The following is a 55848-nucleotide window of genomic DNA, read 5'->3' on the forward strand; positions in this document are numbered from 1 at the left end:
TGGCAAGTGTCACAACCTCGAACTTGTCGCCGCCGAACTCTTCCTGAAGCTCAGCGATCTGGGGCATTTCCTTTCGGCAAGGCGCACACCACGTGGCCCAGAAGTTCACCAGAACATATTTGCCTTTGTAGTCGGCCAGTGTCGCTGTACCGCCGTCATCTTCCAACTGAAACTCAACAGTGGCCTTGGGCTTGGGCTCTTTGTGCAGGATCAGCCGTTTCAACGTGCCTTCGCGCAATGGCTTAAGAGTTTCTATATCTGCGGCCAAAGCCGCATTTGCACCCAGCGCAAGGGCCATATAAAGGGGGATCAGACGAAATAGGCGCATATCAACTCCGGGTTTTCTTACATGACCGATCAATCCTCGAACCAGATGTGGGGCGGCCGCTTTGCCGCCGGTCCAGACGCGATCATGGAGGCAATCAATGCCTCGATCGGGTTCGATCAGCGGATGGCAGCCCAGGACATCGCAGGCTCGCGCGCCCATGCCGCCATGTTAGCGGCCACAGGCGTCATAAGTGATAGTGATGCGCAGGCTATTCGGGAAGGGCTGCTCACAGTCTTGTCAGAAATCCAGTCCGGTTCGTTTCAGTTTTCGACCGCGCTGGAAGATATTCACATGAATGTCGAGGCGCGCCTGAAAGAAGTCATCGGAGAACCTGCGGGGCGTCTGCACACCGGGCGCAGCCGCAACGACCAAGTCGCGACCGATTTCAAACTGTGGGTGCGTGATCAGTTCGATGCTGCGGAAACCGGCCTTCTGGCCCTGATCCGGGCGCTGTTGACACAGGCCGAGGCTGGGGCCGATTGGGTCATGCCCGGTTTCACCCACTTACAAACGGCGCAGCCCGTCACATGGGGTCATCACATGATGGCCTATGTCGAGATGTTTGGCCGCGATCTGTCCCGCGTCCGCGACGCGCGCGCCCGGATGAACGAATCCCCACTGGGTGCGGCGGCGCTGGCAGGCACATCTTTCCCGATCGACCGCCAGATGACGGCTGAGGCATTGGGCTTTGACCGTCCCGCCGCAAACTCGTTGGATGCAGTCAGCGACCGGGATTTTGCGCTGGAATTCCTGTCGACGGCCTCGATCTGCGCGGTCCACTTGTCGCGCTTCGCAGAAGAGCTGGTGATCTGGTCGTCGGCCCAGTTCCGGTTTGTGACGCTGTCGGATCGGTTCTCGACCGGCTCTTCAATTATGCCGCAGAAGAAAAACCCCGACGCTGCCGAACTGATCCGCGCCAAGGTCGGCCGGATCTACGGCGCGAACACCGCGCTGATGATGGTGATGAAGGGCTTGCCGCTGGCCTATTCCAAGGACATGCAGGAAGACAAGGAACAAGTCTTTGACGCCGCCGACAACTGGATGCTGGCGCTGGCCGCGATGGAGGGCATGGTCAAGGACATGACCGCCAACCGCGACAGTTTGGCGGCTGCGGCAGGGTCAGGTTTCTCGACGGCGACCGATCTGGCTGACTGGCTGGTACGGGTGCTGGGCCTGCCGTTCCGCGATGCGCATCACGTCACCGGATCGCTTGTTGCCATGGCCGAAGCCAAGGGCTGCGACCTGCCTGATCTGACCCTTGAGGACATGCAATCGGTTCACGCTGATATCACCGATGATGTCTATTCTGTCCTTACGGTCGAAAATTCGGTAAACTCGCGTCAATCCTTTGGCGGCACGGCACCCGATCAGGTGCGTGCCCAGATCAAGCGGTGGAAGGCGCTGGTGTGATGCGGATTTTACGTGTGGTGCTTTTGGTCTCGGCTGGTGCGGTACTGGCCGGGTGCGGTGCGGACGGCGAGCCGATCCAACCCACCATGAGTGCCAATATCGGCGTCGGCAGCAGCGGCACCTATGGCGGCGTTGGTGTCGGGTTGCGTAAAGGCGGTCTGGGCGTGTTCTTGGGGCTGTAACTGATCGTCAATTCAAATTCTGAACTTTCGAACCTGACCCGATCTGAAGGACCGGATCGAAATACATGAGACAAATATGAAATTCATCGCACTGTTTCTGCCCGTTCTCTTCCTGGCCGCCTGTGATCCGTCCTACACACCGCGCCCCGAGCCTGAAGCGCAAACCAGCGGGTCTGGCATTTCGATTTCAGGCTATGGTCGGGTCGGGGTCGGCGTTCGCAAGTAACGGCCCGCGCCGCCGTGCACGGAATCCATTGATCCGCAGACCTCTTTTGGTCTAAGCGCGCTTGTATGGATCACTTTCTCTACCGCGACGGCGCGCTTTACGCCGAGGATGTCCCAATCTCCGAGATCGCAGCCGCGGTCGGAACCCCGTTCTATGTCTATTCGACGGCGACCTTGCTGCGGCATTTCAAGCTGTTCGATGACGCGCTGGACGGGATGGATCACCTTGTCTGCTACGCGATGAAGGCGGCCAGCAATCAGGCGATTCTGAAGACGTTGGCGCAGGCGGGCGCGGGGATGGACGTGGTTTCGGGCGGGGAATACCTGCGGGCAAAGGCCGCGGGCGTGCCTGGCGAAAAGATCGTATTCTCGGGCGTTGGCAAGACAGCGGATGAAATCCGCACTGCGCTTGCCGGCGGCATCCGCCAGTTCAACGTGGAATCCGAACCTGAGATGGAGGTGATCAACGCGGTTGCACTGGACTTGGGCGTGATTGCGCCGATCACCGTGCGGGTGAACCCGGATGTAGACGCGAAAACCCACGCCAAGATCGCTACCGGCAAGTCGGAAAACAAATTCGGCATCCCAATCGCGCGCGCGTCCGAGGTGTATGCCCATGCCGCCACCCTGCCGGGACTGGATGTGATTGGCATCGACGTTCATATCGGCTCACAACTGACCAATCTTGAGCCGTTCGAGCTGGCCTATACCAAGGTTGCCGAGCTGACCGAGCAGCTTCGCAGCGAAGGCCATAATATCCGCCGCCTTGATCTGGGGGGCGGTCTCGGCATTCCCTATACACGTGCCAATGACGCGCCGCCGCTACCTGTGGAATATGGAGCTTTGATCCAGAAAACGCTGGGCCATCTGGGCTGCGAGATTGAAATCGAACCGGGCCGTCTGATCGCGGGCAATGCGGGTTTGATGGTCAGTAAGGTGATCTATGTGAAATCGGGCGAGGGACGCGATTTCCTGATCCTGGATGGGGCCATGAACGACCTGATCCGCCCTGCGATGTACGAGGCGCATCATGATATCGTCGCCGTGACCGAGCCCGCGCCGGGTGTGGAACAGCAGCCCTATGACATTGTGGGCCCCGTGTGCGAAACCGGCGACACCTTTGCCAAACAGCGCAACATGCCGCCGCTTGCAGCCGGTGATCTGGTCGCTTTCCGCAGCGCCGGGGCCTATGGTGCGGTGATGGCCAGTGAGTACAACACGCGCCCATTGATCCCCGAGGTTCTGGTGCACGAAGATCAATTCGCCGTAATTCGTGAACGCCCGAGCTTTGACGAAATCATAAACCGCGATACCATACCCGAATGGCTCTGACGCGATAGGCGCGCGGGCCTGCTGACGGAGGCCCGCCTTAATGGCTAAACAGACCCTGCCGATCCCTAGACTGTCCCTGTGGCTGACCCACGCAGGGATGTTGGCCGAGCAGGTCTGGCGGGCTTTCTGGCCGTTTTTCTCGATCCTGATGGCGATTCTGGCGGCTTTGATGCTGGGATTGCAGGATTTCGTACGGGTTGAAACCGTCTGGATCGTCGGCGCACTGGCTTTACTGAGTCTGTTGGGCGCGCTGGTCATTGGCGCAAGGCGATTCCATATCCCCAGCCGGGCCGAGGCGCTGATGCGGTTGGATGAGACGCTGCCAGGGCGACCGATTCAGGCTCTGATGGACGATCAGGCCATTGGTGCGATGGATGCAGATTCTGTGGCGTTGTGGCAGGCGCACCAATCTCGCATGGCCGCACGTGCCGCGCAGGCTGAGCCGGTGAAGCCCAACCTGCGGCTTGCGGATCGTGACCCCTATGCCCTGCGCTATTCGGCCCTGTTGGCGCTGGTGATCGCAACGCTCTTCGGGTCGTTTTGGCGTATTGGTACGGTGGCCGAGATGACCCCCGGCGCCGCTGTCGCAGGACAGGGGCCGAGTTGGGAAGGCTGGGTCGAGCCTCCGCGTTATACCGGTCTGCCGACATTGTATCTGGCCGATCAGTCCGACCCGACCTTGTCGATTCCTCAGGGAAGCCGAATTACTTTGCGGTTTTATGGAGAAGTCGGCGCGCATAGCCTGACTGAAACCACCACGCCTCTGGGCACCGAAGGCGCGACCGATCCGGAACAAGAAATCGTTGTCGATAAATCGGGTGTTCTGAAAATCGACGGCCCCTCGGGCCGGGATTGGGCGCTGGATATCATCGCAGACGCACCGCCCCATATCGCGGTGGCAGATATCGCCGAGTCCGAGGCGGGTGGGCGGATGAAGCTGCCTTTCGCAGCGGGGGATGATTATGGGGTCGAATCCGGCTCGGCCCTGATTGAACTTGATCTGGCCTCGGTCGATCGCCGCTATGGCCTGACGCTTGAACCCGAACCGCGCGAGGCGATTGCGGTGGAGCTACCGATGCCGATCACCGGCGACCGGTCTGATTTCATCGAAGACCTGATCGAGGACTTCTCGGAGCACCCTTGGGCGCATCTGCCGGTCAAGATTACCCTGACCGCGCGCGATGCGGCTGATCAGGAAACGCAGTCTGAGCCCTACATGACCGCTTTGCCGGCGCGCAGGTTCTTTGACCCGCTGGCGGCGGCAATCATCGAACAACGTCGCGATCTGCTTTGGACGCGGGACAACGCAACGCGAGTCTCCCAGCTGTTGCGCGCGGTGTCGCACCTTCCTGAAGGCTTCTTCCGCTCGGATACCGCATACTTGCGGCTGCGCGTGACATTGCGGCGGCTTGAGACCTTCAATGAATACGGTCTGAAACCTCAGCAGCAGGCCGAGATTGCGCAGGCCCTTTGGGATCTGGCAGTGCAGATCGAAGATGGAACGCTGGCCGATGCGCTGGAACGGATGCGGCGCGCGCAAGAACGCCTGACCGAAGCGATGCAGAATGGTGCGACAGATGAGGAAATCGCGGAGTTGATGCAAGAGCTGCGCGAGGCCACGGACGAGTACATGCGTCAGCTTCAGCGCCTTGCACAGGAAGGGGACAGCGAAGAGCGTCAGTCCGGCCAGAATGGCGAAAGCATGCAAATGACGCAGGACGACCTGCAACGCATGATGGACCGCATTCAGGAGCTGATGGAACAGGGCCGGATGGCCGAAGCCCAACAGGCGCTGGAGGAATTCCAGCAGATGATGGAGAATATGCGCGTCACCCAGGGACAGGGTCAGGGCCAACAATCCGAAGGCCAACAGGCCATGGAAGGGCTGGCCGAGACGCTGCGCGAACAGCAGGGGCTGAGCGATCAGGCGTTCCGAGACTTGCAGGAACAGTTCAATCCGGGCGCGCAGGCTGGTGAAAACCAAGGCAATGAAGGCCGCAACGGTGGTCAGGGGCGCGGCGAAAGCCATGAAGGACAAGGCGGCCAGGGTCAGGGCTCGGATCAGGCGGGCGAGGGCCAGCAGGGTCAGGGATCGCTGGCGGACCGGCAACAGGCCCTGCGCGATGAATTGGGCCGCCAGCAGCAGAACCTGCCGGGTGGCGGAACGCCCGAAGGGAATGCCGCACGTGACGCATTGGACCGCGCGGGTCGTGCCATGGATGATGCAGAACAGGCCCTGCGCGGCGATGATCTGGCCGAGGCGATTGACCGTCAATCCGAGGCGATGGAGGCGCTGCGCGAAGGGATGCGCTCATTGGGCGAGGCATTGGCGCAAAACCAGCAGAACCAACCGGGTCAAGGCACGCAGGACGGTGATATGCAGGCCAATAACCGCGATCCGCTGGGGCGCAGTCCGGGGTCGTCTGGGTCAATCTCGACCGATGAAGGCATGCTTCAAGGCGAGGACGTCTATCGCCGCGCGCGCGAGCTTCTGGATGAAATCCGCCGCCGGACCGGTGAAACAGACCGGCCGCAGCTTGAGCTTGAATACCTCAAACGTCTGCTCGAACGGTTCTGATTTCTCAAGGTCTGATTTACTGCGCGCCTGAACTGGTCTGCGCTTGTAGCCACAGCCGCGCCTGATCAACTAACGAGACATAGCTGTCCAGCACCGGATCGGCTTGAGGGACAGCTTCGGAAATCTGTTGCGCGTTGCCGTAGATCAGAAACAGGATCACGCCAATGACGACCATCAGCAGGAATCCGCGGCGGAACCCGCCGCTGGGGGCCTTGCGGGGCAATGGCTGAACCTGTTCTTTCTTCTTTTTCTCAACAGGTTCGTCGCTGCGCAGACTCGAATTTATGGCCTCCACGTCCGGCAAATCTTCTTTTTTCGCAGAGTCTTTGGCGGCCTCGGTGGCGGTCAGTTCGCGGATCGCCTGCTCCGGATCGGGTTCAGGTTCAGGCTCCGGCGTAGGTTTGGGTTCTGGCGGGGTCAGGGCCAAATCGGTCTGCGTTTCAAGGCTTTCTGCCTCTTGCGCCCGCAGATCGGCCTCGCGCGCGGCCTCTTCCTTGAGGATGCTGGAGACCGATGGGTCGACATGGCTGCCTGTGGGGGTATCCGCAGGTACGGGCGCCGCCTGAGGTGTGGGTTGGGGTTCCGGTTCCGGCTGAGGCGGCGGCGCGGGCTTTGGTTCTGGCTGTGGTGGCGCTGCCTCGGGCTCCGGCTGCGGCGCAGGTTGTTGTGCAGACTGCGGCTCGGGTTCTGGCTGCGGCGCGGGTCGCGAAGCCGGTTGAGGCTCGGGCGCTTGTTCGCTTGCCTCTACCTCGGGTACAACCGGGTCAGGTTCGGGTACGGTGGTCTTGGCCTGAAACCAGGTCTTTTCGCAGTTCGAACATTGCACATCACGGCCTTCTGCCGGGATCACCTCGTCCGGAACCTCATACTGGGCACTGCAATTCGGACATGTAAGACGCATACTGCCTCCTGGCCACAATATTGGCCCGATAATAGTTTTTTCAGGAATGATATTCCGTTAAGACCTGACCGCAAAGGGTGTTTTCGGTTTCACACGACAAGTGTCGCCAATTCGACCCGGTGCAGAGATTGAAACATAAACCGCGCTCGGGCAAGAAGGGCGGTGAACAACCTGGGGGCCCCTGTGATCGAGCTGGAAAATGTCAGCTATACCTATGGTGGTGACGCATTGCTGAGCGATGTGTCCCTGCATCTGCAACCGGGGTCCTTCCACTTTCTGACCGGCCCGTCTGGCGCGGGCAAAACCACGTTACTGAAGCTCTGCTATGGCGCATTGTTGCCAACTTCGGGACGGTTGACTGCCTGCGATCAGAATGTTGCGGAATTGGATCGGGATCAGATGGCTCTGTTACGGAGGCGGATTGGGGTCGTCCACCAAGATTGCCGGTTTCTGGATCACCTGACATTGGCAGAAAACATTGCTCTGCCACTGATGGTGTCCGGCAAAGGTGAAAACACGCAGAAAGAGGATATGGACGAGTTGCTGAACTGGGTCGGGCTGGGCGCACGGCAGGATGCTTTGCCCCCCGAGCTGTCCGGCGGCGAACGGCAACGCGCCGCCCTGGCACGGGCGGTTATCCTGTCGCCAGATGTGGTTCTGGCCGACGAACCCACCGGAAATGTCGATTGGGACATGTCGCAGCGCCTTTTGCGGCTGCTGGTCGAGTTGAACAAGATGGGCAAAACTGTGTTGATCGCGACCCATGATCTTAGCCTGATCCGGGCGGCCAAAAGCCAGGTGCAGGCACGGGTTCTGCGGATTTCGCAACGTAACGTGCAACTGGCGGGGGCTGATCTGTGACGCAAGACAGTCTTCGCAACATGCTGTTGCCCGATAGCAGGGCCGACCGGGTGGTGCCCCCGACCGGGTATACGGCGCATCTGACCCTGTTCGTGTCCGGCGCGATGGCCTTTCTGGCGGTGTTCGCACTGGCACTGTCGCTTGCCTCTGACCGATTGGCCGAACGATGGGCCACGGAACTGGCTGGTGCGGCCACCCTGCGTATCAATGCCCCGGCTGATCAGATGGCGGCCCAGACTAAGGCCGCGTTGGATGTGTTGTCACAAACACCGGGTGTGGCTTCGGCGCGCGCGTTGACTGCCGAGGAACAGATCGCGTTGTTGTCCCCCTGGTTCGGGTCCGACCTGCCACTGGACACGCTGCCCGTACCGCAATTGATCGAGATTATCGAGGGCGAGCCCGGCATGGATGTGGCCGGTCTGCGCCTGCGTCTGGGGGCCGAGGCACCGGGCGCCGTTCTGGACGACCACACCCGCTGGCGCGCACCGCTGGTCGATGCGGCCATGTCACTGCGGCGTTTGGGTTGGATCTCGATCCTGCTGATCGGAGGGGCAACGGCGGCAATGATTACTCTGGCGGCTAATGCGTCGCTTGCGGCCAATGCCCAGATTATCGAGGTTCTGCGGCTTGTCGGTGCCCGCGACCGGTTCATCGCTCATGCTTTTGTGCGCCGTTTCACCTATCGCGCTTTCTTTGGGGCTGTGGTCGGTGTTCTGTTCGGTATGATCGGGGTGTTGCTATTGCCCGAAGCCTCGGATGAGGGAGGGTTTCTGACCGGTCTGGGATTTCGCGGTTTGGGCTGGTTGTTGCCGGCGCTGATCCCGATCCTCGGTGCAGCCGTGGCTTTTCTGGCGACCTGGACGGCGGCAACGCGCAAATTGAAGGAGCTTTCGTGATGGCGGCAGTTCAATGGGTTCGGTCACTGATCTTCATGATCGTGATCTATGTGTGGATGCTGATTCTTGGGATCGTGTTCGCCCCCTATGCAATCTTTGCCAAACAAGGTGCGCGACGGGCGTGCAAGACCTATGCGCGCAGCACCATGTGGCTGGCTAGCTGGATGGTCGGTATCCGCTGTGAAGTGCGTGGCACGCCACCGGTTGATGAAGTGGTTGTTGGGGCAAAACACCAGTCGTTTCTTGATATTATGATGATCTTCAATGCCATGCCGCAGGCCAAGTTCATCATGAAACGAGAGCTTATGTGGACACCGATCATCGGGATATATGCGCGTCGGCTGGGCTGTATCCCGGTGGATCGTGGCAAGCGTGGCGCGGCGGTGGCCAAGATGGTCAAGGATGTGGCCAAAGAGTTTTCCGAACCCGGCCAGTTGGTGATCTACCCGCAAGGAACGCGCGTCGCGCCCGGCGCGCGCAAACCCTATAAGGTTGGAACCGCCGTGCTGTATGAGGGGCTTAACTTTCCGTGCATTCCTGTGGCGACCAATGCGGGTGTTTTCTGGCCCCGCACGGGCATTATGCGCAAGCCGGGCCTTGCGATCGTCGATTTCCTTGACCAGATCGAGCCCGGCGTTGACCGCGATCCGTTTCTGGCCCGCCTAGAAGAGGTGATCGAAACGCGCTCGAACGCGTTGATGCAGGAAGTGGGGTTTGACCTGGATGCAGTACATTGACGATATCGAAACGCTCGAGGCACTCTATGGCACGCCAGCGGCACCGTCTTTGCGTAAAGTTGCGCCTCGTCTGACTCCGCTTTACCGGCAATGGATCATGGCTTCGCGGCTGTGCACCCTCAGCACGGTTGGGCCGGAAGGTGTGGATGGCAGCCCGCGTGGCGACGATGGTCCGGTGGTTCTGGAGCTGGACGACAGGACACTTGCCCTGCCGGATTGGCGTGGAAACAACCGGTTGGACAGCCTGCGTAATATCGTCCGTGACCCGCGCGTGGCGCTGATGTTCATAGTGCCCGGTTCCAACAACGTGGTGCGCGTGAACGGAACGGCCCGCGTGACTGCGGATCCCTGCTTGACCGCCCGGTTTGACAAAAAGGGCAAGCACCCCGCCACGGTGATCGTTATCGACATCGCTGAGGTCTACACCCAATGCGCCCGTGCGTTGATGCGGGCCCGTACTTGGCGCAGTGGTGACGAAAGCGCCACCCTTCCGACGATGGGAGAGATCCTGGCCGAAGCTTCGAACGGAGACGAAGGCGGCGCGCGCTATGACGCCGAATGGGGCGCGCGCGCCGAGAAAACGATGTGGTGATCAGCCCACAATATTTCACGGTATCGCCACACGGGTGGACAAATACGGACGCAAAAATAGGATGAGCGAAACCGGAGGCTTAGATGCAGCAGTTGCAAACATATTGGCAAGAGTTCCTGATCCACGCAAAAAGCGTGTTGTTGTATCCGCTTAACCCAGATAACCGAGTTTATGTCCTGTATCTGGCAACTTCTTTCCTCATCGCGTTCTGGATCTATGCCCGGAAAAGGCGTGTGTCTTCAGAGGTTGACGGAGAAACGACGTTCTTCGGGTTTCTGTTTCCAAAGAAAGTCTGGCGACATCCGTCAGCGTGGCTGGACGTAAGATATTTCTTCTTCCACATGCTGATTGGGCATTTCCTGTTGCTAGGTCTTCTGGCCGGCTCTGCGGCGGTATCCTATTATTGGGCCAGTGGTGGGTTTGACCCTTCCACCGTTGAGGATGGCAAACACCTCACAGGTTGGGTGGGGGCCACTATCACCATAGTCTATATGTTTGTGCTCTTTCTGGTGTTGGATTTCATTGGCTTTTACTGCCACTACCTACAGCACAAAATTCCACTGTTGTGGCAGTTTCATAAAGTTCATCACAGCGCCGAGGTCATGCATCCAATCTCGAACTTCCGCGAACACCCCATCGACAATCTGTTCTACCTTGTGGCTATTGGTCTGGGGGGTGGCGCCGTAACGGGTTTTACCTTCCGTATATTGGGATATCACCCGAATATCCCAGTTGTTCTTGGGGTGCCGCTTTTGATGTTCCTGTTCAATGCCGTGGGCTACAATCTGCGGCACTCCCATATTTGGCTGCGTTGGCCGGGCGTCTGGTCCAAAGTCTTCCCATCCCCGGCGCATCATCATGTGCATCACAGTTGTCACCCGGATCATCTAGACAAGAACTTTGCCTTCATGTTCCCGGTTTGGGACGTGTTGTTCGGCACATATGTCATGCCGGATGATAATCGTGACGTGAAATTTGGTGTAACCGAGAAAGATAATGGCCAGGAATTAAATACGTGTATGAGACTGTATTTCGTGCCTTTCCGGGATGCATGGAATCTTATTCGACGTAAACAAGACGCCGGGCAGGAAACTCAGCAGCCTCACAATCGCGAGCCTGCTGAATAGGATTTACGCTGAAACGAAACGCGACGCTGTACGAACAAGTCGCGCTTTTGGTTCCTAGCTGTGTATTGGACCGTCGCCACAAGCCAGAGCCGCTTCGCGTACGGCCTCGGAATAGGTTGGGTGCGCGTGGCAGGTCAGGGCCAGATCTTCGGCCGAGGCTCCGAATTCCATTGCAACGCAGACCTCGTGGATCAGGTCGCCCGCTGCGGGGCCGATGATATGGGCACCCAGAATGCGGTCAGTCTCTTTGTCGGCCAGAATTTTCACAAACCCGTCGGCGGCAAAGTTTGCCTTGGCGCGGCCATTGCCCATGAACATAAACTTGCCAACTTTGTAGGCACGCCCTGCTTCCTTCAGCGTGGCTTCGGTTTCGCCCACATTCGCGACTTCGGGCCAAGTATAAATCACGCCCGGAATGACACCATAGTTCACATGGCCGTGCTTGCCTGCGACCTGCTCGGCTGCGGCCATGCCTTCATCCTCGGCCTTATGGGCCAGCATCGGGCCTTCGGTCACGTCACCGATGGCGTAGACGCCAGGCACGTTGGTTTGCCAGTCACTGCCGACCTTGATCTGACCGCGCGGTGTCATCTCAACCCCCAACGCGTCCAGCCCCAGCCCGTCCGAGAAGGGTTTGCGCCCGGTGGCGACCAGCACGGTGTCGGCCTCGATCATATGCTCGCTGTCATCTTTCAACAGCTTATAGGTGACTTTGGCCTTGGTCTTGGTGGCTTCGGTCTTTTGAACCGCAGCCCCCATGACAAAATTCAGGCCCTGTTTCTTGAGGATACGCTGGAAGGTTTTCTGAACCTCGGGGTCCATGCCCGGCGTGATCTCCTTGAGGAATTCGATCACTGTCACCTCGGCCCCTAAACGGCTGTAGACCGAGCCCAGTTCCAGCCCGATCACGCCCGCGCCGATTACAACCATCTTTTTTGGAATCTTGCCCAGCGTCAGCGCGCCGGTCGATGTCACGACGACCTTTTCGTCCACCTCGACACCGGGCAGCGAGGACGGCTCGGACCCTGATGCGATGATGATGTTTTTGGCGGTGTGAACCTCGTCACCCACCTTCACCTGGCCGGCAGCTGGGATCGAGCCCCAGCCTTTCAGCCAGTCGATTTTGTTCTTCTTGAACAGGAACTCGATGCCCTTGGTGTTGCCGTCGATCACCTCGTCCTTGTAGGCCTGCATCTGTTTCCAGTCGACCGAGGGGCTTTTACCCTTGAGGCCCATCTTGGCAAAGTTGTGTTCTGCCTCGTGTAGCTGGTGACTGGCATGCAGCAGCGCCTTGGACGGGATGCAGCCCACATTCAGGCAAGTGCCGCCCAGCGTTTCACGCCCTTCGACAACGGCGGTTTTCAGGCCCAGCTGGGCGCAACGGATGGCGCAGACATAGCCGCCGGGGCCGGCTCCGATTACGATGACGTCATAGTTTGCCATTCAAATGGTCCTTTGTTGTTCTCGGGGGAGGGCATGCGCCCGGGTCCGTAGGCTTCTTATACCAGCGTGAGATGCAAGATTAAAACAGCGCCGCAAGCAGCATTGCGACAGTTGCGAAAAAGCTGACAAGCCAGACGATTGTACGCCATGGTGTCCAACCCAGCGCATAAGCGGGGACATAGATGACGCGTGCAACCAGAAAAATCCAGGCAGCAGCGGCGGTGAATGAGGTCGATTGTCCTGTCACGGTAATCACGAGGGCGGCGATGGCAAACAGGGTCAGCCCTTCGGTCAGGTTGCTGAGCGCACGATGCATCCGCCCCGAGGCTCCGGGCCGGTCAATTTCCGTGTCGCGGGGCCCGATCGCCTTGTTCACATCCATTTTGCCGTGGCTGACGGCCAGATAGGCAATGAACTGAACGGCCCAAAGCAAGGCGGCCAGGGTCAGAACTGTGATTTCGGGGGTCATTTGGTTATCCGATTTTAGCAGGGCCTGAGAGTGGCCGCGTCGCCAAAGCCGCGGCCGAAAACGCCTCAAAGCGCCTGGAGGTATAGATAGGCCGTTGCGAAAAATCCGGCCAGCCAGACGGTTGTGCGCAGGAACGGTACGGGAATGGCAAACGCGTAGATCGGAACAAAAACGATCCGCGCGATCAGGAATATCTGCGCGGCAAACAACGTACCGCCGGTAAAAGCGTCCTTGGCGGACAGGATCAGAATGGCAGGTGCAAACAGTGCCATAGCGACGACTGAATTGGCCAAAGCGCGCTCCACCCGACCTGCGACGCCGGTCAGCGGCGGCATGTCATCGCGTGCGCCGCCCAGCGCCATCAACCCGACCTGAGACATTGCAGTCAGGATATTCAGCAAAACCACAATAATGACCACCAGGCCATAGAGGGCAAGAATCGAAAGCTCGGAAGACATGATAGGTATCCTTTTGTCAATCTCAGTCCGGTCTTGCGACTACCATTCACCGGGCGCGAAGGCAGGCTGGGTTCACGGGTATTTGCGTGCCCGTGTGCGAGTTGACCCCGCACACGGTTTTTTTCAGATCAGACTGGTTTCAGCAGTTTCACTTGAATATGGGCCACGCCGCCGCGTTCGTGGTGCATCGCCAGTTCCTGCGAATCCAGAAAAGCACGGGCCTTGTCCAGATCGCGCACCTCAAACATGGCGATGGCGTGATCGCGCTGATCAGGATCGCGCCAGACGTGCAGGTCATGGATACCTGCCGCCTTGCGCATTGGCTGATCTTCGCGGAACACGGTCAGCCAGGCGTTGAAATCAGCCACATCGGCCTGCCAGAGAACATGGGTTGCCATGATTACAGATCCATCAGCAGGCGGCGCGGATCTTCCAACGCCTCTTTGACGCGAACCAGGAAGGTCACCGCACCTTTGCCGTCAACGATCCGGTGGTCATAGGACAGCGCCAGATACATCATCGGGCGGATCACCACCTGACCATTGATCGCCATCGGGCGGTCCTGAATCTTGTGCATGCCCAGAATACCCGACTGCGGGGGGTTCAGGATCGGCGAGGACATCAGCGAGCCGTAAACACCACCGTTCGAGATGGTAAAGGTGCCGCCCTGCATCTCAGCCATGGACAGCTTGCCGTCACGGGCGCGCTTACCTTTTTCGGCAATGGCTTTCTCGATCGCAGCAAAAGACATGCTGTCAGCATCGCGGATGACCGGAACCACCAGACCGGTCGGCGTGCCGGCGGCCACGCCCATATGAACGAAGTTCTTGTAGACAATGTCGGTGCCGTCGATCTCGGCGTTCACCTCGGGCACTTCTTTCAGCGCGTGGCAGCAGGCCTTGGTGAAGAAGGACATAAAGCCCAGACGCACGCCGTGCTTCTTCTCGAACTGGTCCTTATACTGGCTGCGCAGTGCCATCACTTCAGTCATGTCCACCTCGTTATAGGTGGTCAGCATGGCGGCGGTGTTCTGGCTGTCTTTCAGTCGCTTGGCGATGGTCTGGCGCAGGCGAGTCATCTTGACCCGTTCCTCGCGCGCAGCGTCATCGGCGGCCACAGGCGCGCGCGGCGCAGGGGCAGGTGCCGGAGAGGCAGCAGGCGCGGGTGCGGCAGCCGTTGCCACGGCGCGGGCCACGTCCTCTTTCATGATGCGGCCGTCGCGGCCGGTGCCGGTGACCTGATCAGCCGACAGACCGGCTTGTGCCATCGCTTTCTCAGCCGAAGGTGCGTTGGACACGTCCTTGCCCGTGGCCGCAGCTGCAGGGGCCGCCGCTGCCGGAGCAGCCGCCGGAACCGCAACAGCACCTGCGCCCGAGATCACGGCCAGTTTCGCCGATGCGTCAACGGTCGTGCCCTCCGGCGCGGTGATTTCCGCAAGAACACCTGCGGCGGGGGCTGGAACTTCGACTGAAACCTTGTCGGTTTCCAGCTCACACAGCATTTCATCCTGCGCGACGGCGTCGCCGACCTGTTTGAACCATGTGGACACGGTCGCCTCGGTCACGGATTCACCCAGCGTGGGAACCATTACGTCAACGCTGCCACCCGATGCGGCCGGAGCCTCAGCTGCCGGGGCCGCCGCCGCCGGTGCCGGAGCAGCGGCTGCGCCCTCTCCTGCGGTGATAGTGGCCAACAAGGCATCAACGCCAACGGTTTCACCCTCGGCGGCGACGATCTCGCCCATCACGCCGGCTGCGGGGGCGGGCACTTCGACTGTAACTTTGTCAGTCTCCAACTCGCAAAGCATTTCATCCACGACCACTGCATCACCCGGCTTCTTGAACCAGGTTGCAACTGTGGCCTCGGTGACCGACTCGCCCAGCGTGGGAACACGAACTTCAATGGACATCATTATTTTCCTTCAATGCTCAGCGCTTCGTTAACCAGCGCTTCTTGTTGGGCTTTGTGTTGGCTGGCCAGACCCGTCGCGGGCGAGGCCGAAGTAGCGCGGCCGACATAGCGGGGCCGTGTATGTTTTGCTTTAATCCGGGTCAGAACCCATTCGATGTTGGGTTCGATAAAGGACCAGGCACCCTGGTTCTTGGGCTCTTCCTGACACCAGACGATCTCGGCCCCTTTGAAGCGCTCAAGCTCATTGATCAGCGAATGCGCCGGGAACGGATAATATTGCTCGATCCGCATCAGGTAGACGTCGTCGATCCCGCGTGCGTCGCGTTCTTCGAGCAAGTCATAGTAGACCTTGCCTGAACACAGAACGACCCGCTTGACCTTGTCATCTGCGACCAGCTTGGTGTCCGAGTTGCCATGCTGCGCGTCATCCCACAGCACCCGGTGGAAGCTGGATCCGGTGGTGAATTGATCTGCGGTGCTGACGGCCAATTTGTGACGCAGCAGTGATTTTGGCGTCACCATGATCAGCGGTTTTCGGAAAGTCCTGTGCAGCTGACGGCGCAGGATGTGGAAATAGTTCGCCGGCGTCGTGCAGTTCGCCACGATCCAGTTGTCCTGCCCGCACATTTGCAGGAAGCGTTCCAGACGCGCGGACGAGTGTTCAGGCCCCTGACCTTCAAACCCGTGCGGCAACAGACAGACCAAACCGGACATACGCAGCCATTTGCTTTCACCCGAGCTGATGAACTGGTCAAACATGATCTGCGCGCCGTTGGCAAAGTCGCCGAACTGCGCCTCCCACAAGGTCAGGGCATTGGGTTCGGCCAGCGAATAGCCGTATTCAAAACCCAGCACCGCATATTCCGACAGCATCGAGTCGATCACTTCATAGTGCGACTGTCCGGCCCGGATGTTGTTGAGCGGATAGTATCGTGCCTCGGTCTCCTGATGCACAAAGCCCGAGTGGCGTTGGCTGAATGTCCCTCGCGTTGCATCCTGACCGGACAAGCGGACCGGATAGCCCTCGGTTAGAAGCGAGCCAAACGCCAGCGCTTCGCCGGTTGCCCAGTCGAACCCCTTGCCGCTTTCGAACATCTTTTTCTTGTGGTCCAAAAGTCGGCCGACGGTTTTGTGCAGCGCGATATCTTCGGGCACATGGGTCAGAGCGTTGCCGACCTCGGCCATGGTTTCCGGCGAGATCGCCGTGTCGCCCCGGACATACTCTTCTTTGTTTTTGTCCAGATGTGACCAGCGCCCGTCCAGCCAGTCGGCCTTGTTGGGTTTGTAATCTTTCCCGGCCTCGAACTCGTCATTCAGGTGGGCCTGGAAAGCGGCTTTCATATCCTCGATTTCGCCTTCGGGGATCAGGCCATCCTTGACCAAGCGTTCCGTGTAGAGCGACAGCGTGGTCTTATGCGTCTTGATCTTCTTGTACATGATCGGGTTGGTGAACATGGGCTCATCGCCCTCGTTGTGACCAAACCGGCGATAGCAGAAGATGTCGATAACCACGTCCTTGTGGAACTTCTGGCGGAATTCGGTCGCCACTTTTGCGGCGTGAACCACCGCCTCGGGATCGTCACCGTTCACGTGGAAAATCGGCGCTTCAACCATCAGCGCGATATCGGTGGGATAGGGGCTGGAGCGGCTGAAATGAGGCGCCGTGGTGAAACCGATCTGGTTGTTCACCACGATATGCATGGTGCCACCGGTCTTATGCCCCCGCAGGCCGGACAGACCGAACCCTTCGGCCACAACGCCCTGACCTGCAAAGGCCGCGTCGCCGTGCAGCAGAATGCCCATCACCGCCGTACGCTCGTCATCCTTCAGCTGGTCCTGCTTGGCGCGGACCTTGCCCAGAACTACCGGGTTAACGGCCTCAAGGTGGCTGGGGTTGGCGGTCAGCGACAGGTGGACATTGTTGCCGTCAAATTCCCGGTCGCTGGACGCACCCAGGTGGTATTTCACGTCGCCCGAACCATCCACATCCTCGGGCTTGAAGCTGCCGCCCTGGAACTCGTTGAAGATCGCGCGATAGGGTTTGCGCATCACGTTGGCCAGGATGTTCAGACGGCCCCGGTGCGGCATTCCGATGACGATATCCCGGACACCCAGCGCCCCGCCGCGCTTGATGATCTGTTCCATCGCGGGGATCAGAGCCTCACCGCCGTCCAGACCGAACCGCTTGGTGCCCATGTATTTGACGTGCAGGAATTTCTCGAAACCCTCGGCCTCGACCATCTTGTTCAGGATTGCCTTGCGGCCTTCCTTGGTGAACGCGATTTCCTTGCCGTAGCCTTCGATCCGCTCCTTCAGCCATGCGGCTTGTTCGGGATCGGAAATATGCATGTATTGCAGCGCGAAGGTGCCGCAATAGGTCCGCTTCACGATATCGACGATCTGCCGCATCGAGGCCATCTGCAGGCCCAGCACGTTGTCGATAAAGATCGGCCGGTCCATGTCGGCCTCGGTAAAGCCATAGGTCTTGGGGTCCAATTCGGGGTGGTTGGTCGCAGCACGCATCCCCAACGGGTCCAGATTGGCGGCCAGATGACCCCGGATACGATAGGCCCGGATCAGCATCAGCGCGCGTAGGCTGTCCAGAACCGCGCGCTTGATCTGATCTTCGCTAACCGCAACGCCCTTGTCTGCTGCTTTGTCCTTGATCTTTTTGCCCGCCGCCTTGGCGTCGATCTCGGCCCACTCACCGGTAAGCGCGCCCGTCAGGTCATCCGCAGGCATCGGCGGCCAGTCAGTGCGCGCCCAGGACGGGCCCTCGGCCTCGCGCTGCACATCCGGCGAAGCATCGCCCATGGCGCGAAAGAACTCGACCCAGGCCGCATCTACTGCATTCGGGTCCCGCGTGTATTGAGCGTATAGCTGTTCCAGATATTCGGCATTGTGCCCCTGCATGAAGCTTGAGGCATGAAAGGCGGAGTTGGGCGAGTGCTCGGTCATTGGGTTACCTCATATGGGTTGGGACCGTATTGGTTTGCGCCTGGCTGGCTGGGGCGGGTCAGCCACCACAGCACCAGGAGGGGCGAGATCATCAGGACTAGAAGTGTGGGTACAACAATCAGTAAAGTCGCGCGGGTGAACAGGATATCCAGATTGCCGCCATGCTGGAAGCTGGACGCCATGCCGATACCGAACACCAGCACAGCAACGGCCCCGGCCATCAGGAGCAGCGGAAACAGAGCATAAAGACCGCTGCGTCCGGTATCATGCATTCGCCGCCATGCGACCGCGAGATGCGGGAAGAAGACGATTAGGTTGACAATGCTCTGCACCGGTTGACTCGTTGTGGCAGCGACGGATTTCGTCGTTTCGGTCTCGGTCGTGGCGACTTGCGTGAAAAACTGAAGGTCGATGAAACCTGCGATGAGGCTCCAGATCACGATGAACAGGAAAAAGAACCAATACTCAGACCGCGAGGCACGACCCGAGAAGGTGAAGAATTTGGAGAAGCAGGTGCGGATGGCGTCAGAGAAAGTCATATCTACTGTCCGATATTCTGATGAGCCATTCCCCCGAACTGTCTTCGTTTAAGACGCCCGGCCCTATTTCAAACACCTCGATCCTTGCTGAGGGGAGACTGTGTTTTTTGCCAATTCCGGTCAGCATCCCAACCAGAAAGCAGGGTGCCGGAGCGAACGCGTTTTGTGTTGCAACGTGCCGCGAAATGGGCCCGTAGCTTTCCTGTTCAAAACTCCATTTTGAATTCTCAATAAGATTTCGCCCGGCACTAGATGGTACGCCGTAGATTCGACATTCAGCGCTATTAGGCGAAATACTGGTCCCTGCCCAAACAACAGCAATATCTTGAGAGTACCACCATGCGCTGCCCCCAATGATGCCAAAGTTATTCCACTCACCATCTTCTGGGGCTGGGTTTTTCCACAAGGCGTGAGAGCCAATCTGCTTCAGTACCCTTTCACGGTGATTTCGACGCGCGCGATCAAGTTGCAAGATATTCGGAATCGCACCTAGGGATTCTTGGCGGGAATTTTCTGATGCGTCCGAATCTAATGCCCACGCCACGAAATTTTGGACTATGTGCAGTTTGGTCGCTTCTTCAAACCTATCAGCATCCTCAATTCGAACTTCGGAGAATTGAGGATTACTAGTTCCAACAGGCAGTGCTGATTGGTTCTCAAAATTTAGATCGGTTTGCTGAATACAGGTTTCAACGAGTTTCACAAGGTCTGGAAATGAAAGCTCCTGATCCGCAAATGTCATTGAAGGAATCGCATTGCAAATGCAAAGAAGGGCTAAGAAACAATGCTCACGCAAGCGGTTAAAGGCGGGTAGGAAACCCGCCTTCGCTAAAAAAAATGCTCGCGAATGTGCTTGCATTTGGTGACTACCCAATCGCTTCCAGCACGGCCTCACCAAGCGTCGCGGGGCTTTCTGCCACAACGATACCGGCCGAGCGCATGGCTTCGATCTTGTCCTCGGCACCACCTTTGCCGCCGGCGACAATCGCGCCCGCGTGGCCCATGCGGCGGCCCGGAGGGGCCGTGCGGCCAGCAATGAAGCCAGCAACCGGCTTTTTGCGGCCCTTCTTGGCCTCATCCGCCAGGAACTGTGCGGCTTCTTCCTCGGCCGAGCCACCGATCTCACCGATCATGATGATCGAGTGGGTCTCGTCATCCGCCAGGAACCATTCCAGCACGTCGATATGCTCGGTTCCTTTGATCGGGTCGCCGCCGATGCCGACGCAGGTGGACTGGCCCAGACCCACATCGGTGGTCTGTTTGACGGCCTCATAGGTCAGAGTGCCCGAACGCGACACAACACCGACCGAGCCGCGCTTGTGAATGTGGCCGGGCATGATGCCGATTTTGCAGGCGTCGGGCGTGATGACACCGGGGCAGTTCGGGCCGATCAGGCGCGATTTGGAGCCTTCCAGCGCGCGTTTCACCTTCATCATGTCCAGAACCGGGATGCCTTCGGTGATGCAGACGATCACTTCCATCTCGGCATCAATCGCTTCGAGGATCGAGTCAGCTGCGAAGGGCGGCGGAACATAGATCACCGAGGCGTTCGCCTCGGTCACATGCTTTGCCTCGTGGACCGAGTTGAACACGGGCAGGTCAAGATGGGTCATCCCGCCTTTGCCCGGCGTCACACCGCCGACCATCTTAGTGCCATAAGCGATGGCCTGTTCAGAGTGGAATGTGCCCTGGGAGCCGGTAAAGCCCTGACAGATCACTTTGGTATTTTCGTCGATGAGGACTGCCATTTTAGGAGTCTCCTATTTCAGTTTCTCTGCGGCGACAGAAAAGAAGCCCGTCGCCTTATCGAATTCTTGAACGCGCCAACCATATTCAGCGCGTTGTTTCGGCAGCCAAGGGTCGGCGGCGCCATATCCTTGTCCAGGGGTGCCATTCACGACGACTACGTCGACCCAACCATCAAACTCCGACACAGCTCGCTCCAAGTGGGCGGTGCGTTTTTTGTGACCGGGTAGGAATTCCCAATCGGTCGTGCCAGGTGTTGCCCGTTTCCAAAGATCAAGGCGCGGAGGTACAGGCGTCCATTGAACTTCGGATTTCCAGAGCGTGATGCAAATACCGTCATTTTTCTCGGCACTCCAATCTTGACGAGGATTGGGCACGTCGTAACCGAGGGAATTGAAGGCTTCTACATATTGCATCACATTCTCCGGGGCTCCGCCCGTTCGTGCCTCAAACGCTCCGCCGGAGCGTTTGCCGGAGCAAAGGCCCCGGAGCGGCCCTTACCCCTTAACCGCCTTCACGATCTTCTCGGCCCCGTCTTTCAGGTTGTCTGCCGCGATCACGTCCAAGCCAGAGGTATTGATGATCTCTTTGCCTTTCTCGACATTGGTGCCTTCCAGACGCACGACCAGCGGAACCTGCAGGCCGACCTCTTTCACGGCCGCCACAACGCCCTCGGCGATCACATCACAGCGCATGATGCCGCCGAAGATGTTGACCAGAATGCCTTTGACGTTCGGGTCCGAGGTGATGATCTTGAACGCCTCGGTCACTTTCTCTTTAGTGGCACCGCCACCCACGTCGAGGAAGTTGGCAGGCTCGGCCCCGTACAGTTTGATGATGTCCATCGTGGCCATCGCCAGACCGGCACCGTTCACCATGCACCCGATCTCACCATCCAGCGCGATGTAGTTCAGGTCGTATTTCGAGGCTTCGAGTTCCTTGGGGTCTTCTTCGGTCTCGTCGCGCAGTTCAGCGATATCGGGGTGGCGGTAGACCGCGTTGCCGTCGAAACCAACCTTGGCGTCCAACACTTTCAGATCACCCTTGTCCGAGACGATCAGTGGGTTGATCTCCAGCATCTCCATGTCCTTCTCGACGAAGGCGGTGTAAAGCTGGCTCATCAGTTTGACGCATTGTTTGACCTGTGCGCCTTGCAGACCCAGCGAAAATGCGATGCGGCGGCCGTGATAAGGTTGATAGCCGGTGGCCGGATCAACCGAGAAGGACAGGATTTTCTCGGGCGTGGCTGCAGCCACTTCTTCGATATCCATGCCGCCTTCGGTCGAGCAGACGAAGGAAATACGGCTGGTCTGTCGATCTACTAGCAGGGCAAGATACATCTCAGTCTCGATGCCGGAACCGGCCTCGATATAGATGCGGTTGACCTGTTTGCCTGCAGGGCCGGTCTGATGCGTGACCAGCGTGCGGCCCAACATTTTTTTGGCCTCTTCGGCGGCTTCTTCGACCGATTTGGTCAGACGGACACCGCCCTTTTCACCGGCATCAGCCTCTTTGAAGCTGCCCTTGCCGCGGCCGCCCGCGTGGATTTGTGCCTTTACGACCCAAAGGGGGCCATCCAGTTCACCGGCTGCGGTTTTGGCTTCCTCGGCGCGCAGAACCGCGCGACCGTCGGAGACCGGGGCGCCATAGCTGCGAAGAAGCGCCTTGGCTTGGTATTCGTGAATGTTCATCGAAATTGTCCCGTCTGACTACGATTGACCTTTTATAGGGGTGTGTAGGGGACAAGTTTAAAGGCTTTTTTGATAGCAAAGCGGTATTTCACAAAGATTTTCACTATTTGTGATCACAGTATTTTCAGGTGTGATCACAAAAATAAACTGATGTGGAAAGTGATTCGAGCACGCCATCTTCGCGATAGGTAACGCATTCAGAAACCGGTATTTACTCTGTTTGCGCCAACATGTGCGACCGATATGCGACGACACGCGACCAAAAGAAAACCGGCCCAGAATTGGACCGGTTTCAATTTAGATTGGGTCTGCAGCTTACGCCAGAGAGTTGTCGATGCCCTTACATGCTTCGATCAGGCCTTTCACGGCGTTGACCGAGTTGTCAAAGCCAGCTTGCTCTTCTTCGTTGAGCTTGATGTTGACGATCCGTTCAATGCCGCCGGCACCGATCACGGTGGGAACGCCCACATACATGCCGTTAACACCCAGCTCGCCATTGCAATAGGCGGCGCAAGGCAGAACGCGCTTCTGGTCTTTCAGAAAAGCTTCGGCCATTTCGATAGCCGAGGTGGCCGGAGCGTAGAAGGCCGAACCAGTTTTCAGCAGGCCAACGATTTCGGCGCCGCCGTCACGGGTACGCTGAACGATGGCGTCCAGTTTCTCCTGCGTGGTCCAGCCCATCTCGACCAGATCCGGCAAAGGAATACCGGCGACGGTTGAATAGCGCACCGACGGCACCATCGTGTCGCCGTGGCCGCCCAGCACAAATGCGGTCACATCGCGCATGGAGACGTTGAACTCTTCCGACAGGAAGTGAGCAAAACGGCCCGAGTCCAGAACGCCTGCCATACCGCAGACTTTGTTGTGCGGCAGGCCCGAGAATTCGCGCAGCGCCCAGACCATTGCGTCCAGCGGGTTGGTGATGCAGATGACGAACGCATCGGGCGCGTTGGCGGCGATGCCTTCACCCACGGATTTCATGACCTTCAGGTTGATGCCCAGCAGGTCGTCCCGGCTCATGCCCGGTTTGCGGGGGACACCGGCGGTTACGATGCAAACGTCGGCGCCTGCGATGTCTTCGTAGGACTGGGTGCCCTTCAGCTTGGCGTCGAACCCTTCGGAGGGGCCGGATTCTGCGATGTCCAGCGCCTTGCCTTCGGGGGTGCCTTCGGCGATGTCGAACAGGACAACGTCACCCAGTTCTTTCATTGCAGCGAGGTGGGCGAGCGTGCCGCCGATCTGACCTGCGCCGATCAGCGCGATCTTGGGTCTGGCCATGTGGAATATCTCCGATGGATTTTGAAATCGCGGTTGTGCTAGTCGCTAAAGCGGCAATACGCAAGGGTTTCACGACGCGGCATACAACCGCATACCGTTGCTGGGGCGCTTTGATTGCGCTAAACGGCCTTTGAGATACGCTTTTTCGGAACCGCCGCATGTTTGAGTTGAATTTTGTGTTTTTTGCGGTGGCGATCCCGGCGGTGATCTTTGCAGGCATTTCCAAGGGCGGGTTCGGGTCGGGTGTGGCCTTTGCATCCTCATCGATTCTGGCACTGATCCTGACGCCGGGACAGGCGCTGGCGCTGATGTTGCCCATCCTGATGGTGATCGATGTTGCCACGTTGAAGCCTTATTGGAAGCGCTGGAGCTGGCCGGATTCGCGCCTGTTAATCCTTGGCGCTGTGCCCGGCATCGCGCTGGGCGCGTGGCTGTACCGCGTGACAGATGACGATTTGTTGCGCCTGCTGATCGGAGGGATCTCGGTTGGGTTCGTGATCTGGCATATGGCGCAAAGCAAGGGCTGGATTCGCGGATTTGCCAACCGGTTGCCGCCCTCGGCCGGGCTGTTTGCGGGGCTGGTGGCCGGGTTCACCAGCTTTGTCAGCCATGCTGGCGGCCCACCCGCCGCCGTCTACCTGCTGTCGCAGCGCCTGTCGAAGACCGAGTTTCAGGCCAGCACCGTGCTGGTCTTCTGGGTGATCAACGCGGCGAAATTTGTGCCCTTCGCCTATTTGGGCCTGTTCACCTGGCACACCGCGCTGGCGGATTTACTACTGACCCCTTTCGCCATTCTTGGCGCGTGGTTGGGCGTCCGGGCACATTTCATGATGTCCGAGCGCCTGTTCTTTGGCATCGCTTACGTCCTGCTGACCCTGACAGGCGGCAAACTGATCTGGGACGCGCTTACCTAGATGTTGGGCGGCAGCGCCTCGGCCATATCCTCATAGGACTGACCGGACGCGATCAGGCAGGTTACCCCGTCCGGCAGTGTGACAGTGATCGTCCAACTGCCGCTTGCGGCAGAGGCGTAGACCTCCATCACCGCACCCTGACGCGCGATGCCGATAACCTGCCGGGTCTCGCCATAGGTTTCGGTTAGCCGTTTGACCACGTCTTCGCGCGGGGCGCAGGTTCGAGCCTGTACCTGCTGGGCGGCCAGAACCATGATTCCCAGCCCAATTGTCATCGTGAACAGCGTCTTCTTCATCCTTGTACCCTTTCGATTCCATCTGTCTTAAAGGGTGCGGGCCAGGCACCGAAATCCGGTTAAACCAACGCACGTTGCGTCGCGAATGCTGCGATGCGGCGATTTTGCTCTTGAACTTTCCGAAAAAAAATGCCCCATTCTGCGCAACTTTATTTCTTTTTGGAGAGGCCAATGGACCCCCGTCAGCGCCCCTATCGCTCTGTACTGTATATCCCCGGCTCGCGTGATCGGGCGCTGGACAAGGCACGCACCTTGCCGGTCGACGCGATCATCTTTGATCTGGAGGATGCAGTTGCAGCGGATGAAAAAGAGAACGCGCGTGAAACGCTCAAGGCTGCTCTGGCCGCAGGCGGGTACGGCGCGCGGGTCAAGATCGTGCGCATAAACGGGCTGGACACCGAATGGGGTCGCGCCGATGCCGAGGCCGTGCGGGACATGGATGCCGACGTGGTTTTGCTGCCTAAGGTGAACTCGGCCGCTGATGTAGACGCGCTGGCTGCGATCACCGGCGATATCCCGATCTGGGCGATGATGGAGACCCCGCGTGGGATGCTGAACGCGGCCGATATCGCCGCACATCCGCTGATGGCGGGTTTCGTAATGGGCACCAACGACTTGGCCAAGGAGTTGCAGACCCGGTTCCGCCCCGACCGCTTGCCGCTGATGACCTCGCTGGGCCTGTGCCTGTTGGCCGCCAAGGCCGAGGGGCTGATCATCGTGGATGGTGTCTACAATGCCTTTAAGGATGACGAAGGTCTGGCCGCAGAATGCACGCAAGGCCGCGATATGGGCTTTGACGGCAAGACGCTGATCCACCCCGCTCAGGTCGAGATCACGAACGCCGCCTATGCGCCCTCGGATGCGGAAATCGACTTGGCCCAACGTCAGATCGCTGCTTTTGAAGAGGTCGAGGCGCAAGGGCAAGGCGTTGCTGTCGTGGATGGCAAAATTGTTGAGAACCTGCACGTTGCAACCGCCCGCGAAATTCTGGCAAAAGCAGAGGCGATTTCAGCTTTGCAAGCGGGGTAAGCCAGCATGGGCTTCGTTCTTCTGATCCTTGGTGTGGCGCTTTGGTGGGCCGCACATCTGTTCAAGCGCGTCGCGCCCGCACGGCGGGCGGCCATGGGCGATGGCGGCAAAGGTGCGGTGGCACTGGCGCTGGTGGCGGCGATTTTGCTGATGATCTTCGGCTATCGCATGACCGATTTCATCTATGTCTGGGCGCCGCCCACATTCCTGATCCACGTCAACAACCTGCTGGTGCTGATTGCCATCTTCCTGATGAGCCCCGCACCCAAGAAAGGCCGCCTTCTGAACAAGCTGCGCCATCCGATGCTAGGCGGGTTCAAGCTGTGGGCCTTTGCGCATCTGCTGGTGAATGGCGATCTGGCCTCGATCATCCTGTTCGGCGGATTGCTGGCCTGGGCCGTGGTCGAAGTGATCGTGATCAACAAGTCCGAACTTGACTGGACCCCCGGCGATCCCGGGAATTACGGCAAAGACGCGATGTTCTTTGTGGCCTCGATCGTTCTGCTGGGTTTCATCGGCTATATCCATGGGCTGGTCGGCCCATCGCCGTTCGGATCGTGAGGGGAACAAGATGGCAAAACTCTATCGTCTGCTGACCGAAGAGGACACCTCGGCCTTTTGCCACAAAGTGTCCGACGCGCTGGCCAAAGGGTGGGAGCTGTATGGCGACCCGTCATATGCCTTTGACGCCGCCAATAACGTGATGCGCTGTGCGCAGGCTGTAACCAAAGAGGTCGCGGCCGACTATTCACCCGATATGAAACTGGGACAACAATAATGGCAAAAACCAACTCAGGCCGCTTTTTCGAGGACTATTCCGTCGGGCAGGTGCTGCAGCATGCGGTGCCGCGCACCGTAACCGATGGTGAGCGCGCGATGTATCACGCGCTCTATCCAGCGCGTCATGCGCTGTATTCTTCGGATGAGTTTGCCCGAGCCTCTGGCCTGCCGCAAAGCCCGCTGGATGATCTGGCGGCCTTCCACGTGGTGTTCGGCAAGACAGTGCCGGATGTATCGCTGAATGCGGTGGCCAATCTGGGCTATGCCGAGGGGCGCTGGCTGAAGCCGGTCTATGCCGGTGACACGTTGCGGTCGGAATCCGAAGTGATTGGGATCAAGCAGAATTCGAACGGGAAGACCGGGGTGGTTTACGTACGCACCCGTGGCCTGAACCAGCGCGACGAGGCAGTCATGGAGTATGTCCGCTGGGTGATGGTGCGCAAATCAGGCCTGTCCGCCCCCGCGCCCGAAGCGGTTGTGCCGCAGTTGAAAAAGGCGTTGGAGCCAAGTGATCTGGTCATTCCGCAGGGTTTGAATTTCTCGAACTACGATTTTGCCCAAGCCGGTGAGGCGCATCGCTGGGGCGATTATGAGATCGGCGAAAAGATCGACCACGTGGACGGTGTCACCATAGAAGAGGCCGAGCATATGCTGGCCACCCGCCTTTGGCAGAACACCGCCAAAGTGCATTTCGACCTGACCTTCCGCCCCGAGGGGCGACTGATCTATGGCGGGCACGTGATCTCGATGGCTCGGGCGTTGTCGTTCAATGGCCTGGCCAACGCGCAGATGATCGTGGGTCTGAACGGCGGTGCGCACGCCAACCCGTGTTTCGCGGGTGACACGATCAAGGCCTGGTCCGAGGTTCTGGACAAGGCCGAAACCGGTGTGCCGGGTGTAGGTGCCATCCGCCTGCGTTTGGTTGCTACGAAAGGCGGCGAACCATTTGAATTGAAAAATGAGGACGGCCGATACATGCCGGGCGTGCTTTTAGACCTCGATTATTGGGCGCTGATGCCAATCTGATCCGTGCGCACATTCATGTGATCGCAGCTCGGCACAATCGTGCTAGGCTGCGCGCATGTTGCTTCGATCCTTAGCTGCCTGCATTCTGCTTTCGCCGCCCGCCTGGGCGTGTGATTTGGCATTGGCGCTTGCGGTGGATGTCTCGGGTTCGGTCGATTCGTCGGAATACCGTATCCAGATGGACGGGCTGGCGGAAGGATTGCGGGATCCCATCGTCTCAGAAGCTTTGGTGCGCGGAAACGCGCGCCTGATGCTGGTTCAGTGGACCGGCGCGTCGCGGCAAAGAATAACCATCCCCTGGACCAAAATCGACAGCTTCGAAACCCTCGACCGGTTTGCTGATCAGGTGGGTGCTGATCCTCGGGTCTGGCGCAACTTCTCGACAGCTATCGGAGAAGCACTTGAGATGACTCTGGTGAATTTTGACGAGGTTGCCACCTGCAAGCGGCATTTGATCGACATCTCGGGTGATGGAATTTCCAATGAAGGGGTTGAGCCGACCGAAATTCACGAGACCCTGCGCCGCCGCGGCGTCACTGTGAATGCCATTGCCATCGAAGAAAGCGAACCCGACCTTACGGCATATTTCTTCGAAAACGTAATCGTGGGTGAAGGTGCCTTTGTGGTGTCGGCCGCCGGGTTCGAAGATTACCCCGAGCGCATCCGCAAAAAACTGCTGCGCGAGGTGACGCAGCAAACCGCTGGATTGGAATAGATTCGAGGCTCGGGCGCTAACATTCCGAGCGCGTGATTAATTTTGTGATCACGTCATTATTTTGCGTGATCACAACTTGCCGATATCTGCCATATTGCGTCAATTTGCGGCTTTTTTGCATGTGCAGCACGTGACAGTGTCGCAAAAACCAGTAAAACGTTCGGTAGCCAACCGAAAAGGAGCCGCCATGGCCGATGTTAATCGGGGCAATCGCCCGCTTTCTCCGCATCTGTCGATCTATCGTCCGCAATTGACCTCGGTCACATCCATCCTGACACGCATCACCGGGAACGCCATGATCGTGGCTGCTTTGCTGATCGTCTGGTGGTTTCTGGCCGCTGCGACCTCGCCCGAGGCATTCGAGCGCGCGAACTGGTGGCTGACGTCGGTTTTGGGCGATCTGGTCATGGCGCTGTCTTTGTGGGGGCTGTGGTATCACACGCTGGCCGGTATTCGGCATCTGATTTGGGACAACGCGATGGGCCTGGATATTCCCACTGCTACTAAATTGGGTTGGGCTGTAGTTGGCGGATCGGTTGTCCTGACCCTTCTGACCCTGATTATCGTTGCTTAAAGGAGGCCAACCATGCGTTATTTGACAGACCGCAAACGCGCAACTGGCCTGGGATCGGCCAAAGCGGGCACAGCCCATTTCTGGCGGATGAAGGTCAGCTCGGTGGCTTTGCTGATCCTTGTTCCGCTGTTCATCTTCACCTTTGGTCCCGTGTTGGGGCAGCCCTACGATGTGGTCCTGGACTATTATTCGCGCCCGTTCCCGGCGATTGTTGCGGCGCTGACATTGGTGATCGGTATGAAACACTTCGCCGAAGGCGCACAGGTGATGCTTGAGGATTATGCCCACGGCACGACCGAGAAGGTCCTGATCATCCTGACAACCTGCCTGTCCTATGGCGCGGCTGCGGCGGGCCTGTTCGCCATCGCCCGCATTGCCCTCTAATTCCCGGAGCTGAAAGAAATGGCTGCATACGAATACGAAACGCATGAATATGACGTGGTCGTTGTCGGCGCCGGTGGGGCGGGTCTGCGGGCCACCTTGGGCATGGCCGAACAAGGGCTGCGCACCGCCTGCGTGACCAAGGTTTTCCCGACCCGCTCGCACACGGTTGCGGCGCAGGGTGGCATCGCAGCATCACTGTCGAACATGGGGCCGGACCATTGGCAGTGGCACATGTATGACACCGTCAAAGGCTCTGACTGGTTGGGCGATACCGACGCGATGGAATACTTGGCGCGTGAGGCCCCCAAGGCAGTATACGAGCTGGAACATTATGGTGTGCCGTTCAGTCGGACCGAAGAAGGCAAGATCTATCAGCGTCCCTTCGGCGGCCACACCACTGAATTCGGCGAAGGACCCGCAGTACAGCGTACCTGTGCGGCTGCTGACCGGACCGGCCACGCGATCCTGCATACACTGTACGGGCAATCGCTGAAGAACAACGCCGAGTTCTACATCGAATATTTCGCCATCGACTTGATCATGTCCGAGGACGGGCAGTGTCAGGGCGTCGTCTGCTGGAAGCTGGACGACGGTACGATGCATGTCTTCAACGCCAAGATGGTTGTACTGGCGACCGGCGGCTATGGGCGCGCCTATTTCAGCGCCACATCAGCCCATACCTGCACCGGTGACGGCGGTGGCATGGTCGCCCGCGCGGGCCTGGCCCTGCAGGATATGGAATTCGTGCAGTTCCACCCGACCGGTATCTACGGCTCGGGCTGCCTGATCACCGAAGGTGCTCGGGGCGAGGGCGGATACCTGACCAACTCGGAAGGTGAGCGGTTCATGGAGCGCTACGCGCCCCAGTACAAAGACCTTGCGCCCCGTGACTATGTCAGCCGGTCGATGACCATGGAAATCCGCGAAGGGCGCGGAGTGGGTGGAGAAGGGGATCACATCCACCTGAACCTGTCGCACCTGCCTGCCGAGGCACTGGCAGAACGCCTGCCGGGCATCTCAGAGTCGGCCAAGATTTTCGCCGGTGTCGACGTGACCAAGGAACCGATTCCGGTTCTGCCAACGGTTCACTACAACATGGGTGGCATTCCAACGAACTACTGGGGTGAGGTTCTGAACCCCACTGCCGATAACCCAACCGCCGTGGTTCCCGGTCTGATGGCTGTCGGTGAGGCCGGATGTGCCTCGGTTCATGGGGCAAACCGCTTGGGCTCGAACTCTTTGATCGACCTTGTGGTCTTTGGCCGCGCGGCCGCGATCCGGGCCGGTAAGGTTGTAGATGCCGAGGCTGCGAATCCGGTACTGAATCAGGCGTCGGTCGATAAGGCGTTTGACCGGTTCGATGCGGCACGCAACGCCAATGGTTCGATCCCGACCGCCGACCTGCGACTTGAGATGCAGAAAACCATGCAGGCTGACGCGGCAGTATTCCGTACCGCCAAGACCATGGCTGAAGGCGTCGAAAAGATGACGGCCATTGCAGCCAAGATGGACGATCTGAAAGTCACCGACCGCTCGCTGGTCTGGAACAGCGACCTGATGGAGACGCTGGAACTGGGCAACCTGATGCCGAGCGCATTGGCGACGATCGTCGGAGCCGAAGCGCGTAAGGAATCTCGTGGTGCCCACGCCCATGAGGACTTTGCCGAGCGCGATGATGAGAACTGGCGCGTTCACACCGTTAGCCGGGTCGAGGGCAACAAGGTCGAGCTCAGCTATCGCCCTGTGATTGCGGACCCGCTGACGACCGAAGCCGAAGGCGGCATCAGCCTTAAGAAAATCGCTCCGAAGGCGCGGACCTTCTGATCGGTTGATCTGTCAAAGCCATCCCGGATTGGGGTGGCTTTTTTATTTGGCGCGTGTGCGGATCAAACAAGTTCTGACAACGCATTCTTTAACAATCCCGAGACACGCATCGGATCGCGTTGGACGGCGAATTCGAAACAGGCAAGCCGTTTCTCATTCAGTTCCGCGTCAGACATCTCCATCATACGCATCATCATACGGATCAACCCGCGGGGGTTTTGCGCAGGGTAAAGCAGATCGTGGCAGGTCTCGGGTGTGGTTTGTTTATGCGCCTCGATGTCGGGTCCGACTATTGGCAAGCCGAAGGTTTGCGCCAACATCGCCGTGCCCGAGGTGAAGGTGGTTGTCGATGGTAGCACATAGACATGGGCCTGCGAAAATAGCTGAGGTATTTCGCTGTCGGGTATGCGATCGGCAATGACCGAAACATTGGCGATGCCATCCAGTCGACGCGCCAATCGGCGGCCCTTTCGAAATACACGCCCGGCGATCGAGACGTGAAACGCGTGCCCTCGATTGGTGAGTTTACGGGCCGCGAGGTGAAGCCGTTCCAACTCACGATTGCCGCGCATGGCGCCGAAGGTCAGAAAACGCGTGATCTGGCGGGGTGCGAGGGGACGGGCCATTGAGACTTCGGCATGTTCATAAACTCCCAGATAGCTGGGATGCGGGATCAGGCGCAGTTTTTCAGACTCGGCCCCGTATTCGGATATCATATAGGCCCATGCATGAGGCGTGTGAACGTGGATCAAATCCGCCATTTTCGTCAGGGCACGGCGGTTTTCGGAAAATAGGTCGTTGGCGTCACCATGGCTGTGGGCCTGTTGGTTGTGGATGGTCCAGATCAAGCGGCCACCGTTTTGCTTGAACCGGTCCAAGTGCGCGCGCGCCTGCTGGAATTTTAGCGCATCATCCTCGCCTGATTCTCGAAACAGCCTATCATCCCAATGTAGGTGGAGAATCCTGTTTTCTTCCTGAAAATCAGGGTGTGCAAATTCTGAAAACTCCACGTTCTTAGATGTGGTCAGATTGAATTCCGGCCCGCAGGCGGAATACATCATTTTCTGATACGGGTTCTTTGTCCCGAAAGGAATATTTGCGACGTTTGTCGGCATTTTTCGGGTTTGCACCTGCTGGAATTCCAAGCCATTTCACTTCTTGCACGTTTCCCGCGCAAAATCAGTTTGTAAAGGCGAAAATGCCTAATTTTATTGACTGTTTTCAAGGCGAAAAGGTTGGCTTTCCGCCTCTCAAAGTGTATCAACAGGCAGGAATTTAGCGAGGTCGGAAATGGTACAACTCACCCTGCCAAAGAATTCCCGGATCACCACCGGTAAAACCTGGCCCAAGCCGGATGGCGCGACCAATGTGCGCAAGTTTCAGATCTATCGCTGGAACCCGGATGATGGTCAGAACCCTCGGGTGGATACCTATTTCGTCGATATGGACAGCTGCGGCCCGATGGTTTTGGACGCGCTGATCAAGATCAAGAATGAGATTGATCCGACGCTGACCTTCCGCCGGTCCTGCCGCGAAGGTATTTGCGGATCCTGCGCGATGAATATCGACGGGATCAACACACTGGCCTGTATCTATGGCATGGATGAGATCAAGGGCGACGTGAAGATTTACCCGCTGCCCCATATGCCCGTGGTCAAGGACCTGATCCCTGATCTGACGCATTTCTATGCTCAGCATGCCAGCATTATGCCGTGGCTGGAAACCAAGACCAACCGCCCGGCGAAGGAATGGAAGCAGTCCATCGAAGATCGCAAAAAACTGGATGGCCTGTATGAATGCGTGATGTGCGCAAGCTGCTCGACCTCGTGCCCCAGCTACTGGTGGAATGGTGACCGTTATCTTGGACCCGCCGCGTTGCTGCACGCATATCGCTGGATCATCGACAGCCGCGATGAGGCAACGGGTGAGCGCTTGGATGAGTTGGAAGATCCGTTCAAGCTGTATCGTTGCCACACGATCATGAACTGTGCCAAGACCTGCCCCAAGGGTCTGAACCCGGCCAAAGCGATTGCCGAAATCAAAAAGATGATGGTCGAACGCGCGGTTTGACCCGCGCTGCCATGCTTTGCCGCCTTGCGGTAAGCGCATGGCAAGATTGCAAAATCATGCACTGCGAAGGGTGCTGATCGGGCTTATAGTCTGGTCAGGGAGGAGTGATTGAACCAATTAGGGATCGCTCCGATGGAAAAAAAACCCCCAGAAAAACAAGCCGCTGCGGCAAAAGCACTGGAGTTGCTGGATCAGGCGTGGGCCTACTACATGCCCGAGCCGAACTCGACCCAAGAGCAGCATGAACCAGAGTTATTTGAATACGCAAACGCGGCTTGATCCGCCGATCGGAATGGGCGATGGAAGGCCATGCCCATTCTGTTGCTTTTGCTTGCTGCCGGAGTCTTCGCCTATCTGTTCTGGCGATCCCGCACAACGACTCTGACGCGTGATTGCCGTTGGCGTCAGCACCGCAAAGAAGGGATTTGGACTTGCGCTTTTTGCGGCGCGCGGCAGGAGGGCGAGACCTCTCCTACCGCATGCTTCAAGGGACGAGAGTGACGGTAGATCCGTCTGGATTCAGGTCTCATGAAACGCGGCCTGCAAGGCAATTTCGACCATGTCGCCAAAGCTGCTTTCCCGCTCGGACGAGGGGAGCGCCTCACCGGTCAACAAGTGATCAGAAACTGTCAGCACCGCCAGCGCGCGGCATTTATGGCGCGCGGCCAGAATATAAAGCTCGGCGGCTTCCATCTCGACGCCCAGAATGCCGTGGCGCACCATCTGTTCGTTCAGATCGGGCCGTTCGTCATAGAACACGTCCGACGAATAGATGCCGCCCACATGGGTCGGCGTGCCTTTGGCAGCCGCAGCCTGCGCCGCTGCTTGCAACAGGCCCCAATCGGCACAGGGGGCAAAATTCAGCTCTTTCATGATGCCCCGCGAAGGCGTGCTGAGTGTGGTCGACGTCATCGCCAAAATCACGTCGCGGATATTGACGCTGTCCTGCATTCCGCCGCACGAACCGATGCGGATCAGAGTTTTTGCGTCGTAGTCACGGATCAATTCGTTCACGTAGATCGACAGTGAGGGCATGCCCATGCCGCTGCCCTGAATCGTAACCGGGTTACCTTTCCACGTGCCGGTGAAACCCAACATGCCGCGCACATTGTTGACCTGTTTTGCGTTGTCTAAAAAGGTCTCGGCGGCCCATTTTGCCCGATAGGGATCGCCGGGCAACAATACCGTTTCTGCGATTTCGCCTTTTTCAGCGCCAATATGAATTGTCATGTCAGGTCAATTCCAATCAGATTTCCAAATCAGCCATATTGGCGCCGGAATTCAGCGCATCATGCACCCATTGCGGTTTTCGGCCGCGCCCGGACCAGGTTTGATCGGGCGAAGAAGGATTGCGATATTTCGCTTTGGATTTGGCTTGTTTTCCAGTCACAGAACCGCCATCTGACAATTCAGCCAGCGAAAACCCGTATTCCGCCGCTGCTTTTTCAGCAGCTTTCAGAGCTTCTTGCCGCTCTCTTTTCTCTGCTTTTTTCAACGCCTTATCAACATTTTCGCGCAGGGCGATCAGCTCTTTGCGCGACATGTTTTCCAGATTGGTTCCCATCTGATTTCCCTTGTATTCGAATCGAATTCCGGATGGTGTCAAAGCCAAACCGGAATTCCAATGACAGGCATTATCTATCCCTTTTCTCAAGGAATAGAAATTGAGAATCCAGAAAGAAACAGAACTGTTATTGCGCCGCCAGATTTTGCGGATCGACCAGAGTCACGATGTCACCCATAATCGCATTCAGTTCGAAATTTTTGGGTGTGTAGATTTCGGAAACACCCATCGCTTTCAATTTCTCGGCGTCGTCATCCGGGATGATGCCGCCTACGATCACAGGCACGTCCAATCCGGCCGCGTTCAGGCGCGTCATGACGTCCTCGACCAGCGGAATATGGCTGCCCGACAGGATTGATAGACCGATCACATGTGCCTTGTCTTCGATAGCGGCGTTGACGATTTCCTCGGGCGTCAGGCGGATGCCTTCATAGCTGATGTCCATGCCGCAATCGCGCGCGCGGAAGGCGATCTGTTCTGCGCCGTTGGAATGGCCGTCCAGCCCCGGCTTGCCGACCAGGAATTTCAGACGACGCCCCAGCTTGTCGCTGACCGCATCCACAGCGGCGCGCAATTCGTCCAGCCCTTCGGTTTTGTTCGAGACCGACCCTGACACACCAGTGGGTCCGCGGTAGGTGCCGTAGACCTTGCGCATCTCTTCGGCCCATTCACCAGTGGTGACGCCCGCCTTGGCGGCTGCGATCGAAGGCTCCATGACATTGGCACCGGTCTGCGCCGCTTCGCGCAAAGCCGCGAGCGCTGCGGAGACTGCGACGTCGTCACGCTCGGACCGCCACTCGTTCAGGCGGTTGATCTGTTCCTGCTCGACAGCCGGATCAACTACCATGATGCCGCCATCTTCGGTTTGCAGCGGCGAGGGCTCGCCCTCGGTCCATTTGTTCACGCCGACCACGACGGTCTCATTTCGTTCGATCCGGTTCAAGCGTTCGGCATTTGAATCCACCAAGCGGGATTTCATGTATTCGATCGAGGCGACCGCACCGCCCATCGAATCCAGGTTGGCCAGTTCTGCGCGTGCACCTTCCTTTAGGTCTTCAACCTTGGCATCGACAGCAGGGTTGCCGTCGAACAAGTCGCCATATTCCAGCAGGTCGGTCTCATAGGCCAGAATCTGTTGCATCCGCATGGACCATTGCTGATCCCAGGGGCGCGGCAGGCCCAACGCCTCGTTCCACGCAGGCAGCTGAACTGCGCGTGCGCGGGCTTTCTTCGACAGGGTCACGGCCAGCATCTCGATCAGGATGCGATAGACGTTGTTTTCCGGTTGTTGCTCGGTCAGGCCAAGCGAGTTCACCTGCACGCCATAGCGGAAGCGGCGGAATTTGGGGTCTTCTACACCGTAACGGTCTTTCAGAATCTCATCCCAAAGATCCACAAAGGCCCGCATCTTGCACATCTCGGTCACGAAACGGATGCCCGCGTTCACAAAGAACGATATCCGACCACAGAGCGCGGGGAAATCTTCGGCCGGTACGCGCGGGCGCAGCTCGTCCAACACGGCGATGGCGGTGGCCAGCGCATAAGCCAGTTCCTGTTCGGGTGTCGCGCCAGCCTCTTGCAGGTGGTAGGAACACACGTTCATGGGGTTCCATTTCGGTACGTTGGTATAGCAGTACTCGGCCACATCCGCGATCATCTTCAGCGACGGTTTCGGCGGGCACACATAGGTGCCGCGGCTCAGGTATTCCTTGATCAGATCGTTCTGAACCGTGCCCTGCAACTTGGACACATCCGCGCCTTGTTCTTCGGCCACGGCGATATACAGCGCCAGCAACCATGGTGCGGTCGCGTTGATGGTCATCGAGGTATTCATCTGTTCCAACGGAATCTGGTCGAACAGAACCCGCATGTCGCCCAAGTGACTGATCGGCACGCCGACCTTGCCGACTTCGCCGCGCGCCAAAGTGTGGTCGCTGTCATACCCCGTCTGAGTCGGCAGATCGAAAGCGACCGAAAGGCCGGTCTGACCTTTGGCCAGATTGCCGCGATACAGCGCGTTTGACGCCTGTGCCGTGGAATGACCGGCATAGGTTCGGATGAGCCAGGGGCGATCTTTCTGCATCTGCGTCATAGCTGGGCCTCGTGTCTTTCCTGGGCAATAAAATTACTCACGAAGCCTCTAAATCGCAATTTTTGGGATATGTCAATTCGCTGCGTTGCGGCATATGTGGTTCTTGTGATTGTAGGACGCAACGTTTGCTGTCAGGGTGCGCGCATGACTGAGACCGTGGAGCTTCCGCTTTGGCTGTTTTTGCTGATCCTGGTATTTGCCGCGGTCACATTTGCTTCGCATTTCCTGTTCCCTTCGGTGCGGTGGTTCTTTCGCCGTCGTCTTGAACGCGCAGTCAAACGCCTGAACACCCGCCTGCAACGCCCGATCCAACCGTTCAAGCTGGCCGAGCGGCACGACATGATCCAACGTCTGATCTACGACCCGCAGGTGGGGCAGGCTGTGCAAGACCATGCCCGCGAAACCGGGGTGCCCGAGGCGGTGGCCTTCGAAATGGCCCGCCGCTATGCGCGTGAAATCGTGCCCTCCTTTTCAGCCGTAGCCTATTTCAGCATCGCCATAAGGTTGGCGCGGATGCTGAGCAATGCGTTCTATGACGTGCGGCTCAGCTATCAGGATGAAGAGGCAATCAAGACTATCGACCCGGATGCGACCGTTGTGTTCGTGATGAACCACCGCAGCAACATGGATTACGTGCTGGTCACATATCTGGCCGCGCAACATTCAGCGCTGTCTTACGCGGTGGGGGAATGGGCACGAGTTTGGCCACTCAGCCGCTTGATCCGGGCCATGGGGGCCTACTTTATCCGGCGAAGATCGGGCAGTGAGCTGTACCGGCAGGTACTGGCTTGTTACGTGCGACACGCGACCGAAGCGGGGGTGACGCAGGCCATGTTCCCTGAAGGGGGGCTTAGTCTGACCGGTGCCTTAGGGCGCCCCAAGCTTGGTCTGTTGAAATACATACTGGACGGAACCAAGCCGGTCGGCAAGGACGTGGTGTTTGTTCCTGTTGCGCTGAATTATGACCGGGTGCTTGAGGACACAATCTTGACCAAGGCTGCACTTGGGAGTGAGAGGCGGTTTCGGGCTCGGATCGGAGTGATCACCGGGTGGATTCTGAAGCAGATCGGCCGCCGACTGATCGGGCGCTATACGCGCTTTGGTCTGGCGTCGGTGCGCTATGGCCGGCCCATTTCGTTGAAGGATTTCCGGGCCGAACATGAACAAGACGTCATGACTGACCTCGCTCGTGCTTTGATGGGACGTATCAAGGATGCAATCCCGTTGGTGCCGCTGCCTGCGATCTGCAAGCTGATCCAAGACCGAACTGAGTTGCTGGAGGATGATGTGCGCAGCCTTGTCGCGCAGGCCATGCGACGTGACGGAACTTTGACCGACCCGAGTGAGGCTGCAATCACCCAAGCTTTGGATCAACTTGTCCAAAGGCGGATTCTGAAACAAGTGGACGGGAAAATATCCCAATCTGGTCAAAGGGTTGACCTGCTGGAGTATTATGCGGCCTCGGTTCCGGGTGATGTGGAGTTCGGAGATGCTGCGCTCGCAAAGAGAATTTCTGCATCCGCTGGGTCATAAAATTACAAAATAGATACAAAATTGGTTGCAATATTTCTCAGGGCCCAATATTTCATCTGGTAAGGCCTGCGATTCTGCATCGCGGCAAACATTGAGATGGAAGGAGGCCAACATGGCTTTGGACACCGAAAGCGGTATCGCGACCTACGACGCGCCGGAAAAAGACCTCTATGAAATGGGTGAGATCCCTCCGATGGGGTTTGTACCCAAGAAGATGTACGCGTGGGCAATCCGCAAGGAGCGCCATGGCGAGCCGGACACGGCCATGCAGCTGGAAGTGGTCGATGTGCCCAAGCTGGACAGCCACGAGGTGCTGGTTCTGGTGATGGCGGCAGGTGTGAATTATAACGGCGTTTGGGCGTCGTTGGGCAAACCGATCAGCCCGTTTGACGGTCACGGTCAACCGTTCCATATCGCGGGTTCGGATGCTTCGGGCATCGTCTGGGCCGTGGGCGACAAAGTACGCCGCTGGAAAGTGGGTGATGAGGTCGTGATCCATTGCAATCAGGACGACGGCGACGACGAAGCCTGCAATGGCGGCGATCCGATGTACTCCGACAGCCAGCGTATCTGGGGCTATGAGACACCGGACGGGTCTTTTGCCCAGTTCACCAATGTCCAAGCGCAGCAGTTGATGCCGCGCCCCAAGCACCTGACCTGGGAAGAAAGCGCCTGCTATACGCTGACACTGGCCACCGCATACCGGATGCTTTTCGGTCACGAGCCGCATGACCTGAAACCCGGTCAGAACGTTTTGGTTTGGGGCGCTTCGGGTGGTCTGGGGTCTTATGCGATCCAGCTGATCAATACGGCGGGCGCAAATGCGATCGGTGTGATCTCGGATGAAAGCAAGCGTGATTTCGTGATGGGTCTGGGCGCAAAGGGCGTTCTGAATCGCAAAGATTTCAACTGCTGGGGTCAGTTGCCTACCGTCAACACCCCGGAATATGCCGAGTGGTTCAAAGAGGCCCGTAAATTCGGCAAGGCCATCTGGGACATCACCGGTAAGGGTGTGAATGTCGACATGGTGTTCGAACACCCCGGCGAAAGCACCTTCCCTGTCTCGACCTTCGTTGTAAAAAAGGGCGGTATGGTCGTGATCTGCGCCGGAACAACCGGCTATAACCTGACCTTCGACGTGCGTTACATGTGGATGCACCAGAAGCGCCTGCAAGGTTCGCACTTCGCGCACCTGAAACAGGCGTCCGCTGCGAACCAACTGATGGTCGAACGTCGTCTGGACCCTTGCATGTCTGAAGTCTTTGCGTGGAACGAGCTGCCCGAAGCCCACATGAAAATGATGCGCAACGAACATAAACCGGGTAACATGTCGGTTCTGGTTCAGGCACCGCGCACTGGCATGCGGACTCTGGAAGAGGTTCTGGACGCACGCGGATAACCGACCTGCTCTATCAGAAATCGCGCCCGCGAATCGTTGATCCGGTTCGCGGGCGCACTGCGTTTTAGGCGCGGGTGATCCTTTTCAACGACTTGCAGAACCCGGCCCCGCTATTTTTGGGGAGTAGAAACCAGTGAATAGCCTAAAAAACACTGCACATGTTATGGTTGTGTTAACCCTTCGTTAACCGTTTCGGAGCGACTTTAGATGGCGAAAAATGAGTGGATACTGGACGTTTTGTCGGATCTCAACGCCTTTGCGGTTGAGAACGGTTTGACCGCGCTTGCTGAGCAGTTGGATGACACCAAGCTGATCGCAGCGGCCGAGATTGCGTCCTTGAAGGATGAGGCTCGGACGCCCGCGAATGGGAACAGATCTGGATATGGCTCAGGTCCTGGAGGACTTGGAAAACACCAGCACGCTTGATGAATTGGGTGCGGTCGCCCTTGGATTACGCGACCGATTGCACATCGAGCATCTGATCTATCATTGGGTCGACGGGGCCGGGGACCAGTACGGGTATACGACCTATCCCGATGCCTGGGCCGAAAGATATCTCGAGCGGAATTACCACCGTATCGACCCCGTCATCCTGGGATGCTTTCAGCGCTTTCATCCTGTGGATTGGAAATCTCTGGACTGGTCCGGCAAGGTGGCGAAGAATTTCCTGCAGGACGCGTTGGAGCACGGGGTAGGCAACCAGGGCTATTCGATCCCGATCCGGGGCCCGAACGGCCAGTTTGCGCTGTTCACCGTAAACCACACCTGCGACGACGCCAGTTGGAAAGCTTTCATCGATACCCATGGGCGTGAGCTGATCCTGATTGCGCATTATTTCAACCGAAAAGCGCTGGAGTTTGAAAGCGACCGCCAGCCCGATGCGCCGCGTAGCCTGTCCCCGCGCGAGGTGGATGCGATGACCCTTCTGGCGCTGGGCTATAGTCGCGCGCAGGTCGCGCATTCCTTATCGATCTCGGAACACACGCTGCGAGTCTATATCGAAAGCGCCCGCGCCAAGCTTGGGGCGCAGAATACCACCCACGCGATCGCGACAGCGCTCAGCCGGGGATTAATCGTCGTTTAACGGCCGCACGCACCTCGAACCGTAATTTAACCATGGCTCTGTACCCCTTTCGTTCTTGCACAGGACGACAAGGGGAAAAGTCATGTTGCGCTATTTGTTTGCGGACGAACTACATATGTTTCCAGCCCTCGCTTACGGGATGTTCCGTGACCGGGCGGACCAGTTCAAAACCCGGCTGGGCTGGGATGTGAAGGTCGATGAAAATGGATATGAGCGGGATCAATATGACGATCTGAACCCGCTTTACGTCATCTGGGAAGAGGAAGACGGCAGCCATGGGGGCTCGATGCGGGTGCTTCCGACCACCGGGCGGGTCATGGTGAACGAGGTGTTCGGCCACCTGACCGGGGGCGAGCCGATCAACAGCCCTCTGATCTGGGAGGTGACGCGGTTTTGCCTGTCGCGCGCCGCCAGCCCGCATACCGCCGGTGCCATCATGCTGAGCGGGGGCGAGATCATGGAAGGTTTCGGTCTGACACATATCGCAGGCGTGTTTGATGCGCGCATGATTCGGATTTACCGGATGATCGGTTCGTCTCCGGTCGTGCTGGGCTCGGAAGGGAAAGGGCGGGATCAGATCTCGGTCGGGCTGTGGCCTTATTCGCCACAGGATTGTTCCCGCGTGGCCGAGCGCGCCGGTATCCCGCGTGAGCTGTCGCGCCTTTGGTTCAAGACCGCATTTGGCACCGGTCGGCAGCATCGGTTTGCTCTGTCGGCATAAGCTGTTGAAAACCGGAAACCGCATCTGGTGATGGCGGGCGCGGCCTTGTAGGGTCGCGCCATGTCTACGCCCTTAGTGACCTTCTCGGACGACCAAGCCGCTGCTTATGACAACATCGCCGAGATGTTGAGGTCGGCAGGCGTTGATCTGGATGACGATGCCCTTCTGAAACTGCCGGGCAATGGCAAATCCGGTGTGATGGCGGTGATCGGAAAGGCTGGGTCGGGCAAGACGCTGCTGTTGGCCGAGCTTTACAAGGCGCTGGCTGAAACTGGCGTTCAGATCGTCTCGGGCGATTTTGAAAGCCGCAAGGCGCGGGACAAACGCAGCCTTGCTATTCTAGCGCCCACCAACAAGGCGGCCAGTGTGTTGCGGTTGCGCGGCGTTCCTGCGACCACGATCCACCGTATTCTCTACACGCCGGTCTATGACCCCGAATATGAGCGGATTGCCGAGTGGCTGGCCGGAAACGACGAACGCCCCGAAATCGAAGGGTTGACGGACGAGGCATTGGACCGTGCCGCCGCGTTTTATGAAAACAACAAATCCATTCCGGGTGCTTTGGCGGCGGCGGGGCTACGTGGGTCGGACTTCATCACAGGTTGGAAGCGACGGGAAGAGCCCTTGGATATCGGGTTCGTGGACGAAGCCTCGATGTTGGACGACCGACAGTTCGAGGACCTGCAGGAGATTTTTCCAACGTTGTTGCTGTTTGGCGATCCGGCGCAGCTCGCTCCGGTCAATCAATCGGGCAGCATGGTGTTTGACGGTCTGCCCGAGCCGCGAAAACAAATCCTGCACCGGGTGCATCGCCAGACGGCAGACAATCCCATTTTGGATCTGGCCCATGCGCTGGCCGATCCAGCAATGGGATTTGAAGATTTCGAACGTCTGGTCGAACACACGGCCCGGCGGGATGACCGCGTCGTGTGGGGGCAGCGGGTCGAGGTTGATCTGATGGCCCGTAGCCCGGTTTTGGTCTGGCGCAATGCGACCCGCATTCGTTTGATTCAGGCATTTCGACATGTGCATGGCGCACCGGACACTGAATTGCTGGAAGGTGAGCCATTGATCTGCGACGGGATCGAACTGCCCTTGAAGCATCGAAAGAAGCGCCTGGACCTTGAGGCGCGCGGGCTGATCAAAGGGGCGCAGGTTGTTTATCTGGGGCCGGGTCGCAAGCCGGGTTTTTCGCGCCTGCATGTCATGGGGGCCGAAGACCCGCAGGTCAGCGCGGCCTCGATCGTTAAAATCGAAATGCCGGATGAGGAAGAGCCGTTCATCCCCTATGCCGCCCGCATGGGCGCGACCTTTCTGCATGGGGCGGCCGTGACTATCCACAAGGCGCAGGGGTCGCAATGGGACACAGTGCAGGTCTTTGCACCGGATATCTATGCCGCCGCTCGGATGGGCCGGACTGAGGCCGGGCAGCCTTTGTGGAAACGTCTGGCTTATGTGGCGATCACGCGCGCGCAAGAGCGGTTGATCTGGGTCGTGCGCAATCGTCTGGCAAAGCCGACCTATCCGTTACGCATTGATGACTTGCGGGCGGTTCCGGCGGCCTCGCTGACATTGGAGGCGGAAGAGACATGAAGACGATCATCGTAACCGGCGCAAGCTCGGGCATAGGGCGCGCCACAGCCGAGCTGTTTCTGAACAACGGCTGGACAGTCGGCCTGTTGGCCCGTAGCGCCGAAAAGCTGAGTGAAATAGCGCAACAACATTCCAAGGCGATCGCGCTGGCGGCAGATGTGACGGATCCGGTCGCGGTCGCGCGGGCTTTTCGGACGTTTTCGAACCGGGCAGACAGGCTGGATGTCTTGTTCAACAACGCGGGCATCTTTGCCCCCGGTGGTACAATTGATGAGATCGCGTTGGACGACTGGTACCAAAGCGTCAACGTGAACTTGAACGGCATGTTCCTGTGCGCTCGCGAAGCCTTTCGGATCATGCGACACCAGTCGCCGCAAGGCGGCCGGATCATCAACAACGGGTCGATTGCCGCTTATGTCCCCAGGGCGAATTCGGTGCATTATTCGGCGACCAAACACGCGATCACGGGGCTGACACGCAGCCTGTCGCTGGATGGGCGCGACTTTGGCATTGCCTGCGGTCAAATCGACATCGGCAACGCGCGAACGCAGATGGTGCAGGGACTGGTCGACAGCGCCGTTGCTGCGGGGCAGCAGCCGGATTCCACGATGGATGTTGAGGATGCAGCCCGGTCCGTGCTGCACATGGCGTCTTTGCCGCCCGAAGCGAATGTGCAGTTCATGACGGTAATGGCCACGACGATGCCCTATATCGGGCGCGGCTAGATCAGTTTTCGCGCAGCAGGCGGAAGGCCGTGGAGGCGCCCCAACCAGCGGCAATAGCGATGACCAGCGACATAAGCCCGTACCACACCGGTTGTTGGCGGGACATGTTGTAGAGGAACCGCTCTAACCCAACCTTGCGCACGTCAATCGTTGTTTCGAACTCAGAGATCACTTCGCGACCTCGGGTCAGGAAGATTCGCGCGGCATAGTCGCCCTCAGTCAGGTCAGCGGGCATGGCGATCGAGGTTCTGAACAAGGTTTGCTCATCCACCGCCACGGTGTTTTCGCGGATCGAATAGAGGCCTTCATCCTCGCGAATACGCACTACGGCATCCGCAAAATCCTGCGCGCCCTTGATGTGCATAGCGGCTCCGACCGAGCGGATGGCTCGTTCGATCGAGACGCGGTATCTCAGATCCTCGGTATCCGATAGGATTTCCTTCAGTGGCCCGCTTGTGGCCACGGCGTAAAAGCTGGGGGCGAGGTCGACCAGAACGCTGTCGGTGTTGACCCAGATGCCCAGCTTACGCTCTTTCCGCCGGACAGTTACGGGGCTGGACGGCCCGGCCACGGCGACGATCACCTCAAGCGGAGGGCCGTCCGGGATCGGTGTTTCGCGTTTGACGGCACCAAAAATCAGTATCTCGGACCCGTCGAAGGTTGCAGTGATTGCAACGCGGTCCTGGCTGAGGCCAAGCACTACGGATTCTTCTTCGGCCAAAGCCGGAGTGGTGCAGAGGGCAAGTAACAGGATCAGCCGTTTCAGCATGATCAATGCCCCCCTTCCGCGCCAAGCGAATACAGCTCGGACGGTTCCAGTAGCAGGTCCAGCGCCAGTTTACCGCACACCACCAAAACCAGCGCGGCCAGCAGAACCCGAAGCTGCTCAGCCGGCATACGCGCGCCAATCACGGTCCCGATCTGCGCCCCGACAACACCGCCCACTAGCAGTAGGACAGCCAGCACGATATCGACCGTGTAGTTCGTGGTTGCGTGCAACATCGTGGTGAAGGCCGTGACGAAGATGATTTGGAACAGCGAGGTGCCAACAACCACCTTTGTCGGCATTCCCAGCAGATAGATCATCGCGGGCACCATGATGAACCCGCCGCCCACGCCCATGATGGCGGACAAAACGCCCACGCACAGGCCGACCAGAACCGGCGGAATAACCGAGATATAAAGGCCGGACGTGCGAAAGCGCATCTTGAACGGCATCGCGTGGACCCAGCCGCGCTGACGGCGCGCTGCGGGCGCGGCCCCGCCTTTTTTAGACTTGCGCAGCGCATTCAGGCTTTCGATAAACATCAGGCTGCCGACTACGCCCAGAAATACGACGTAGCACAGTGTGACCAGCAGATCGACCTGACCGAGGCTTTTGAGGTAGTTGAATACCACCACCCCAAGGGCCGCGCCCATTAAGCCCCCCGTCAGCAAAACAGTCCCCATTTTGAGGTCGACGGTCTTTCGCCTGAAATGAGCCAACACCCCGGAAAAGGACGAGGCGACGATCTGGTTTGCTTCGGTCGCCACTGCGACAGCTGGGGGGATGCCTATGAAGAACAGCAGCGGCGTCATCAGAAACCCGCCACCGACACCGAACATGCCGGATAGAATCCCGACCATGCCCCCGAGTCCCAGCAGCAGAAAGGCGTTGACGGAAACTTCGGCAATGGGAAGGTAAATCTGCATGATAAACTAGTACTTGAGGCCAGATGCGCCGTTCAACGCCGCAAAGCTCGTTTCAACAGAAAATGACGGAAGCCGGTTGTGACCCGCTAAGGCAATCCGCAGAAACCCGGCCACAGTGGGCTTTTTTCCAAGGACAGCTATCACAGGAAACACTCGCATACCTCTTTAGAGCGGGTGCGGCATGTAAAATCAACTCTACATGCCGCTCTGCAGCAAAAAGGACTGAAAGGAATCCTGAAACTGGACCTATCAGCGCTCTTTCACGTAGGGTTCGCCACCCGCGCGGGGCGGTACAGCCTTGCCGACGAACCCGGCCAGAATGACCACGGTCAGGATATAAGGCAGCGCGTCCATGACCTGTACAGGGATGATGACACCGCCAAGGTCGATATTCTGGAACCGCAGCGCAATTGCCTGAAGCAGGCCGAATAGCAGACAGGCACCCATCGCGTGCCAGGGCCGCCACTTGGCAAAGATCAGCGCGGCTAGTGCGATGAACCCGCGACCGGCGGTCATTTCTTTGACGAAGCCGGCTTGCAGGGCGGTCGCCAGATAGGCGCCCGCGATCCCGCACAGAACACCGCAAATGGCCACGGCAGCAAAGCGCAGTCCCACGACCGAGACCCCGGCCGTATCAACGGCGGCCGGGTTTTCGCCCACGGCCCGCAAACGCAGGCCAAAACGGGTGCGGTACAGAATCCACCACGTCAGCGGCACCATCAGGAAAGCGACGTAGACGAGGATCGAGTGCCCTGAAAGTAACTCGGAATATATTGGCCCAATGATAGGCACACTGCTCAACGCGTCGGCAAAGGGGAAGTTGATCGGCTCGAACCGGCCCCCGCCGAAAAGGGACGGGGTTCGCCCGCCCTGCTGGAACCAACTTTGTGCGACCAGAACTGTCATCCCCGAGGCTAGGAAGTTGATCGCCACGCCCGAGATCAGCTGATTGCCCCGGAACGTGATCGAAGCAACGCCATGCAGGGCCGACAGGATCAGTGAAGCCCCGATCCCAGCCAGAAGGCCCAGCCAGACCGAGCCGGTCACAGCGGCCACGGCGGCCGAGAAGAAGGCGGACATGAGCATCTTGCCCTCAAGCCCGATGTCAAAGATGCCCGCGCGTTCCGAATAGAGCCCCGCCAGACAGGCCAGCAGCAGCGGCGTTGCCAGTCGAATTGTCGAATCGAGGACTTGGATAAGAGTTACGAAGGCCTCCATCACTGCGCTCCTTTCCGCAGGCTCAGGAACAGCTTTTCAAGCGGCATCCGTACCATGTTGTCCAACGCTCCGGTGAACAGGATCACAAGCGCCTGAATCACCACGATCAGCTCACGCGGGATCGAGGTCCACAGCGCAAGTTCTGCACCGCCCTGATAGAGAAACCCGAACAGGATCGCGGCAAGGAACACCCCGAACGGGTGCGACCGCCCCATCAGCGCCACGGCGATGCCGATGAAACCTGCGCCCTCGGTCGAGTTCAGGACCAGACGCTCTGCCTCGCCCATGACGTTGTTGATGGCCATCATTCCGGCCAATCCGCCCGAGACCAGCATGGCGATGATGGTAATGCGCACCGGGGAAATCCCGGCATAGACGGCCCCGGTTTCCGAATGGCCATAGGCGCGGATTTCATAACCTAGCCGCGTGCGCCAGATCAGCGCCCAGACCGCGACACAGGCCAGCAAGGCCACGAAGAACGAGATATTCGCGGGCGCGCCCCGGAACAGAGCATTCTCGGCGGTTGAGAACATGGACTGGAATGTTGGCAGATGCACCGCTTCGGGGAAACGCGCGGTTGCCGGGTCTTGCGAGCCCTGCGGGCGCATCACGTTGACCAGCATATAGTTCAGGAAAGCTGCCGCGATGAAGTTGAACATGATCGTGGTGATTACGATGTGGCTGCCGCGCTTGGCTTGCAGGTAGGCGGGGATTGCCGCCCACATGGCACCGAACAGGGCGGATCCGACACAGGCGGCCAGCAGGGCAATACTCCAGTGTGGCCAGTCAATGTAGAGGCACACCATGGCGACGCCCAAACCGCCCAGCATGGCCTGACCTTCACCGCCGATGTTGAACAGACGCGCGTGAAATGCCACGGCTACGGCCAGACCAGTGAACATGAAATTGGTCGCGTAATATAGCGTATAGCCCCAGCCATAGGTCGACCCCAGCGCGCCGGTGACCATCAGGTTCACGGCCTCGATAGGGTTTTCACCTATGGCGAGGATCACCAGCGCCGAGAGGATTGCGGCCAGTACCAGACTGATCAGCGGGATCAGAACGACATCGGCCCATTTGGGCATTTTATCCATGCTTCACGCGGCCTTTCCCGCAACACCGGCCATCAGCAGGCCCAGCTCTTTTTCATCCGTCTCATGGGGCAGGCGTTCGCCCATGATATGTCCGTCAAACATCACCGCAATCCGGTCGGACAGCGAGAAGATCTCTTCCAGCTCGACCGAGACCAGCAAGATCGCCTTGCCCTGATCGCGCAGAGCGACGATCTGTTTGTGAATGAACTCGATCGCGCCAATATCCACGCCGCGGGTGGGTTGACCGACGAGCAACAGATCGGGGTTCCGCTCGATCTCGCGCGCGACGACGATCTTTTGCTGGTTCCCGCCCGAGAAGTTCTTGGCCGCAAGCCAGCCATCGGGCGGGCGGACGTCGAACTTTTCCATCTTGGCCTCTGTATCAGCGCGCAGGGCGGAGTTGTCCATGAACAGCCCCCGCTTGTAGGCCGGGTCGCGGTGATAGCCGAAGGCCACGTTCTCCCACGCGTGAAAGTCCATGATCAGACCTTCGCGCTGGCGGTCCTCGGGTACATGCGCAATGCCTTGCGCACGGCGGGTTTGACCATCCGAGCCCGCCCCGCTTAGCACCAAGGGCGCGCCGTTCAGGCGGATCGTGCCCTGACCCGGACGCATCCCGCCTAGAACCTCAAGCAGTTCAGACTGACCATTTCCGGCAACCCCAGCTATCCCCACGATTTCACCCGCGCGGACGGTCAGGTCGATGCCTTTGACCCGCTCGACACCCGCACCATCGGTGACACTCAGATTTTCAATCTCAAGCACGGGCTGGCCGGGTTTTGCGGGCAGTTTATCAACCTGCAACAGCACTTTGCGCCCAACCATAAGCTCGGCCAGTTCCTGCGGGTTGGTATCGGCGGTTTTGACTGTGGCCGTCATCTCACCACGCCGCATGACCGAGACGGTGTCGGTGTTTTCCATGATCTCGCGCAGCTTGTGGGTGATCACGATGATCGTCTTGCCCTCGGACCGCAGCCGGTCGAGGATGCGGAACAGCTGATCGGCCTCGGCCGGGGTCAGAACCCCGGTGGGTTCGTCCAGAATCAGAATTTCGGCCTTGCGATACAGTGCTTTGAGAATTTCGACACGCTGCTGCATGCCCACGCCGATCTCGTCGATACGCTTGTCGGGGTCGACGAACAGCTCGTATTCTTCTTCCAGCGCTTTCAGTTCTTTACGCGCTTTGGACAGCGAGGGGGCCAGCAGCCCTCCGTCCTCGGCGCCCAGAACGATGTTTTCCAGAACGGTGAAGTTTTCCACTAGCTTGAAATGCTGGAACACCATCCCGATGCCCGCTGCAATCGCGGCTTGGCTGTCCGGGATGTCGGTCTTGGTACCGTTGATCCAGATCTCGCCCTTATCGGCCTTGTAAAAGCCGTAGAGGATGCTCATCAGCGTGGATTTGCCCGCGCCGTTTTCGCCGATGATCCCATGGATCGTACCGGGAGTGACGCTGATCGAGATATCTTTGTTGGCCTGAACCGGCCCAAAGGCTTTGGAAATGCCCTTAAGCTCAATGGCGGGGACGCTCATGTCTTGTCCTCAGATTGCCGAAAAGGCCGCATGGCGCGCGGCAGGGTAGGAGGCCGGGCGGAGGCTAAACCCCCGCCCGCGCGATATCAGAACTGCAGTGCGGGGCAGCTGTCGTTCTCGTAATAGCTGGTCACCGTGACATTGCCGTCAATGATGTCCTGACGCGCCTTGTCGACCGCGCCTTTCATCTCGTCCGAGACCAGCGACGCGTTGTTGTCGTCCATGGCAACGCCTACGCCTTCTTCGGCCAGACCCATGGCGAAGACGCCGGTTTCAAGGTTCTCACCCGCTTTCATCGCGTCATAAACGGCGACGTCCACGCGTTTCAGCATCGAAGTCAGTACCTTACCCGGATGCAGGTGGTTCTGGTTGCTGTCCACGCCGATCGACAGAATGCCTTCGTCGGCAGCGGTTTGCAGAACACCCACGCCGGTGCCGCCTGCGGCTGCGTAGATCACGTCAGCACCCTGGCTGATCTGCGCCTTGGTCAGTTCCGAGCCCTTCACCGGGTCGTTCCAGGCTGCAGGGGTGGTGCCGGTCATGTTGGCAACAACTTCAATGTCAGGGTTCACAGCTTTGGCACCTTGGGCATAGCCGCAGCCAAAGTGACGGATCAGCGGGATGTCCATGCCGCCAATGAAACCAACGGTGCCAGATTCAGACGCCATCGCTGCCATCATGCCAACCAAATACGAGCCCTCATGCTCGGCAAAGCCGATCTGACGCACGTTGGGCGCGTCCAGCCAGTTCACGTCAACTGCGACGAATTTGGTGTCGGGATAGTCGCCCGCAACAGCCGACAGCGGATCGGCCATGGCAAAGCCCATGGTGATGATCGGGTTCAGACCGGCCTCGGCAAAGCGGCGCAGAGCTTGTTCGCGCTGGGCTTCGGATTGCAGTTCGATCTCGCGATAGCTGCCACCGGTTTCATCGGCCCAACGCTGCGCGCCATTATGGGCGGCCTCGTTGAACGATTTGTCAAACTTACCACCCAGGTCGAAGATCAGGGCCGGTTCAGCGAGGGCCGCACCTGCGGTCAGTGCGACGGCCGCGGCGGCGCCCATCAAGGATTTCATCAGGGTCATTTGTTACTCCCGTTGTTATTGTCGGTCGGGGCCAAGATAGCCCCGTTCACCCACTAAGAGCGAGCATATCTGTTGTGATGGCGGGAATTAAGGCCGTTTGCAACAGCCGGGGTCAACTGATTTTTGACCAACTGGTCGAAAAAAATTTGATACGTCGTTCAGGTCAAGTCACATTCCATCACAACGGCGTCAATTTTCTGATTGTTTTCGCGCACATAGTAGCCCCGTCGCAATCCGCAGGGGCGATAGCCGCAGGTTTCATACAGGGAAATTGCCGCAGCATTGTCTTGCGCCACTTCCAGAAAAGCTCGCCTCGCGCCCAAAGTTTTTGCCAAAGCGTGCCATTCTTCCATCCGCGCCCGCGCCAACCCCTGACGCTGCATCTGGGGGCAGGTCGCTATTGTCAGCAGTTCGGCCTCGTCTGCGATGACCTGAATCAGTGCGAAAGAGTGTTCGTTTCCAACCACATGGGTAAAGTGATTCTGTAGAAGGTCGTTGAATTCGGCCTCGGTCCACGGTCGCGACTGCGTGAAGGCCGCCGCGTGGGTGCCGGCCAACGCGCGGGGGGTCATTCGTCCAGCAGGACCGGAGGCAGGTCCTTGGACGGAGCGGCGTCTGCAGCCCGCGCATAAAGCGGGGCCGGAGGGCCGTCATTGCTCTGCCATCTCTGTCGGGTCACATGCGCGATGCCGCGGACCTGCAATTCAGCGTTGTCATTGAAATTCAACGGGCCGAGTGATTCTGCCTGATCAAGCGGGATCAGAGCGGGCGAGTGACCAGCAGGCGCAACATAGACTTGATCGCGGGGCGCGCGAATGGCGGGAACCGCGTCTTCTGCGCCATCGGCAAGCGCATCGAACCCCGAGACTCCGACCGCAGGGATGCCCAAACCCAATACAAGGCCACGTGCAGCGGATACCGATATGCGGATGCCAGTGAAATTGCCCGGTCCGATGCCGACGCCGATGGCCGACAGATCCTGCCATGTGCAGTCTGCCTCAGCTAGCAATTCCTCAAGCAGGGGCATCAGACGTTCGGCCTGGCCACGTGTCATCTGTTCAACGCGGGTTGCGACGATCTGGTCCCCGTCTAACAAAGCGGCCGCGCAATGCGCGGCCGATGTGTCAAACGCCAGAATGATCGGATCAGACGGCAACAGGGCGTACCTCGGTCACTTCGGGGATGTAGTGACGCAGCAGGTTCTCGATCCCCATTTTCAGTGTCAGGGTCGAGGACGGGCAGTTCGCGCAAGCCCCCTGCATGTGCAGATAGACAACGCCGCGGTCAAATCCGTGGAAGGTGATGTCACCACCATCCTGAGCGACCGCAGGGCGCACACGACTGTCCAGCAGGTCCTTGATCTGGTTGACCACCTCGGCGTCTTCGCCGGTATGTTCTGCGTGGCCCGACTCTGTCGTGGCATCTGCCGCCATGACCGGCTGGCCGGATTGGTAGTGCTCCATCACCGCGCCAAGGATAGCGGGTTTGATATGGTCCCACTGCACGTCTTCCGATTTGGTGACGGTTACGAAATCATTGCCAAAGAACACGCCAGTTACACCGCTGACGGTGAAAATCCGGTTGGCCAGAGGTGATTTCTCTGCCGCGTCTGCCGATGGAAAGTCTGCAGTTCCTGCCTCCAGCACGGTCTGGCCGGGCAGGAATTTCAGGGTGGCGGGGTTCGGCGTGGATTCGGTCTGGATGAACATGGCGCGGCTCCGTTTCAGTTGTTCCTGATATGCGGGTCCATGCGCGGGAAGTCAAGATTTGGAACGGTTCTAAATTTCAGCCGCCAACTTTATCGCATCGTCCAGACGGTCATCGCCCCAGAACAACTCATCCCCAACCAGAAAACTGGGCGCACCGAATAGCCCCTTGGCCTGCGCGTTTTTGGACTGTTCGATCAGGGCCGCCTTGATCGCCGGGTCCTGTGCTTGGTCTATGAAACCCGCAGACAACCCAACCGCGCTCAAGCAACCGGCAAGTACGTCATCGTCGGCGATATTCTGACCGTCCGCAAACTCTGCGGAATAGACCGCCCGCACAAACTTGGCCTTTGGGGCCGCATCCTTAATCGCCAGTGTCAACCGCGCTGCTTTCAAACCGTTCTGAGGAAACATGCCGGGACGCTGGAACGGCAGCCCGCGTTGCGTTGTCAGCCGTTCCATATCCCGCCACATGTAGTCACCTTTGGCGGGATAGAGGTTGAAAGGCGAGTCGTTCCAACCTTGCGCAGCAAATATCGGCCCCAGCAGAAAGGGTTGCCAATCGACCTTAACGCCATGGCGACCTGCGGCGTCTTCGATCCGCATCGCGCTGAGGTAGGAATAGGTTGAGGCGAACTCGAACCAGAACTGAATGCTGAGCGTCATGGTTGACCCTTAGGTAATCGCTTCCAGCTTTTCCTTGCTCAGGTCACCCGGAACGATAGTGATCGGAATTGGCAGGCTGCCCGAGTTCTTGGTCAGTTGCGTGACCAGCGGGCCGGGCCCTTTCTTTTCGACACCTGCACCCAGAACGAGTACGCCAATCTCGGGGTCGGATTGCACGTGTTCGATGATCTGCGGCACGGGGTCGCCTTCGCGAATGGCCAATTCGGGGTCGACGCCCTGCTTGTCACGCATCCACTTTGCGAAAACCTCATAATGGGCGTGGATACGTTCACGGGCTTCTTCGCGCATCACTTCTGCCACGCCGATCCAGTGGTTGAACTCATCGGGGGGAATGACCGACAGGATCGTCACGCCACCGCCGGTATGCGCCGCGCGCATAGCTGCAAAACGCATTGCGTTCAGACATTCGCGGCTGTCATCCAATACCACCAGGAACTTACGCATGGGTGTCCTCATTCATTTCGGGCGATCATGCCCGACCTGATGCGCGCTGGCAACCGAAGCCTATCGCGAGCTGGCAGCCCAATCCCAATACAACTCGCGCGCACGACGGGCGATAGGCCCGACCTGATATTGCGTATCCTGCAGCGCCGTGACCGGGGTGATTTTGCTCATGTTGCCGGTCATGAAGACCTCATCAGCTTTGTGGAAATCCTCGAAACTCAGGATCGCTTCGTGCACGGTCACACCGTCTGCACGCAGGTTTTCGATATGGCGCGCGCGGGTGATTCCGGCCAGAAAGGTGCCGTTCGGGGTGGGGGTAAGCACCTCGCCATCCCGGACCATAAAGATGTTGGCGGTCGCGGTTTCAGCCACATGTCCCAACGCATCCGCGACCAGCGCGTTTGAGAAACCGTTGGACCGAACCTCTTGCAACATTCGCGCGTTGTTGGGGTAGAGACAGCCTGCCTTGGCGTTCACAACCGCCGACTCCAGAACCGGGCGACGGAAGCGCGTATAGCCCAGTGTCACCGACGCAGATTCGGGCGCCATTGGAATCTCTTCCAGGCAAATCGCGAAGCCCGTACTGTTCTCCAGTGGCACGATCGCCGTGCGGTCGCCGTCGATGCCCCAATACATCGGACGGATATAAACCGCTGCGTCCGGCGCATAACTTTCCAGCCCTTCGCGGATGATCTCGACCATCTGCTCGGTGGTCACAAACGGCGTCAGCATCAAAGCCTCGGCTGAGCGGTTCACGCGGGCACAGTGCGCCTCAAGATCTGGGACCAGACCGTCGAAATAGCGGGCTCCATCGAAGACGGACGACCCCAGCCAAGCGCCGTGATCGGCTGCCCGCATGATGGGCGCATCCCCGTCATGCCACTGACCTTCGAAATACGTGCGAATATTCTTGCCGACTGCCATTACGCCCTCCCAAGCTTTGCGGCAAACCTAGGAAGACGCCGCGGTAACGTCCAGAGCAATCAGCCCTGTTTTGCGCCAACCATGCCCACGATTTCGTAAGTTTGTTGCAGGATCGGGGCGGCAACAGCGCGCGCCTTTTCTGCCCCATTGGCCAGAATCCGGTCAATCTCGTCCTCTTCGCCCATCAGGCGGGCCATCTCGCCCGAAATCGGAGCCAGTTTCGACACGGCCAGTTCGGCCAGCATCGGTTTGAACTCGCCAAACTGCTTGCCGCCAACCTCGGCCAGAACCTGCTCGGCGGTCTGATCGCTGAGCGCCGCGTAGATATTGACCAGATTGCGCGCCTCAGGGCGTTCGGACAGGCCATCCACATCCGAAGGCAGAGCATCGGGGTCGGTCTTGGCCTTGCGGATTTTCTTGGCAATCGTGTCGGCGTCATCGCTCATGTTGATCCGCGTCATATCCGACGGGTCCGAGGACGACATCTTGCGCGACCCGTCCCGCAGGTTCATCACGCGCGGGGCGGGGCCGCCGATGACGGGTTCGGTCACCGGGAAGAACTCGACGCCATAGTCATGGTTGAACTTGATGGCGATGTCGCGGGTCAGTTCCAGATGCTGTTTCTGATCCTCACCCACCGGCACATGCGTCGCGTGATAGGTCAGAATATCCGCCGCCATCAGCGCCGGATAGGCAAACAGACCCAGTGAGGCATTCTGAGCATTCTTGCCGGCCTTATCCTTGAACTGCGTCATCCGCTGCATCCAACCCATCCGGGCGATACAGTTGAAAATCCAGGCCAGTTGCGTGTGCTCGGGCACTTGGCTTTGATTGAACAGGATGGATTTTTCCGGGTCCAGGCCAGCAGCGATAAAGCCTGCGCAAACCTCGCGGGTCTTTTCGCGCAGGCGGGTGGGGTCCTGCCAGACGGTGATCGCGTGCAGATCGACCATGCAATAGATGGTCTCAAAATCGTCGCCCTGCATATCCACGAACCGCTTGAGCGCACCCAGGTAGTTGCCAAGGTGCAGGTTCCCCGACGGCTGGATGCCGGAAAACACGCGCGGTGTGAACTGGGTGTCGGTCATCGAAGGGAACTCCCGTCTGGAAAAATCAGCCCCCGTCGCTTACCCATGAGGCAAAGGGACGTCAACAGCCGCGAAAGGCCAGCCCAATGAGCAGTGAGCATTATACACCCGCCGTGAACCCTTTGCCGCCCGTGGTGGTGGCGCTGGTCTTGTTCATTTTCGGGATCGAGGTGATCTTCATGCTGGGCGCGCGTGGTCTGGTCGGCGGACCAGGAGCGATTGGTTGGCGGCTGGATGCCTTGCAGCACTACGCGTTTTCGCCGGACATTTTCGATTGGATGATGAAAAACGGGCGCTGGCCGTTTGAACACCTGATCCGCTTTGTGACTTACCCGTTTGTCTCGGCCAATTTCACGCAGGCGGTCTTTGTCTGTGTTTTTGTTCTGGCCATG

60 protein-coding genes and 1 pseudogene (2 of these 61 only partly in view) are annotated in these 55848 nt (G+C 58.6%); 29 read left to right on the forward strand and 32 right to left on the reverse strand.

Translation table 11 applies throughout. The annotated features are described in order from the left end of the window. Positions 1-328: the 5' portion of a TlpA disulfide reductase family protein gene (locus ACR0CA_RS15620; RefSeq protein WP_170789713.1), read on the reverse strand. Its footprint begins 239 nt before the window's first position; 328 of the gene's 567 nt are visible here — the first part of the coding sequence; it begins with the start codon at positions 326-328; the stop codon falls past the left edge of the window. 21 nt (positions 329-349) lie between these two features. Between ACR0CA_RS15620 and argH the strand changes: the two genes are divergently transcribed. From argH to ACR0CA_RS15645, 5 genes are all read left to right on the forward strand, one after another. After that, on the forward strand, positions 350-1738 hold the full coding sequence (argH, locus tag ACR0CA_RS15625; protein ID WP_480900111.1) for an argininosuccinate lyase: 1389 nt from the start codon (positions 350-352) through the stop codon (positions 1736-1738). Then, the gene (locus ACR0CA_RS15630) at positions 1738-1920 is read left to right on the forward strand and encodes an argininosuccinate lyase (protein ID WP_170772579.1); all 183 of its coding nucleotides are present in this window, start codon (positions 1738-1740) and stop codon (positions 1918-1920) included. The genes argH and ACR0CA_RS15630 overlap by 1 nt, the downstream gene beginning before the upstream one ends. A 76-nt stretch (positions 1921-1996) precedes the next feature. After that, a complete protein-coding gene (locus ACR0CA_RS15635; RefSeq protein WP_170772577.1) occupies positions 1997-2146 on the forward strand; it encodes a hypothetical protein in 150 nt (49 codons plus the stop codon). Between the two features lie 65 nt (positions 2147-2211). Further along, on the forward strand, positions 2212-3477 hold the full coding sequence (gene lysA, locus ACR0CA_RS15640; protein WP_480900113.1) for a diaminopimelate decarboxylase: 1266 nt from the start codon (positions 2212-2214) through the stop codon (positions 3475-3477). A 40-nt stretch (positions 3478-3517) separates the two neighbouring features. Continuing rightward, on the forward strand, positions 3518-6055 hold the full coding sequence (locus ACR0CA_RS15645) for a TIGR02302 family protein (protein WP_480900115.1): 2538 nt from the start codon (positions 3518-3520) through the stop codon (positions 6053-6055). A 16-nt stretch (positions 6056-6071) separates the two neighbouring features. Here the strand turns inward: ACR0CA_RS15645 and ACR0CA_RS15650 are convergent, their stop codons facing one another. Then, positions 6072-6956 (reverse strand): zinc-ribbon domain-containing protein, encoded by an 885-nt coding sequence (locus ACR0CA_RS15650; RefSeq protein ID WP_480900117.1) that lies wholly within the window; start codon positions 6954-6956, stop codon positions 6072-6074. Positions 6957-7139: 183 nt separating this feature from the next. On the opposite strand from ACR0CA_RS15650, the gene ACR0CA_RS15655 reads away from it, so the two are divergent. The 5 genes from ACR0CA_RS15655 (at position 7140) to ACR0CA_RS15675 (ending at position 11169) form a co-directional block, all read left to right on the forward strand. Beyond that, positions 7140-7817, forward strand: coding sequence for a cell division ATP-binding protein FtsE (locus tag ACR0CA_RS15655; RefSeq protein ID WP_480900119.1), 678 nt, complete (start codon positions 7140-7142; stop codon positions 7815-7817). 20 nt (positions 7818-7837) lie between these two features. Continuing rightward, the gene (locus tag ACR0CA_RS15660) at positions 7838-8713 is read left to right on the forward strand and encodes a cell division protein FtsX (protein ID WP_174819436.1); all 876 of its coding nucleotides are present in this window, start codon (positions 7838-7840) and stop codon (positions 8711-8713) included. Beyond that, complete coding sequence (locus ACR0CA_RS15665; protein ID WP_170772567.1) at positions 8710-9450, forward strand: lysophospholipid acyltransferase family protein; 741 nt, start codon at positions 8710-8712, stop codon at positions 9448-9450. The genes ACR0CA_RS15660 and ACR0CA_RS15665 overlap by 4 nt, the downstream gene beginning before the upstream one ends. Continuing rightward, positions 9437-10042: a pyridoxamine 5'-phosphate oxidase family protein gene (locus tag ACR0CA_RS15670; RefSeq protein ID WP_480900196.1), complete on the forward strand. Its 606-nt coding sequence runs from the start codon at positions 9437-9439 to the stop codon at positions 10040-10042. The genes ACR0CA_RS15665 and ACR0CA_RS15670 overlap by 14 nt, the downstream gene beginning before the upstream one ends. Positions 10043-10125: 83 nt before the next feature. Then, positions 10126-11169, forward strand: a complete 1044-nt coding sequence (locus ACR0CA_RS15675; protein WP_170784924.1) for a sterol desaturase family protein — start codon at positions 10126-10128, stop codon at positions 11167-11169. A 54-nt stretch (positions 11170-11223) separates the two neighbouring features. Here ACR0CA_RS15675 and lpdA read toward each other — a convergent pair whose 3' ends face one another. The 12 genes from lpdA to mdh all read right to left on the reverse strand — a co-directional run bounded on the left by lpdA (position 11224) and on the right by mdh (position 23662). Beyond that, positions 11224-12612 (reverse strand): dihydrolipoyl dehydrogenase, encoded by a 1389-nt coding sequence (gene lpdA, locus ACR0CA_RS15680; protein WP_480900121.1) that lies wholly within the window; start codon positions 12610-12612, stop codon positions 11224-11226. 79 nt (positions 12613-12691) lie between these two features. After that, a complete protein-coding gene (locus tag ACR0CA_RS15685; RefSeq protein ID WP_170789720.1) occupies positions 12692-13081 on the reverse strand; it encodes an MAPEG family protein in 390 nt (129 codons plus the stop codon). A 65-nt stretch (positions 13082-13146) separates the two neighbouring features. After that, positions 13147-13539, reverse strand: coding sequence for an MAPEG family protein (locus tag ACR0CA_RS15690; protein WP_480900124.1), 393 nt, complete (start codon positions 13537-13539; stop codon positions 13147-13149). Between the two features lie 128 nt (positions 13540-13667). Continuing rightward, a complete protein-coding gene (locus ACR0CA_RS15695) occupies positions 13668-13937 on the reverse strand; it encodes a hypothetical protein (RefSeq protein WP_170784916.1) in 270 nt (89 codons plus the stop codon). 2 nt (positions 13938-13939) lie between these two features. Beyond that, entirely contained in the window at positions 13940-15448 is a 1509-nt protein-coding gene (gene odhB, locus ACR0CA_RS15700) for a 2-oxoglutarate dehydrogenase complex dihydrolipoyllysine-residue succinyltransferase (protein ID WP_480900126.1), read from the reverse strand. A gap of 2 nt (positions 15449-15450) precedes the next feature. Further along, entirely contained in the window at positions 15451-18408 is a 2958-nt protein-coding gene (locus ACR0CA_RS15705; RefSeq protein WP_480504488.1) for a 2-oxoglutarate dehydrogenase E1 component, read from the reverse strand. Continuing rightward, positions 18405-18947 (reverse strand): DUF805 domain-containing protein, encoded by a 543-nt coding sequence (locus tag ACR0CA_RS15710; protein WP_480900128.1) that lies wholly within the window; start codon positions 18945-18947, stop codon positions 18405-18407. Before ACR0CA_RS15710 ends, ACR0CA_RS15705 begins: the two co-directional genes overlap by 4 nt. Continuing rightward, positions 18934-19689 carry a hypothetical protein gene (locus ACR0CA_RS15715; RefSeq protein WP_480900130.1) on the reverse strand — a complete coding sequence of 252 codons (756 nt, stop codon included), beginning with the start codon at positions 19687-19689 and terminating at the stop codon, positions 18934-18936. Before ACR0CA_RS15715 ends, ACR0CA_RS15710 begins: the two co-directional genes overlap by 14 nt. A gap of 124 nt (positions 19690-19813) precedes the next feature. Beyond that, a complete protein-coding gene (gene sucD / locus ACR0CA_RS15720; protein ID WP_170353524.1) occupies positions 19814-20695 on the reverse strand; it encodes a succinate--CoA ligase subunit alpha in 882 nt (293 codons plus the stop codon). Between the two features lie 12 nt (positions 20696-20707). After that, a complete protein-coding gene (locus ACR0CA_RS15725; RefSeq protein ID WP_170784906.1) occupies positions 20708-21109 on the reverse strand; it encodes a hypothetical protein in 402 nt (133 codons plus the stop codon). An 81-nt stretch (positions 21110-21190) separates the two neighbouring features. Continuing rightward, on the reverse strand, positions 21191-22384 hold the full coding sequence (sucC, locus tag ACR0CA_RS15730) for an ADP-forming succinate--CoA ligase subunit beta (protein ID WP_170784904.1): 1194 nt from the start codon (positions 22382-22384) through the stop codon (positions 21191-21193). Between the two features lie 315 nt (positions 22385-22699). Beyond that, a complete protein-coding gene (gene mdh, locus ACR0CA_RS15735) occupies positions 22700-23662 on the reverse strand; it encodes a malate dehydrogenase (RefSeq protein WP_480900133.1) in 963 nt (320 codons plus the stop codon). Between the two features lie 158 nt (positions 23663-23820). Between mdh and ACR0CA_RS15740 the strand changes: the two genes are divergently transcribed. After that, complete coding sequence (locus ACR0CA_RS15740; RefSeq protein ID WP_480900135.1) at positions 23821-24576, forward strand: sulfite exporter TauE/SafE family protein; 756 nt, start codon at positions 23821-23823, stop codon at positions 24574-24576. On the opposite strand, the gene ACR0CA_RS15745 is transcribed toward ACR0CA_RS15740, so the two are convergent. Beyond that, on the reverse strand, positions 24573-24872 hold the full coding sequence (locus tag ACR0CA_RS15745) for a hypothetical protein (RefSeq protein ID WP_480504493.1): 300 nt from the start codon (positions 24870-24872) through the stop codon (positions 24573-24575). The genes ACR0CA_RS15740 and ACR0CA_RS15745 overlap by 4 nt on opposite strands. Before the next feature lie 171 nt (positions 24873-25043). On the opposite strand from ACR0CA_RS15745, the gene ACR0CA_RS15750 reads away from it, so the two are divergent. From ACR0CA_RS15750 to sdhA, 8 genes are all read left to right on the forward strand, one after another. Next, positions 25044-25901 (forward strand): HpcH/HpaI aldolase/citrate lyase family protein, encoded by an 858-nt coding sequence (locus ACR0CA_RS15750; protein ID WP_480900137.1) that lies wholly within the window; start codon positions 25044-25046, stop codon positions 25899-25901. Between the two features lie 6 nt (positions 25902-25907). Next, positions 25908-26462, forward strand: coding sequence for an NnrU family protein (locus tag ACR0CA_RS15755; protein ID WP_480900139.1), 555 nt, complete (start codon positions 25908-25910; stop codon positions 26460-26462). Between the two features lie 10 nt (positions 26463-26472). Further along, positions 26473-26679, forward strand: a complete 207-nt coding sequence (locus ACR0CA_RS15760; protein ID WP_170751789.1) for a DUF1737 domain-containing protein — start codon at positions 26473-26475, stop codon at positions 26677-26679. Beyond that, a complete protein-coding gene (locus ACR0CA_RS15765) occupies positions 26679-27707 on the forward strand; it encodes a MaoC family dehydratase (protein ID WP_480900142.1) in 1029 nt (342 codons plus the stop codon). The genes ACR0CA_RS15760 and ACR0CA_RS15765 overlap by 1 nt, the downstream gene beginning before the upstream one ends. A 55-nt stretch (positions 27708-27762) precedes the next feature. Further along, on the forward strand, positions 27763-28422 hold the full coding sequence (locus tag ACR0CA_RS15770; protein ID WP_170789731.1) for a DUF1194 domain-containing protein: 660 nt from the start codon (positions 27763-27765) through the stop codon (positions 28420-28422). A 187-nt stretch (positions 28423-28609) separates the two neighbouring features. Further along, the gene (gene sdhC, locus ACR0CA_RS15775; protein WP_170772535.1) at positions 28610-28996 is read left to right on the forward strand and encodes a succinate dehydrogenase, cytochrome b556 subunit; all 387 of its coding nucleotides are present in this window, start codon (positions 28610-28612) and stop codon (positions 28994-28996) included. Between the two features lie 12 nt (positions 28997-29008). Continuing rightward, positions 29009-29380, forward strand: coding sequence for a succinate dehydrogenase, hydrophobic membrane anchor protein (gene sdhD / locus ACR0CA_RS15780; RefSeq protein WP_170772533.1), 372 nt, complete (start codon positions 29009-29011; stop codon positions 29378-29380). 18 nt (positions 29381-29398) lie between these two features. After that, positions 29399-31204 (forward strand): succinate dehydrogenase flavoprotein subunit, encoded by a 1806-nt coding sequence (gene sdhA / locus ACR0CA_RS15785; protein ID WP_170772531.1) that lies wholly within the window; start codon positions 29399-29401, stop codon positions 31202-31204. A 62-nt stretch (positions 31205-31266) separates the two neighbouring features. Here the strand turns inward: sdhA and ACR0CA_RS15790 are convergent, their stop codons facing one another. Beyond that, positions 31267-32082: a glycosyltransferase gene (locus ACR0CA_RS15790; RefSeq protein ID WP_480900145.1), complete on the reverse strand. Its 816-nt coding sequence runs from the start codon at positions 32080-32082 to the stop codon at positions 31267-31269. A gap of 412 nt (positions 32083-32494) precedes the next feature. On the opposite strand from ACR0CA_RS15790, the gene ACR0CA_RS15795 reads away from it, so the two are divergent. Beyond that, positions 32495-33274, forward strand: coding sequence for a succinate dehydrogenase iron-sulfur subunit (locus ACR0CA_RS15795; RefSeq protein ID WP_170772528.1), 780 nt, complete (start codon positions 32495-32497; stop codon positions 33272-33274). Between the two features lie 132 nt (positions 33275-33406). Continuing rightward, a complete protein-coding gene (locus ACR0CA_RS15800) occupies positions 33407-33553 on the forward strand; it encodes a hypothetical protein (RefSeq protein WP_480900147.1) in 147 nt (48 codons plus the stop codon). A 240-nt stretch (positions 33554-33793) separates the two neighbouring features. On the opposite strand, the gene deoD is transcribed toward ACR0CA_RS15800, so the two are convergent. The 3 genes and pseudogenes from deoD to ACR0CA_RS15815 form a co-directional block, all read right to left on the reverse strand. Then, a complete protein-coding gene (gene deoD / locus ACR0CA_RS15805; RefSeq protein WP_480900149.1) occupies positions 33794-34504 on the reverse strand; it encodes a purine-nucleoside phosphorylase in 711 nt (236 codons plus the stop codon). Positions 34505-34520: 16 nt separating this feature from the next. Then, positions 34521-34838, reverse strand: coding sequence for an H-NS histone family protein (locus ACR0CA_RS15810; protein WP_170784883.1), 318 nt, complete (start codon positions 34836-34838; stop codon positions 34521-34523). A gap of 127 nt (positions 34839-34965) precedes the next feature. Further along, a pseudogene (locus ACR0CA_RS15815) lies at positions 34966-36933 on the reverse strand (methylmalonyl-CoA mutase family protein); the annotation flags it as partial. A gap of 141 nt (positions 36934-37074) precedes the next feature. Between ACR0CA_RS15815 and ACR0CA_RS15820 the strand changes: the two are divergent. The 7 genes from ACR0CA_RS15820 (at position 37075) to ACR0CA_RS15850 (ending at position 43985) form a co-directional block, all read left to right on the forward strand. Continuing rightward, on the forward strand, positions 37075-38463 hold the full coding sequence (locus ACR0CA_RS15820; RefSeq protein ID WP_480900151.1) for a 1-acyl-sn-glycerol-3-phosphate acyltransferase: 1389 nt from the start codon (positions 37075-37077) through the stop codon (positions 38461-38463). Between the two features lie 112 nt (positions 38464-38575). Continuing rightward, the gene (gene ccrA, locus ACR0CA_RS15825) at positions 38576-39862 is read left to right on the forward strand and encodes a crotonyl-CoA carboxylase/reductase (RefSeq protein ID WP_170772516.1); all 1287 of its coding nucleotides are present in this window, start codon (positions 38576-38578) and stop codon (positions 39860-39862) included. A gap of 207 nt (positions 39863-40069) precedes the next feature. Further along, positions 40070-40288: a hypothetical protein gene (locus ACR0CA_RS15830; RefSeq protein WP_170784701.1), complete on the forward strand. Its 219-nt coding sequence runs from the start codon at positions 40070-40072 to the stop codon at positions 40286-40288. Then, positions 40227-40946 (forward strand): helix-turn-helix transcriptional regulator, encoded by a 720-nt coding sequence (locus tag ACR0CA_RS15835; protein WP_480900153.1) that lies wholly within the window; start codon positions 40227-40229, stop codon positions 40944-40946. The genes ACR0CA_RS15830 and ACR0CA_RS15835 overlap by 62 nt, the downstream gene beginning before the upstream one ends. A gap of 82 nt (positions 40947-41028) precedes the next feature. Continuing rightward, positions 41029-41667 (forward strand): acyl-homoserine-lactone synthase, encoded by a 639-nt coding sequence (locus ACR0CA_RS15840; protein WP_480900155.1) that lies wholly within the window; start codon positions 41029-41031, stop codon positions 41665-41667. 60 nt (positions 41668-41727) lie between these two features. Continuing rightward, positions 41728-43260, forward strand: coding sequence for an ATP-dependent DNA helicase (locus ACR0CA_RS15845; RefSeq protein WP_480900157.1), 1533 nt, complete (start codon positions 41728-41730; stop codon positions 43258-43260). After that, positions 43257-43985, forward strand: a complete 729-nt coding sequence (locus tag ACR0CA_RS15850; protein ID WP_480900159.1) for an SDR family oxidoreductase — start codon at positions 43257-43259, stop codon at positions 43983-43985. Before ACR0CA_RS15845 ends, ACR0CA_RS15850 begins: the two co-directional genes overlap by 4 nt. A 1-nt stretch (position 43986) precedes the next feature. On the opposite strand, the gene ACR0CA_RS15855 is transcribed toward ACR0CA_RS15850, so the two are convergent. The 13 genes from ACR0CA_RS15855 to trpS all read right to left on the reverse strand — a co-directional run bounded on the left by ACR0CA_RS15855 (position 43987) and on the right by trpS (position 55456). Then, positions 43987-44754, reverse strand: a complete 768-nt coding sequence (locus tag ACR0CA_RS15855) for a TIGR02186 family protein (RefSeq protein WP_170772508.1) — start codon at positions 44752-44754, stop codon at positions 43987-43989. A 2-nt stretch (positions 44755-44756) separates the two neighbouring features. Beyond that, a complete protein-coding gene (locus ACR0CA_RS15860) occupies positions 44757-45677 on the reverse strand; it encodes a sulfite exporter TauE/SafE family protein (RefSeq protein ID WP_170772506.1) in 921 nt (306 codons plus the stop codon). A gap of 249 nt (positions 45678-45926) precedes the next feature. After that, positions 45927-46895 carry an ABC transporter permease gene (locus tag ACR0CA_RS15865; RefSeq protein ID WP_170789742.1) on the reverse strand — a complete coding sequence of 323 codons (969 nt, stop codon included), beginning with the start codon at positions 46893-46895 and terminating at the stop codon, positions 45927-45929. Next, a complete protein-coding gene (locus ACR0CA_RS15870; protein WP_480900162.1) occupies positions 46895-47989 on the reverse strand; it encodes an ABC transporter permease in 1095 nt (364 codons plus the stop codon). The genes ACR0CA_RS15865 and ACR0CA_RS15870 overlap by 1 nt, the downstream gene beginning before the upstream one ends. 3 nt (positions 47990-47992) lie before the next feature. After that, complete coding sequence (locus ACR0CA_RS15875) at positions 47993-49522, reverse strand: ABC transporter ATP-binding protein (protein WP_170784865.1); 1530 nt, start codon at positions 49520-49522, stop codon at positions 47993-47995. Positions 49523-49608: 86 nt separating this feature from the next. Beyond that, positions 49609-50607 carry a BMP family lipoprotein gene (locus ACR0CA_RS15880; RefSeq protein WP_170772498.1) on the reverse strand — a complete coding sequence of 333 codons (999 nt, stop codon included), beginning with the start codon at positions 50605-50607 and terminating at the stop codon, positions 49609-49611. Positions 50608-50765: 158 nt separating this feature from the next. After that, positions 50766-51179, reverse strand: a complete 414-nt coding sequence (locus tag ACR0CA_RS15885; protein WP_170789745.1) for a GNAT family N-acetyltransferase — start codon at positions 51177-51179, stop codon at positions 50766-50768. Further along, positions 51176-51763, reverse strand: coding sequence for a tRNA (adenosine(37)-N6)-threonylcarbamoyltransferase complex dimerization subunit type 1 TsaB (gene tsaB / locus ACR0CA_RS15890; RefSeq protein ID WP_480900164.1), 588 nt, complete (start codon positions 51761-51763; stop codon positions 51176-51178). The genes ACR0CA_RS15885 and tsaB overlap by 4 nt, the downstream gene beginning before the upstream one ends. Beyond that, positions 51753-52316 (reverse strand): NifU family protein, encoded by a 564-nt coding sequence (locus tag ACR0CA_RS15895; RefSeq protein WP_170772492.1) that lies wholly within the window; start codon positions 52314-52316, stop codon positions 51753-51755. The genes tsaB and ACR0CA_RS15895 overlap by 11 nt, the downstream gene beginning before the upstream one ends. Positions 52317-52385: 69 nt before the next feature. After that, on the reverse strand, positions 52386-52979 hold the full coding sequence (locus ACR0CA_RS15900) for a DsbA family protein (RefSeq protein WP_480900166.1): 594 nt from the start codon (positions 52977-52979) through the stop codon (positions 52386-52388). Positions 52980-52988: 9 nt separating this feature from the next. Further along, positions 52989-53444: a universal stress protein gene (locus ACR0CA_RS15905; protein WP_170772489.1), complete on the reverse strand. Its 456-nt coding sequence runs from the start codon at positions 53442-53444 to the stop codon at positions 52989-52991. A gap of 60 nt (positions 53445-53504) precedes the next feature. Beyond that, positions 53505-54368 (reverse strand): branched-chain amino acid aminotransferase, encoded by an 864-nt coding sequence (locus ACR0CA_RS15910; protein ID WP_170789748.1) that lies wholly within the window; start codon positions 54366-54368, stop codon positions 53505-53507. A 59-nt stretch (positions 54369-54427) separates the two neighbouring features. Next, positions 54428-55456, reverse strand: coding sequence for a tryptophan--tRNA ligase (gene trpS, locus ACR0CA_RS15915; RefSeq protein ID WP_480900169.1), 1029 nt, complete (start codon positions 55454-55456; stop codon positions 54428-54430). 86 nt (positions 55457-55542) lie between these two features. On the opposite strand from trpS, the gene ACR0CA_RS15920 reads away from it, so the two are divergent. Next, positions 55543-55848 carry the start of a rhomboid family intramembrane serine protease gene (locus ACR0CA_RS15920; protein WP_170772483.1) on the forward strand. 381 nt of this gene lie beyond the right edge of the window, so 306 of the gene's 687 nt are visible here — the first part of the coding sequence; the start codon lies at positions 55543-55545; its stop codon lies beyond the right edge, outside the window.

The organism is Ruegeria sp. F12 (assembly GCF_056533885.1).

Bases quoted from the DNA above. Each gene is read 5' to 3' on its own strand.
- ACR0CA_RS15905 (WP_170772489.1), bottom strand. From the start codon at position 53,444: ATGCGTAAGTTCCTGGTGGTATTGGATGACAGCCGCGAATGTCTGAAC.
- ACR0CA_RS15740 (WP_480900135.1), top strand. From the start codon at position 23,821: ATGTTTGAGTTGAATTTTGTGTTTTTTGCGGTGGCGATCCCGGCGGTG.
- ACR0CA_RS15755 (WP_480900139.1), top strand. From the start codon at position 25,908: ATGGGCTTCGTTCTTCTGATCCTTGGTGTGGCGCTTTGGTGGGCCGCA.
- ACR0CA_RS15865 (WP_170789742.1), bottom strand. From the start codon at position 46,895: ATGGAGGCCTTCGTAACTCTTATCCAAGTCCTCGATTCGACAATTCGA.
- trpS (WP_480900169.1), bottom strand. From the start codon at position 55,456: ATGACCGACACCCAGTTCACACCGCGCGTGTTTTCCGGCATCCAGCCG.
- ACR0CA_RS15860 (WP_170772506.1), bottom strand. From the start codon at position 45,677: ATGCAGATTTACCTTCCCATTGCCGAAGTTTCCGTCAACGCCTTTCTG.
- ACR0CA_RS15840 (WP_480900155.1), top strand. From the start codon at position 41,029: ATGTTGCGCTATTTGTTTGCGGACGAACTACATATGTTTCCAGCCCTC.
- sdhC (WP_170772535.1), top strand. From the start codon at position 28,610: ATGGCCGATGTTAATCGGGGCAATCGCCCGCTTTCTCCGCATCTGTCG.
- ACR0CA_RS15880 (WP_170772498.1), bottom strand. From the start codon at position 50,607: ATGACCCTGATGAAATCCTTGATGGGCGCCGCCGCGGCCGTCGCACTG.
- ACR0CA_RS15690 (WP_480900124.1), bottom strand. From the start codon at position 13,539: ATGTCTTCCGAGCTTTCGATTCTTGCCCTCTATGGCCTGGTGGTCATT.
- sdhD (WP_170772533.1), top strand. From the start codon at position 29,009: ATGCGTTATTTGACAGACCGCAAACGCGCAACTGGCCTGGGATCGGCC.
- ACR0CA_RS15850 (WP_480900159.1), top strand. From the start codon at position 43,257: ATGAAGACGATCATCGTAACCGGCGCAAGCTCGGGCATAGGGCGCGCC.
- ACR0CA_RS15745 (WP_480504493.1), bottom strand. From the start codon at position 24,872: ATGAAGAAGACGCTGTTCACGATGACAATTGGGCTGGGAATCATGGTT.
- ACR0CA_RS15765 (WP_480900142.1), top strand. From the start codon at position 26,679: ATGGCAAAAACCAACTCAGGCCGCTTTTTCGAGGACTATTCCGTCGGG.
- ACR0CA_RS15635 (WP_170772577.1), top strand. From the start codon at position 1,997: ATGAAATTCATCGCACTGTTTCTGCCCGTTCTCTTCCTGGCCGCCTGT.
- sucC (WP_170784904.1), bottom strand. From the start codon at position 22,384: ATGAACATTCACGAATACCAAGCCAAGGCGCTTCTTCGCAGCTATGGC.
- ACR0CA_RS15695 (WP_170784916.1), bottom strand. From the start codon at position 13,937: ATGGCAACCCATGTTCTCTGGCAGGCCGATGTGGCTGATTTCAACGCC.
- ACR0CA_RS15875 (WP_170784865.1), bottom strand. From the start codon at position 49,522: ATGAGCGTCCCCGCCATTGAGCTTAAGGGCATTTCCAAAGCCTTTGGG.
- lysA (WP_480900113.1), top strand. From the start codon at position 2,212: ATGGATCACTTTCTCTACCGCGACGGCGCGCTTTACGCCGAGGATGTC.
- ACR0CA_RS15760 (WP_170751789.1), top strand. From the start codon at position 26,473: ATGGCAAAACTCTATCGTCTGCTGACCGAAGAGGACACCTCGGCCTTT.
- ACR0CA_RS15910 (WP_170789748.1), bottom strand. From the start codon at position 54,368: ATGGCAGTCGGCAAGAATATTCGCACGTATTTCGAAGGTCAGTGGCAT.
- ACR0CA_RS15705 (WP_480504488.1), bottom strand. From the start codon at position 18,408: ATGACCGAGCACTCGCCCAACTCCGCCTTTCATGCCTCAAGCTTCATG.
- ACR0CA_RS15770 (WP_170789731.1), top strand. From the start codon at position 27,763: ATGTTGCTTCGATCCTTAGCTGCCTGCATTCTGCTTTCGCCGCCCGCC.
- ACR0CA_RS15670 (WP_480900196.1), top strand. From the start codon at position 9,437: ATGCAGTACATTGACGATATCGAAACGCTCGAGGCACTCTATGGCACG.
- ACR0CA_RS15660 (WP_174819436.1), top strand. From the start codon at position 7,838: ATGCTGTTGCCCGATAGCAGGGCCGACCGGGTGGTGCCCCCGACCGGG.
- ACR0CA_RS15895 (WP_170772492.1), bottom strand. From the start codon at position 52,316: ATGTTCATCCAGACCGAATCCACGCCGAACCCCGCCACCCTGAAATTC.
- odhB (WP_480900126.1), bottom strand. From the start codon at position 15,448: ATGTCCATTGAAGTTCGTGTTCCCACGCTGGGCGAGTCGGTCACCGAG.
- ACR0CA_RS15900 (WP_480900166.1), bottom strand. From the start codon at position 52,979: ATGACGCTCAGCATTCAGTTCTGGTTCGAGTTCGCCTCAACCTATTCC.
- ACR0CA_RS15885 (WP_170789745.1), bottom strand. From the start codon at position 51,179: ATGACCCCCCGCGCGTTGGCCGGCACCCACGCGGCGGCCTTCACGCAG.
- ACR0CA_RS15750 (WP_480900137.1), top strand. From the start codon at position 25,044: ATGGACCCCCGTCAGCGCCCCTATCGCTCTGTACTGTATATCCCCGGC.
- mdh (WP_480900133.1), bottom strand. From the start codon at position 23,662: ATGGCCAGACCCAAGATCGCGCTGATCGGCGCAGGTCAGATCGGCGGC.
- ACR0CA_RS15645 (WP_480900115.1), top strand. From the start codon at position 3,518: ATGGCTAAACAGACCCTGCCGATCCCTAGACTGTCCCTGTGGCTGACC.
- ACR0CA_RS15650 (WP_480900117.1), bottom strand. From the start codon at position 6,956: ATGCGTCTTACATGTCCGAATTGCAGTGCCCAGTATGAGGTTCCGGAC.
- argH (WP_480900111.1), top strand. From the start codon at position 350: ATGACCGATCAATCCTCGAACCAGATGTGGGGCGGCCGCTTTGCCGCC.
- ACR0CA_RS15795 (WP_170772528.1), top strand. From the start codon at position 32,495: ATGGTACAACTCACCCTGCCAAAGAATTCCCGGATCACCACCGGTAAA.
- sdhA (WP_170772531.1), top strand. From the start codon at position 29,399: ATGGCTGCATACGAATACGAAACGCATGAATATGACGTGGTCGTTGTC.
- sucD (WP_170353524.1), bottom strand. From the start codon at position 20,695: ATGGCAGTCCTCATCGACGAAAATACCAAAGTGATCTGTCAGGGCTTT.
- ccrA (WP_170772516.1), top strand. From the start codon at position 38,576: ATGGCTTTGGACACCGAAAGCGGTATCGCGACCTACGACGCGCCGGAA.
- ACR0CA_RS15870 (WP_480900162.1), bottom strand. From the start codon at position 47,989: ATGGATAAAATGCCCAAATGGGCCGATGTCGTTCTGATCCCGCTGATC.
- ACR0CA_RS15710 (WP_480900128.1), bottom strand. From the start codon at position 18,947: ATGACTTTCTCTGACGCCATCCGCACCTGCTTCTCCAAATTCTTCACC.
- ACR0CA_RS15855 (WP_170772508.1), bottom strand. From the start codon at position 44,754: ATGCTGAAACGGCTGATCCTGTTACTTGCCCTCTGCACCACTCCGGCT.
- ACR0CA_RS15820 (WP_480900151.1), top strand. From the start codon at position 37,075: ATGACTGAGACCGTGGAGCTTCCGCTTTGGCTGTTTTTGCTGATCCTG.
- ACR0CA_RS15810 (WP_170784883.1), bottom strand. From the start codon at position 34,838: ATGGGAACCAATCTGGAAAACATGTCGCGCAAAGAGCTGATCGCCCTG.
- ACR0CA_RS15835 (WP_480900153.1), top strand. From the start codon at position 40,227: ATGGGAACAGATCTGGATATGGCTCAGGTCCTGGAGGACTTGGAAAAC.
- ACR0CA_RS15685 (WP_170789720.1), bottom strand. From the start codon at position 13,081: ATGACCCCCGAAATCACAGTTCTGACCCTGGCCGCCTTGCTTTGGGCC.
- ACR0CA_RS15675 (WP_170784924.1), top strand. From the start codon at position 10,126: ATGCAGCAGTTGCAAACATATTGGCAAGAGTTCCTGATCCACGCAAAA.
- lpdA (WP_480900121.1), bottom strand. From the start codon at position 12,612: ATGGCAAACTATGACGTCATCGTAATCGGAGCCGGCCCCGGCGGCTAT.
- ACR0CA_RS15725 (WP_170784906.1), bottom strand. From the start codon at position 21,109: ATGCAATATGTAGAAGCCTTCAATTCCCTCGGTTACGACGTGCCCAAT.
- ACR0CA_RS15845 (WP_480900157.1), top strand. From the start codon at position 41,728: ATGTCTACGCCCTTAGTGACCTTCTCGGACGACCAAGCCGCTGCTTAT.
- deoD (WP_480900149.1), bottom strand. From the start codon at position 34,504: ATGACAATTCATATTGGCGCTGAAAAAGGCGAAATCGCAGAAACGGTA.
- ACR0CA_RS15800 (WP_480900147.1), top strand. From the start codon at position 33,407: ATGGAAAAAAAACCCCCAGAAAAACAAGCCGCTGCGGCAAAAGCACTG.
- ACR0CA_RS15630 (WP_170772579.1), top strand. From the start codon at position 1,738: ATGCGGATTTTACGTGTGGTGCTTTTGGTCTCGGCTGGTGCGGTACTG.
- ACR0CA_RS15830 (WP_170784701.1), top strand. From the start codon at position 40,070: ATGGCGAAAAATGAGTGGATACTGGACGTTTTGTCGGATCTCAACGCC.
- ACR0CA_RS15715 (WP_480900130.1), bottom strand. From the start codon at position 19,689: ATGACATTTGCGGATCAGGAGCTTTCATTTCCAGACCTTGTGAAACTC.